Source organism: Desulfomonile tiedjei (assembly GCA_016212925.1).
Classification (GTDB): Bacteria; Desulfobacterota; Desulfomonilia; order Desulfomonilales; family Desulfomonilaceae; genus JACRDF01.
This window is the reverse complement of the sequence record JACRDF010000009.1, coordinates 1-54,539: the sequence shown is the minus strand read 5'-3', so window position 1 is coordinate 54,539 and position 54,539 is coordinate 1. Positions and strand designations below refer to the sequence as shown.

Annotated in this window: 38 protein-coding genes and 1 tRNA gene; 15 read left to right on the top strand and 24 right to left on the bottom strand. The window is 54.9% G+C overall.

The annotated features are described in order from the left end of the window. Positions 1-564 (bottom strand): acetate--CoA ligase family protein (locus HY913_04005; protein MBI4962417.1); only part of this gene is annotated, 564 nt, incomplete at its 3' end. 526 nt (positions 565-1,090) lie between these two features. On the opposite strand from HY913_04005, the gene HY913_04000 reads away from it, so the two are divergent. Together HY913_04000 and lpxC are read left to right on the top strand one after the other, a co-directional pair. Then, positions 1,091-1,381: a hypothetical protein gene (locus HY913_04000; GenBank protein ID MBI4962416.1), complete on the top strand. Its 291-nt coding sequence runs from the start codon at positions 1,091-1,093 to the stop codon at positions 1,379-1,381. A gap of 156 nt (positions 1,382-1,537) precedes the next feature. After that, on the top strand, positions 1,538-3,673 hold the full coding sequence (lpxC, locus tag HY913_03995; GenBank protein ID MBI4962415.1) for a UDP-3-O-[3-hydroxymyristoyl] N-acetylglucosamine deacetylase: 2,136 nt from the start codon (positions 1,538-1,540) through the stop codon (positions 3,671-3,673). 245 nt (positions 3,674-3,918) lie between these two features. Here lpxC and HY913_03990 read toward each other — a convergent pair whose 3' ends face one another. Next, positions 3,919-4,425 (bottom strand): hypothetical protein, encoded by a 507-nt coding sequence (locus tag HY913_03990; protein MBI4962414.1) that lies wholly within the window; start codon positions 4,423-4,425, stop codon positions 3,919-3,921. 380 nt (positions 4,426-4,805) lie between these two features. Between HY913_03990 and HY913_03985 the strand changes: the two genes are divergently transcribed. Then, positions 4,806-6,470: a long-chain fatty acid--CoA ligase gene (locus HY913_03985; protein MBI4962413.1), complete on the top strand. Its 1,665-nt coding sequence runs from the start codon at positions 4,806-4,808 to the stop codon at positions 6,468-6,470. 115 nt (positions 6,471-6,585) lie between these two features. Here the strand turns inward: HY913_03985 and HY913_03980 are convergent, their stop codons facing one another. The 14 genes from HY913_03980 to uvrA all read right to left on the bottom strand — a co-directional run bounded on the left by HY913_03980 (position 6,586) and on the right by uvrA (position 30,441). Beyond that, a complete protein-coding gene (locus HY913_03980) occupies positions 6,586-7,737 on the bottom strand; it encodes a hypothetical protein (GenBank protein MBI4962412.1) in 1,152 nt (383 codons plus the stop codon). Between the two features lie 478 nt (positions 7,738-8,215). Continuing rightward, complete coding sequence (locus tag HY913_03975) at positions 8,216-9,433, bottom strand: hypothetical protein (protein MBI4962411.1); 1,218 nt, start codon at positions 9,431-9,433, stop codon at positions 8,216-8,218. Between the two features lie 74 nt (positions 9,434-9,507). Further along, the gene (locus tag HY913_03970; protein MBI4962410.1) at positions 9,508-10,446 is read right to left on the bottom strand and encodes a nuclear transport factor 2 family protein; all 939 of its coding nucleotides are present in this window, start codon (positions 10,444-10,446) and stop codon (positions 9,508-9,510) included. Positions 10,447-10,524: 78 nt separating this feature from the next. Beyond that, positions 10,525-12,015 carry a mechanosensitive ion channel gene (locus HY913_03965; GenBank protein ID MBI4962409.1) on the bottom strand — a complete coding sequence of 497 codons (1,491 nt, stop codon included), beginning with the start codon at positions 12,013-12,015 and terminating at the stop codon, positions 10,525-10,527. 362 nt (positions 12,016-12,377) lie between these two features. Then, positions 12,378-12,740: a hypothetical protein gene (locus HY913_03960; protein MBI4962408.1), complete on the bottom strand. Its 363-nt coding sequence runs from the start codon at positions 12,738-12,740 to the stop codon at positions 12,378-12,380. Between the two features lie 23 nt (positions 12,741-12,763). Then, on the bottom strand, positions 12,764-15,196 hold the full coding sequence (locus HY913_03955; GenBank protein MBI4962407.1) for an arylsulfatase: 2,433 nt from the start codon (positions 15,194-15,196) through the stop codon (positions 12,764-12,766). A gap of 463 nt (positions 15,197-15,659) precedes the next feature. Next, entirely contained in the window at positions 15,660-17,132 is a 1,473-nt protein-coding gene (locus HY913_03950) for a DUF1254 domain-containing protein (GenBank protein MBI4962406.1), read from the bottom strand. 263 nt (positions 17,133-17,395) lie between these two features. Further along, on the bottom strand, positions 17,396-19,933 hold the full coding sequence (locus HY913_03945) for an arylsulfatase (protein MBI4962405.1): 2,538 nt from the start codon (positions 19,931-19,933) through the stop codon (positions 17,396-17,398). 37 nt (positions 19,934-19,970) lie between these two features. Then, positions 19,971-21,608 (bottom strand): arylsulfatase, encoded by a 1,638-nt coding sequence (locus tag HY913_03940; protein MBI4962404.1) that lies wholly within the window; start codon positions 21,606-21,608, stop codon positions 19,971-19,973. A gap of 172 nt (positions 21,609-21,780) precedes the next feature. Beyond that, positions 21,781-24,267: an arylsulfatase gene (locus HY913_03935; GenBank protein ID MBI4962403.1), complete on the bottom strand. Its 2,487-nt coding sequence runs from the start codon at positions 24,265-24,267 to the stop codon at positions 21,781-21,783. 327 nt (positions 24,268-24,594) lie between these two features. Beyond that, entirely contained in the window at positions 24,595-25,524 is a 930-nt protein-coding gene (locus HY913_03930) for a hypothetical protein (protein MBI4962402.1), read from the bottom strand. Positions 25,525-26,176: 652 nt separating this feature from the next. Next, positions 26,177-26,881: a DNA alkylation repair protein gene (locus HY913_03925; GenBank protein ID MBI4962401.1), complete on the bottom strand. Its 705-nt coding sequence runs from the start codon at positions 26,879-26,881 to the stop codon at positions 26,177-26,179. A gap of 251 nt (positions 26,882-27,132) precedes the next feature. Continuing rightward, entirely contained in the window at positions 27,133-27,363 is a 231-nt protein-coding gene (locus tag HY913_03920; GenBank protein ID MBI4962400.1) for a hypothetical protein, read from the bottom strand. Between the two features lie 99 nt (positions 27,364-27,462). Next, positions 27,463-30,441 (bottom strand): excinuclease ABC subunit UvrA, encoded by a 2,979-nt coding sequence (gene uvrA / locus HY913_03915; protein MBI4962399.1) that lies wholly within the window; start codon positions 30,439-30,441, stop codon positions 27,463-27,465. Between the two features lie 337 nt (positions 30,442-30,778). On the opposite strand from uvrA, the gene HY913_03910 reads away from it, so the two are divergent. Beyond that, positions 30,779-31,207: a hypothetical protein gene (locus tag HY913_03910; GenBank protein ID MBI4962398.1), complete on the top strand. Its 429-nt coding sequence runs from the start codon at positions 30,779-30,781 to the stop codon at positions 31,205-31,207. 31 nt (positions 31,208-31,238) lie between these two features. Here the strand turns inward: HY913_03910 and HY913_03905 are convergent, their stop codons facing one another. Together HY913_03905 and HY913_03900 are read right to left on the bottom strand one after the other, a co-directional pair. Further along, on the bottom strand, positions 31,239-32,330 hold the full coding sequence (locus tag HY913_03905; protein ID MBI4962397.1) for a DUF362 domain-containing protein: 1,092 nt from the start codon (positions 32,328-32,330) through the stop codon (positions 31,239-31,241). 20 nt (positions 32,331-32,350) lie between these two features. Beyond that, positions 32,351-33,364, bottom strand: a complete 1,014-nt coding sequence (locus HY913_03900; protein MBI4962396.1) for a zf-TFIIB domain-containing protein — start codon at positions 33,362-33,364, stop codon at positions 32,351-32,353. 527 nt (positions 33,365-33,891) lie between these two features. On the opposite strand from HY913_03900, the gene HY913_03895 reads away from it, so the two are divergent. The 3 genes from HY913_03895 to HY913_03885 all read left to right on the top strand — a co-directional run bounded on the left by HY913_03895 (position 33,892) and on the right by HY913_03885 (position 35,259). Then, a tRNA-Lys gene (locus HY913_03895) sits at positions 33,892-33,967 on the top strand. A 178-nt stretch (positions 33,968-34,145) separates the two neighbouring features. Continuing rightward, complete coding sequence (locus HY913_03890) at positions 34,146-34,340, top strand: hypothetical protein (protein MBI4962395.1); 195 nt, start codon at positions 34,146-34,148, stop codon at positions 34,338-34,340. Positions 34,341-35,022: 682 nt separating this feature from the next. Continuing rightward, a complete protein-coding gene (locus tag HY913_03885) occupies positions 35,023-35,259 on the top strand; it encodes a hypothetical protein (protein ID MBI4962394.1) in 237 nt (78 codons plus the stop codon). 126 nt (positions 35,260-35,385) lie between these two features. Here HY913_03885 and HY913_03880 read toward each other — a convergent pair whose 3' ends face one another. Further along, the gene (locus HY913_03880; protein MBI4962393.1) at positions 35,386-35,622 is read right to left on the bottom strand and encodes a hypothetical protein; all 237 of its coding nucleotides are present in this window, start codon (positions 35,620-35,622) and stop codon (positions 35,386-35,388) included. Between the two features lie 317 nt (positions 35,623-35,939). Between HY913_03880 and HY913_03875 the strand changes: the two genes are divergently transcribed. Further along, the gene (locus HY913_03875) at positions 35,940-37,088 is read left to right on the top strand and encodes a pentapeptide repeat-containing protein (protein ID MBI4962392.1); all 1,149 of its coding nucleotides are present in this window, start codon (positions 35,940-35,942) and stop codon (positions 37,086-37,088) included. 670 nt (positions 37,089-37,758) lie between these two features. Here the strand turns inward: HY913_03875 and HY913_03870 are convergent. Beyond that, complete coding sequence (locus HY913_03870; GenBank protein ID MBI4962391.1) at positions 37,759-39,300, bottom strand: PAS domain S-box protein; 1,542 nt, start codon at positions 39,298-39,300, stop codon at positions 37,759-37,761. 428 nt (positions 39,301-39,728) lie between these two features. Between HY913_03870 and HY913_03865 the strand changes: the two genes are divergently transcribed. The 4 genes from HY913_03865 (at position 39,729) to HY913_03850 (ending at position 44,013) form a co-directional block, all read left to right on the top strand. Next, the gene (locus tag HY913_03865; GenBank protein MBI4962390.1) at positions 39,729-40,274 is read left to right on the top strand and encodes a periplasmic heavy metal sensor; all 546 of its coding nucleotides are present in this window, start codon (positions 39,729-39,731) and stop codon (positions 40,272-40,274) included. 321 nt (positions 40,275-40,595) lie between these two features. Next, positions 40,596-41,303, top strand: coding sequence for an ABC transporter ATP-binding protein (locus HY913_03860; GenBank protein MBI4962389.1), 708 nt, complete (start codon positions 40,596-40,598; stop codon positions 41,301-41,303). Continuing rightward, complete coding sequence (locus HY913_03855; GenBank protein ID MBI4962388.1) at positions 41,300-42,484, top strand: efflux RND transporter periplasmic adaptor subunit; 1,185 nt, start codon at positions 41,300-41,302, stop codon at positions 42,482-42,484. The genes HY913_03860 and HY913_03855 overlap by 4 nt, the downstream gene beginning before the upstream one ends. 299 nt (positions 42,485-42,783) lie before the next feature. Then, the gene (locus HY913_03850) at positions 42,784-44,013 is read left to right on the top strand and encodes an ABC transporter permease (protein ID MBI4962387.1); all 1,230 of its coding nucleotides are present in this window, start codon (positions 42,784-42,786) and stop codon (positions 44,011-44,013) included. A 719-nt stretch (positions 44,014-44,732) separates the two neighbouring features. On the opposite strand, the gene HY913_03845 is transcribed toward HY913_03850, so the two are convergent. Continuing rightward, positions 44,733-45,224: a cytochrome P460 family protein gene (locus HY913_03845; GenBank protein ID MBI4962386.1), complete on the bottom strand. Its 492-nt coding sequence runs from the start codon at positions 45,222-45,224 to the stop codon at positions 44,733-44,735. Positions 45,225-45,640: 416 nt separating this feature from the next. Between HY913_03845 and HY913_03840 the strand changes: the two genes are divergently transcribed. Continuing rightward, positions 45,641-48,241 carry a PAS domain S-box protein gene (locus tag HY913_03840; GenBank protein ID MBI4962385.1) on the top strand — a complete coding sequence of 867 codons (2,601 nt, stop codon included), beginning with the start codon at positions 45,641-45,643 and terminating at the stop codon, positions 48,239-48,241. A gap of 45 nt (positions 48,242-48,286) precedes the next feature. Here HY913_03840 and HY913_03835 read toward each other — a convergent pair whose 3' ends face one another. From HY913_03835 to HY913_03825, 3 genes are all read right to left on the bottom strand, one after another. Continuing rightward, a complete protein-coding gene (locus HY913_03835) occupies positions 48,287-48,730 on the bottom strand; it encodes a response regulator (GenBank protein ID MBI4962384.1) in 444 nt (147 codons plus the stop codon). Between the two features lie 8 nt (positions 48,731-48,738). Further along, entirely contained in the window at positions 48,739-50,058 is a 1,320-nt protein-coding gene (locus tag HY913_03830; protein MBI4962383.1) for a GHKL domain-containing protein, read from the bottom strand. A 1,659-nt stretch (positions 50,059-51,717) separates the two neighbouring features. Beyond that, a complete protein-coding gene (locus HY913_03825; GenBank protein MBI4962382.1) occupies positions 51,718-52,314 on the bottom strand; it encodes a sel1 repeat family protein in 597 nt (198 codons plus the stop codon). Positions 52,315-52,577: 263 nt separating this feature from the next. On the opposite strand from HY913_03825, the gene HY913_03820 reads away from it, so the two are divergent. Both HY913_03820 and HY913_03815 read left to right on the top strand, forming a co-directional pair. Next, on the top strand, positions 52,578-53,612 hold the full coding sequence (locus tag HY913_03820; GenBank protein ID MBI4962381.1) for a 2-dehydropantoate 2-reductase: 1,035 nt from the start codon (positions 52,578-52,580) through the stop codon (positions 53,610-53,612). Between the two features lie 92 nt (positions 53,613-53,704). After that, a complete protein-coding gene (locus HY913_03815) occupies positions 53,705-54,277 on the top strand; it encodes an HdeD family acid-resistance protein (GenBank protein ID MBI4962380.1) in 573 nt (190 codons plus the stop codon). Positions 54,278-54,539: the final 262 nt, after the last annotated feature.

Below are 54,539 nucleotides of genomic sequence, written 5' to 3'. Positions count from 1 at the left end.
GAAGATCCCGTACAGGGCTGTGACGGTCTTGGTTAGCTGATCCGCGATCACGCGGTTGTCGGTGAGTTTATAAGCCATTGACCTGGCCTGATGCGGCGCAAGGCCTCTCAGAGGATCAACCCCGATGGTGAGGATCTTCTCAGGGGCTTCCCGTGCAAGGGTCTCGATTTCCACTCCGCCTTCCGCACTGGCCATGATTGTCGCCAGGCCGGAAATCCTGTCCAGCACCACGCCGAGGTACAGCTCCTGTCCGATAGGCATGACCTCTTCCACGAGCAAAGCGCTTACGGGCTTTCCTTCCGGGCCGGTCTGGTTGGTGACGAGCCTGCTGCCGAGGATCTCTCCGGCCTTGGAGCGAATATCATCCGACATGGACAGCACCGCTACTCCGCCGGCCTTGCCTCTACCTCCCGAATGCACCTGAGCCTTGAGGACCACCCTTTCGCTCTTCAAACCCCTGGCAGCGAGAAGGGCCTCGAACGGATCGTAACAAAGGCTTCCTCGCGGGATAGACACCCCCTTGGCAGCCAATAACTCTTTCGCCTGATACTCGTGAAGATTCATATACCCCTCGCCATTGACGCATTCTGCACTGCCGTCGCCGCGCGGCTTCAATTTGCCGGTGTATCTGCCTCAACTCATCGCCGATATATTCGGAAGAGGTTTCCAATGACAGCGCAGGTAGACTCTCGTTTTTACCCTTTGCGCGGCTGTTTTGCAAGAAAATTGCTGACAGCCGTGTATCCGGTAAATTCCACGGGGACGCGATTTCTCCCGCCCGTGTTATTGGAGGCGAAGTGGGGCAATCTCTGTTTGTGGCGACGGTGTCGGGTGGGACGGACTTCCAGCTTGTCTATTAAATGACCGGCGGGATGCCGGTCCTACCGCAGAGGACATTGCTTTCCCGCGGGACGCGGGATTACTCTCCGTGCAATAACATGGCCGGCAGAGTGCCCCGCGTATAAGGGAATGGATGCTTGTGCCACGCAATAATCATTTTGAAAAAGAATGAAACGTGATATGTGCTTTGGCCGGGAGACCGCACCGGAACTTGTTGCGGCCTCCCGATTGACGTTCCCAGGGGTGATTCATGAAACGAATAACTTTTGGCGCGACAGTGGTTCTATGCGTCACAGCCATCTCCATTGCCTGTTTCGCGTATGAAGCCCAGCGGCCTTCAAGCCCGGCTGCTGCGGAGCCGGGAGTGAAAGGGCATTTGGGCTGGACACTCCCATTCGCGTCGCAAGCGATGACAGACAACGTAATGCCTCAAAAGCCTGTTGGGGCCAGCGGAGGTCCTAATAGCCGGGCAAAGTTCGACCATATATCGGATGACACGCCTCCGCATCAGGGAATAGCTCCCCAAAAAAGCCAGAAATGACATGTCTGCGAAGATCTTCCATTGAAAAGGTGAAAGCGTGGTGTCGGATCTGATGTGCCTATCCCCATCGCATTTCAAGGGATCGGGAACACAATTATTGCGGCTCGTTCTTTTGGGGTTGCCTGGCCGCTCGCATGACGCTAATATTGGTTGATTATGACTAAAGCACGGATACTCATAGTTGACGATCAAGAAGAAATCCTCGATTCGCTGAGGGCTATCCTGTCGGATGAGGGCCATGACGTCATCACCGCACGGGATGGGCAGGAAGCTTTGCACATAGTGCAGAGCGACTCTCCGGACGTTGTGTTCTTGGACATCTGGATTCCAGGCATAGACGGTTTGCAGACCCTGAAAGCGATAAAGAAAATCAGCCCACAATGCTCCGTCACAATGATGAGCGGACATGGCACCATCGAGACGGCGGTCAAGGCCATCAAGCTTGGCGCGACGGATTACCTGGAAAAGCCCCTAAACCTTGAAGACGTTCTGCATTTGGTCCAAAAAGCGGTTTCATCTCGGTCTCAGACATCGCGGACCGGCGAACGCGAGGGAGCCCTTCCGACCCAACTCCTAGGTAATTCCGAGAAGGTTATCGCTCTCCGCAAGGCCCTGGAGACAGCGGCTCTGGAACCGACCTCAGTGTGGTTGATGGGCGAGAAAGGAACGGGGAAGGAGTTCCTGGCGCGCATCATCCATCATCTGGAAAGAAAAGAACGGTCCAGCCTTGTAAAGATACGCTGCAATGAATTGACCGAAGACAGCATCGAAGAAATCCTGCTGGGAAAAGAAAATGGACCTCATCAGAGCAGGCTCGGTAAGCTGACCCAGGCCGCGGGCGGCACACTACTCCTGATCCGGGTAGATCGCATGGATCCGGCTGTGAGCCGAAAGCTGTCGGAACTTCTCCGCAAATACTTCGAGCGCGATAAATCCGCAAGGCCCCTTCCAGCGCCGCGAATTCGCGTGGTTTCCACATCGGCTTGCGATCCCGATACCCTGGTTCGTGAAGGGACGTTCCCGCAAGAGCTTGCCGGCCTCATCGGACAGAGAGCCATTCGAGTGCCGACCCTACGTGAAAGGGCCGAAGATATACCGCTGTTTGTGGCTCATTTTCTCCAGGAGGCGCGCGAAGAATTCGAACGAGACATCGCGGGCATTGACGAGGAAGCTATGGCCCGGCTTATGGCTTATTCGTGGCCGGGAAACGTAAAGGAATTGAAGATCCTCATCGAGCATGTGGTCATGACAGCACCGGGGCGGAGAATAACGGTTAATGACCTCCTGATCCCTGCCGATCAAGAAGAAGATTCCGGCGAGGCCATCGAATCGGGTTCTCCAAAACCGGCCGATGTTGAAACACCGGGTGTTCGAGCGGGCCCCCACGTTGTCCCGGGCAAAGGTAAACCTGCCTCGGAGGGCCTTGCACCGACGAATGTGTCTGTTGAAGCGCCTCTCAACCATCAAAAAACCCTGAGAGGCCGAGTCGTAATGTACGGTCAGGGGCTTCATTCAGGCATTAAGACAGGACTTACGCTTTCGCCTTTACCGCCTTTCAGCGGGATACTCTTCGGGCACATAACTTCCGCGGGAACCGTTCCTGCATTGCTGCATAACGTTCAATCCACCGAACTTTCAACATCTTTGAGGCACAATGGGTCTTTCGCCAAGACCATTGAACACCTCATGGCTGTCTTCCACGTGTACGGTTTGACCAATGTGCTCGTGAAGATTTCCGGTGAAGTGCCTATTATGGATGGTTCGGCGGTGGAGTTTTGCCGCCTCGTGGAGAGCGCCGAGATCATTGTCCAGGACGAACCGGTGGAGGCAGTGGAGATCACAGAGTCCTTCGAGTTGCCTCTTCCGTCCGGCAGCGCCAAAAGCATGCGCGTGGAGCCCTCGGACCGACTGGAAGTGGAGTATTACCTGGATTATCCGCCCCCTGTCGGTAGTATGCACATGATATTTCAGTGCAACGGCCCGGATGAATTTAAAGACCAAATTGCTCCGGCAAGGACCTTCGGGTTTGTCAAGGACATGAGAATGATGGACGAGATGGGCCTAGCCGGTGGAGGCAGGCTTTCTAACGTTGTCCTGCTGGACGAGGAAAAGGTCGTCAATCCCCCCCTGCGATTCGAAGATGAATTTGTCCGTCACAAGATCCTCGACATCATTGGTGACTTCTACCTCCTTGGCCGCCCTTTCATTGGCAAGATTATTGCCAGACAGACCGGCCACACCGAAAACATCGCCATGCTCAGATTGATCAACGAGAAGATGAAAATTTTGTAAGAAGGGCATACAAAAGAGGGGGCATGGCTCTGCACGAGTAGTGGAGGCATGAAAGGCCTTTGTTAAGTGACCGATTTCGTAACTTCTTTTGGTGCCACGGATGAGCCTGCGGCACATCAGTGGCACCAAGAACCGTTTCGAAGTGTCTTCCAGTTGTGCGCCGAAGAAGGTTGGCCCGACCTCTATGATGAATACCGATGAGCTGTAGACCCACTTGTGTGTCTTTGCGGTCAGGAATTTCCTATTTACCTCGCTTCATCTCCACCCCGTCGCAGCGGTTTTCGTGTCGGGTCCAAGAAGATCCAGAAGCAGTACACGGTGAGGGCAAGGGAAGCTATCGCGACCATGAGATTGTTGGCTTCAAGCTCAACGAACTGAAGAAGTTCCGCAGGGATGTCCCCAAGAGCGTACATGAAGTAAAACAGGTCCCACGAGTTCCATAGAGACCACCCCCCCAGCAAGAACAACAGAATTGAAAAATAAAGATTCCCCCATTTCCTGCCCGTCAGGCTTCTCTGTGACCAAAAGTAGGCCCGAATGGCCTGCACGACCAGGTACGGAGCGACAAACCTGAACCATAGATGCGGTATGGCCCCGCCCGACACGGTTAGACCATGAAGGATCTCCCGAGAGAACAGGATACGGCTGAGGTTCGATGAATCACTGAGAACGAGCAGACCGACTACCGCCGCGGGGAATATGGCCAGCGACCCGATCAGGATTAGGATTTCGACTAAAATTGTCCACCACATGACCGGATTATAGCATCCAGTTGATTGTCTGGCCCTCCAAATCGTGGTCGCACGAGTCGAAATTTTTTGTTAATGGCCTCAGCAAGCACCCGGCTTTTTTGTTTGGGGATTGAAGCACAATAGTGTAGTAATATGCAATTCGGGTTGGCCCGGGCCAAAAGTATGAGGGCTTCACGCGTGGCCCTGACCCGGCAAAACCCGCGTCACCATTAGAAACAGTGGAAAACAAATAGAGGGTACGGCTTTTCTGCACTCAACGGGGGAGACAGGCTTTTGCAGCGGACTCGGATTCCAGCCGGCCGGTGGACCGATATCGGCACGGAATCCTATCCGGATCGGGTGCAACCACGCCTTCCTTATCAAGACGAAGGAGCGTTCTCATGGAAAAGATCTGGCTAAAGTCTTATGCCGCGGGAGTTCCCGCAGAGGTCGAATTCGAAAAGATCAGTCTCGCTGACGCCCTTGCTCGATCGGCAAGACAATTCCCGGAGAGACCTGCCCTCCTATTTCAGGGTACCAATATCACCTTTCAAAAGCTGGACGACATGGTTTCCAGGTTTGCATCGGCCCTGATCTCGCTGGGTGTGAAACCGGGGGACACAGTAGCGGTGCTTCTGCCGAACCTGGTTCAGATGGTGGTTGCCATTTACGGCGCAATGAGGGCGGGAGCGGTGGTTGCTTTAAACAACCCGCTCTATACGGACCGGGAATTGGAACACCAGTACAACGACTCAGGTTCAACGCTCCTGGTGTCCTTGGACGTTCTGGTCCCAAGGATGATCAACTTGAGGCAGAAGACTAAAATCAAAAAGATCATCTCGTGCCACATTCGTGATTTTCTTCCATTTCCGCTCAAGCAGCTTTTCCCGTTCGTCAAGAAAAGCATGCACCTGAAAACCCCGGCAGCGCCGGACGTTCTTGAATTTATGGATCTGATAAAAAAATATGAACCGCTCAAAGACCACCACAAGCCTGACTGGGAGGACACAGCCGTGCTGCTCTATACCGGTGGAACCACCGGGGTATCCAAGGGGGTGCAGTTAACAAACGGCAATTTGTCCAGCAATGTCCAGCAATGCCGGGTTTGGTTCCAAGACTTCGACACCGGTAATGAAATTGTGGTCGGTTGTCTGCCGTTCTTTCATTCCTTCGGAATGACGTCGGCAATGAACACGGCAATATTTTACGGTTATGCGGACATCCTTATCCCGAAGCCGGAGCCCAAACCGATCTTGGAAGCCATACACAAATACAAAGCCACGTTCATGCCCGCGGTCCCGACCTTGTACAACGGGCTAATCAATTTCCCCGATCTCAAGAAGTATGACCTTACCTCTCTGAAGGGGTGTTTTTCAGGCGGCGCACCCATGCCGATGGAAACGATGCGCAAATTCGAGGAACTCACGGGGAGCCAGATCTGCGAGGGGTACGGCCTTACCGAGACCTCTCCGGTTACGCATATCAATCCCTACGGAGCCAAAACAAAATTGGGCACCATCGGTTTGCCTGTCCCCAACACCGACGCAAAGATCGTGGATGTGGAAGACTATAACAAGGAAATCACCGAGCCGGGGCAACCCGGCGAGATCTGCCTCAAAGGGCCTCAGATCATGAAGGGATACATAAACAGGCCTGACGAGACCGCTCTCACACTAAAAGATGGCTGGCTACTGACAGGCGACATAGCAATCGTGGACGAAGAAGGTTACTTCAGCATTGTGGACCGGAAAAAGGACATGATTATTTCAGGCGGATTCAACATTTACCCGCGTGATGTCGATGAAGTGCTCTTCTCTCACCCCAAGATCCTTGAGGCCTGCGTCATAGGCGTGCCGGACGCTTATTCCGGAGAAAGGATCAAAGCTTACGTGGTGCTCAAGGAGGGAGAGACGGCTACGGACGAGGAAATAATAGAGTACTGCAAGCAAAACCTGGTGAAATACAAGGTGCCTAAATTCGTGGAGTTCGTCAAAGAACTGCCGAAAAGCGCGGTGGGCAAAATCCTGCGAAAAGAACTCCGCAAAATGGACCAGGAGAAGGCATAGAAGCCGGCTGCAAACTGAAAAACGGGGTTGTCCGGGGAACCCAATCTACCAAGAGAGGGTTCCCCGCCCCGTTCGTAAAGATCCATGTGCAGAGCACGTGGGTTTCTAGTCCGAGCTAAAAAGCGACACTGCCTTTGCCGCCCCAAATCCAGTTTCTTCTATCGAACTTGATGTCAGCTTGCACGTTGGTTCCGTCCACGGTGAAGTCACGAGTACGATCCGTGTGGAGCCAGTCGAACTTCACAAATGCCCCCAAACTCAAAGTATTCATCCTCATGGCAGCTTCAACCAGGGCCTCAAGAAAGTACCCGGACTTATATTTGGTCGCACCCGAGAATAATCTTGTGCTCGCTGCGTCAGTCGGGGTCGCAGTCTCCCGGAACTCAACGTCGCTGGGGAGAGCGGGGAACCCTATTACAGCGGCTCTGAGGCTCGTAGTGCAGCTGGGCTCGCAATTTATCTCGAGACCAAAGAACGGTATATAGGCGTTTGTTGTAAGCTTGGCATCGTCGGACGCGGTGGTGAATAGCAGTTGGTCCGCGGGATCGTCGAACCTGACTACAAACGAGGACCATCGGAATCCCCCAAGCGCAGCGGCAAATGGGGTCAGACGGAGACTCAGGCCCCCGTTCAGTTCCCACCACTGGACATCGGTTTGCCATTCCCGCCTGGCAGTGCCGGTTATTAGCCCATATGACTGCACGGCTTTGGTTTGCACGGGGAAAAGGTGGGCTCCGGTGAAGAATAGGCCACAATTTTGGGACACGGCAACGGGCAGTGCAAGTTCCAACCAGACACCCTGCAGATCAAAATCATTTCTCGTTGACGTTATCCCGGCCCCGCCTGCGTTGTTGAGCTGAATATCGATGCCGGCGCCCTTGTCCTTGAACAAGTATCCGACGTAAACAGCAGGCTCTGCCATGGTGCTAGGCATGCACATCGGCGGAGGGCAACCGTACGGGTTATAACCCGGGAACGGCGAACACCCTGCGTTCATGTTCGGAAAACAGGGTGCCGGATTAGCCGGCTTGCATTTCGTAGGAGGCGGTGGAGCACACATGGAACCGGTACAGCCTCCTCCGAACGGTGGAGGCGCCATACCCATGGAGCCGGGGTAGCCCCCTCCGGGCGGTGGAGGCGCCATACCCATTGAACCCGGATAGCCTCCTCCAGGTCCCCACGGCATCTGCTGAGCCGAAACTCCGGTGATTGAAAACGCTAAAATAAAAGACGCGATCAAGATTCCTCGGACTGAAATCGTTCTCATGGCGACAGCCCTTCCTTGTAGGTCTACACCATAAAGTGGTGTGATTTCCAGATTTTATTCTTAGTACATCAATTATATCATAACTCAGTTCACATATGCAAGATAAATCAAAGGAAAATCAGTCTGAGGTGGGTGCATAGAGTCGAACTGATTGGGGAAAAGGCCTGTAGGACTAGATAAAATGGGGGACAGGATGGTCGGCTGGAGTCAAACCATGAAATCAATCTTCATGAAATATGACTAACTGAGGTAATACAGGGAATAAGTGGTACGGCTTTGGCAAGGCCCTTCTTGGGATTAGCTTGAGCCTTTTTGGCGCTCCTCTCCTGGGGCGTTTTCTTTTTTCCCTGCCCCCGCCGCCGAACCACCCGTGGCATCCGCCAAGCTCACTGCGACAGCAAGCTTCCGACTAGGCACAAAGCTGTGAACTCAACCGAACAGCACTGGCAAGGGAATCTGAAGCACCGCTGCCGGGCCTTCAGGAATCGTTCTGGGCTTCACTCTTGCCTTTGAGGCGGACCATCAACCAGTCTTGCGTTCGATCCTTTCCAAAATGCACGAGGACCGGAGCTTGGTCCTTTGTGAGGTTTGACAGTCCTGTTTCAATCACGGTGCTTTTGTTATCTCCCATAGTCCACGCGACGCGCTGGGTCTTCTTGTCCACTGCGCCATGAACCGGCAGGGTGGCATCCGTAATCGTGTTGTAAAAATTGCCACGTATGACGCCCTGATGGTTAACCGCCAATTGGAAAATCATCGTGGGATCTGTCTGTTGGCCCTGTACCATCCCGAACACTCCAAGGGACAACCACTCGGCCTGATCATCCTGTTTTGGGTCGCCGGAAGCTGCAAGTGAGCCTGCCTGATCATAGTACTGAGCATCAGATCCGACGGGCTGGCCTTCTACGTACACGTTGCCGCCCTGGTACAGCACCGTGCTACCGTAATCGTAGTCCTCCGGCGTGGAATCGCAGCCTACCCAGTCCGCTGCGCTGCTCCAGTCCGCAGGAGTCCAAGCCGACGCCCCAATGGCTGCTGCGCCCCAAGCCGCGGCGTGCGTTCCAAACCAGGAAGGCGTAAACAAGGAGTGTCGATAAAAAGTGTTTCTCACATCAAAGCCTTGCAAGGCACGTACGTCAGGGGGCATGTAACGGACATGGGTTCCCCTTATCAACGCAGCGGAACCTCCCAGGGGGCCTTCCACGCGTGCCGCTCCCACTCGGGTCCCTCCAAAGCCTGCAACATGGCTGAGTCCCGCGTCACTTGGCATTCCGAGGAACCTGTCCAACTGAGTTCGAGATGCCCCTGCCGTATCACCAATCCTACCAGTGTCCAATCCGCCGCGTTGACCCCATCTGTCACCGGAAAATCTTCTCTGTTCCTCGGGGTGATACGCTTGGCCCCGCCACCGGTCCGCGTCGCGGGCCCGGAAATCGTCAGCGCCCCGGTCCCTGAAGCCCCCAACGCCACCTGCATCAAAGCTGCGGTCGCGAAATCCTCCTCCGGCTCCTCCGAAACCACCAAAATCTCCTCCTCTGAAGCCGCCGAAGTCCCCTCCCCCGAAGCCGCCACCTCTGAAGCCTCCTCCTCCAAAGCCTCCGCCCCTGAATCCTCCAAAACCGCGTGCCGAGGCGTCGCTCAGAGGGACGGACGCAAACAGCAATGCCGCCACCAATAGTCCTAGTATTCTGATCATGGTTGACCTCATCGTTAAGGCTTTGTTGTCCCAACGTCTTTGGATTGCGCGTTGTTACAAGAGACGATCATCTCTCACTTAGATTTTCTCTTCAGCACGAGCACTTCAGAATCAGTCAAGCCTCGTCCGGCGACCCTTCGATTTACGGATTGCCAGGTAAAACGTTCTCCATCCATTTTGGAGACAATGTCTGTCGAGGTGGTAGACGAACCATCGGGCATAACTCCTTGCGATTCGACGATCCACCCGTTCTTGAGGAGTTTCCACATCCCTCGCCCGTATCCTCCACTGGAGTCGAAGCTCCAGGAAGCCACCTCGCCGGAGGCAGGATCTCGCCCTATGATTTGAATCCCTGACCTGGCGACCACGTCTTTGTCTCGGGCTACGTACGAAAGCTCGATGAATCTTTTGTCTGCAACCCATCTGAAAGTGAAGTCCAGATTCTTCGTGCCCTTCTCCGCGGTCCAGTCTCCGATCAACCAATCAAGATCCGCGAAGTCCGGACGTACCGAAAGCAACGGAGAAGCGTACTCGCGCACGCTGGAGATAAGCCACCTGTCGCCCTCCTTGAGAAGAAGAGCCTTATAGTGGCCTTTGGATATTAGTCCGCCGTCCGCGTTCTTGAGAACCGATGTTCCCTCCTCAACAGCAGCCTTTCCCCCAAGGATCTTTGCAGACGAAACGGTGTTCTCCATTTTTAGGCCCGGGTTCGCTGAGAAAAAAGTGGTGTATTCCTTTTCCATGGCTTCCCGCCCTTGGATTACCCGACCGGCCTCGTTGACGTATTCGCAGTCAGTGGTCCAAAGGGCGCTGATCCGTTTGGCATCTCCCTTATTGAAGGCATCTACAAAAGCCTCAGCGGACGCGCGAACGGCTTTTTCATCCACAGTTTGGGCGCTTTGCGTTTGATCCGCAGGAAGGACCTTGCCCGCGCCCTGTTTGTCCTCTGCCGCGAAGCCCTCCACAAGGCCCATCATCGCAATTAGCAGGATCACCAAGATTGTATTTCTCATCCAACCCCTTCCTTTCCTTGTGTGCCCGCCGACTGCGGGGTGGCCGACGCTTCTGCAGTAAACTTTCAGCCTGCGAGCCTACTTGTCTGTACGGATGCGGACATCCCGCTGCGGGAAAGGCATCACAATTCCTTGTTTCCGGAACTCCTCATTAATAGCCCGGTTTAACTGATTAGTTGCTCGATTTCGGAATTCCGGCTGGACGATCCAGACCAGCAATTCAAACTCTATGGATGAATCACCAAATCGCATAAGCCTCACTGACGGAGCCGGATCGAAAACCACGTACTCACATTTCTTGCATGCGGCGAGCACTGCTTCGTCCACCTGTTGCACGGACGATCCATAGGCTGTTCCGAACGGCACGTGGATCCGAGCCTCCGAAACAGGAGCGCTCTCGTTGACTATTTTCATGTTGACAACATTCGAATTTGGAATGGAAACTAGTATTCCGTCTCTCGTCCTGATTCGGGTGCTGCGAATACCTATTTCAGTAACGGTGCCAATGTCTCCGTCACCGACAACAATAAAATCCCCCAATTTGAAGGGCTGATCCAATAGAATTATGACAGTGCCTATGAGATTCGACAGGGCCTCTCGTCCGGCCAAGGCCACGGCCAGCCCGCCTACTCCCAAGCCGGCGACCAGAGAGTAGGTGGGCAAGCTTAAGCGAGCGCCCAGATTCACAGCCACGCCGGCAACAATGACAACGGTGACTACATCGAAGCCGAATCGCGTGAGTTGCGCATGCATTCCGCCTGGTTCCAGCCTGCCCAACGCGATCACGACCGCGGCAGATCGATGGAGGATGGCGCCGATGAGCCATATGGTGCCTACGTAAGAGATCAGCAAGAACCCTACAGCCACCACCCTGTACACTTCGGCATCCCGAAAGTGCAGACCGTATATGACAAACCGAAGACCCGGCTGCGCAAACAGGATCAGCAGGATTGGCAGGATGAGGCCGCCTAACGTGCGTTTAAGGCTTGACTGAAGTCTTGCGTCGAGAACGCCGAGCATCCCGCAGCCAACTCTGTGGATAAACCACATTGCAGCGACCCCAATTATGAAATACAGCAACAGTCCCATCCATTGCCACAAGGCCTGGCCGTGAATTTCGCTCTTGCTCCATTGGGGGAGCCGGTCCATAAGCCCCTTGGGGATGATCGGTCCAGCCGAGGATGCGAGTTGAGCGAGAAGGGCTCCCTGTGCTCCTGGTTTGTAAGGAAGGTTCTTGACTTTGTTGTAGAATTCTTCCGACCTCTTGACCGTGTCGGGTGTGAAGAGGAATCGCTCACCACCATATTCGTCTTTGACGGCTGAAATGGCTATCTCCGTATAGGGGAGTGACCAAATCGTCAGCTTGTCGGTCTCAACGGCCTTGGCGTCAGGAATCTGATCAGAGGGCGGTATTTCTATCCGATCGAGGGTTTCTTTGAGGTAAAGGGCGGTATAAAACCCTATGATGCTCCTGATGGCCGACGGTTGCTTCTCAAGATTCAAGCACCGGTTGGTTCTCTCAAGAGAAGCAACGGTCTGGTCTTTGTGACCGGCCTTGAAGGTTGCCACCGCCCGGTTCATTTCATTCAAAAATGTGTTGAGCGTTGCTCTCGGGCTTGATGTGTCCGGCGGCGCCAATGGATGTAGGTTCTGGGCTGCCGCGACGGTGTTTCCGCAAATCCACAGCAACAGAATACACAGGACTGTCATCGAAGAACGAGGAGCGCAACCGATTTCATGCCTCGTAAACCGAGCCCACTTGTTAGTTCGTACGCATGGCCGTAAGTCACTGTTTTCTTCCATGGTGTGTGTGATATTCCGTATTGCTGCAGGGCTTGAACGGCCCCGTGGAACACGAGACCCATTCCCGTGGAAGCCACTCCAGGTCGAGGCGACAAACGTCCATCTTATTGAGCTTTGCTTCGATTTTTTCATGGCCTCGGCCCCACAATCCGCTGCCTCCTAAACCACGCCCTTGCGAGAAGGAGCGTCAAGACAGCGTGCACCACGACCGCCGGCCACAACAGCGGCCCGGCCCATTCGCCACGGATGGCGACGTAAGCTAGATAGGCCGTGGCCAGGGCGCTGTAGGTCAACATGCCGAGCAATGCCAATCCAGGCAAGCAAGCGATACCTAACGCAATGAGGGCGATGCCGGCCACACGAGCTACCGGAATCGAATCTCCGGTGAACTCGGCGCCGACTAATAGCCGCCCGACGAGCGCCGGCACAACCAGCAGCGCCAGACCCGTTGTCGCTTCGACCACAGCAGCGAGAGTCAGCAGCATGTTTATTCGTCGGACCATGTTCAGTTTCGCTACCGGGCGGCAGCCTCAGTGGCCTGTTTGTGTTCCGTTTCGGCGTGCTGCGCCGGTTCGAGTTTGAAGGTCAGCTTGTTGATCTTGCCCGTAAACTTGAATGGGACATCGTAGCGATACTCCAGCATCGCGACCCCGGTACGGGTGTCCTGACCAATGTCGAAGGTTTCGTCCTCCGGGAACGTGATCGGGGTGGTATGTTCCAGGGAATTCCGGGCCACTTCCTGACCGTCCACGTACAGCACGCCAGTACCCCCCTTGCCCAGACCCGGGCCGGCGGACTTGAAGTCGAAGACAATGGTGTGCTTGCCCGACTTCAACTCAGGCCCCTCCCATGTCGTGCGCTTAAGGTCGAGCAGGTTATAGAGGAACACGACCTTGCCACGGCCGACTCCAAACTCGCCCTTGCTCAGGAACAGGCCGTAACCGCCGAAGCGTCCGCCGTCGGTGACGATCATGCCTTCCGCTCCACCTTCAGGAATTTCGACTTCGGCAGTAATGGTGTACGGCTTGTTCAGGATGTTCGGTGCGCCACTGTTGGGGACGCCGGTCAGTTCTCCCGAATAGGTGAAGACCGTTCTTCCCGCCGTGAGGTTCGGCCGCGGCGTATTCCAGCGAGCGAGCGACGAGTTATCGAGCGGGAGCACGTCGTACTTCTGGGCCTCCAGATGGAAGATGGCCTGCATCTGCTTGAGCTTCTCCGGCATCTTGGCGGCCAGGTCGTTGAACTGGGTGGGGTCCTCCTGGACGTTGTAGAGTTCCCACTTGTACCCGGTTATCACGTCCGGCGGCGTCCCGGTGCTGAGTTCCCAGGGAAGGTTCGCCGGTGTCGTGCACGCCACCCAGCCGTCGTGGTAGATGGCTCGATTGCCGAGCATCTCGAAGTATTGCGTGGTGTGCCGAGTCGGTACGTCGGTGTTCGCCTTGTCCCAGGTGTAGACCATGCTCACACCTTCGACGGGGCGCTGCTTGATGCCGTTGATCGTATCGGGGGCCGCGATGCCGGTCGATTCGAGGATGGTCGGCACGATGTCGATGACGTGGTGGAACTGGCGGCGAATGCCGCCCACGTCGTTGATGTGGCCGGGCCAGGACACGGCCATGCCCTGGGCGGTCCCACCGTAGTGCGACGCCACCTGTTTCATCCACTTGAACGGCGTGCTCATCGCCCACGCCCAACCTGCTGCAAAGTGCGGAAAAGTCCGTTCCGAGCCCCAGAACTCATACCAGAGAAACTGGTCCTTGACCGGCACGGCAACGCCATTGAAGGTGGTGAACTCATTCGGCGTGCCGTTGAGCATGCCTTCAGGGCTCGCGCCGTTGTCACCGCTGATGTAGATGATCAGGGTATTGTTGAGTTCGCCCAGGTCTTCGACAGCCTGGATGACCCGGCCGATCTCGTGGTCGGTGTACGCGAGGTACGCTCCGTACACGTCGGCCTGCTTGATGAAGAGCTTCTTCTCCTCCCAACTGAGAGAATCCCACTCCGGCAGTTCCTTCGGCCACGGCGTCAGCTTCGCGTTCTCGGGCATGATGCCCAGCCGTTTCTGGTTGGCGAAGATGGTCTCGCGGAGCTTATTCCAACCCTGATCGAAGAGGTGCAAGTCGCTGATCTTCTTGATCCACTCCAGCGTCGGATGATGCGGCGCGTGCGTTCCGCCCGGCACATAGTAGACAAAGAACGGTTTGTCCGGCGCGATCTCCTTCAACTGCTTCATATACTGAATCGCCTCGTCGGCCATGGCCGTGGTCAGGTTCCAACGGGGGCTGCCCTGAAAGGGGTAGATGGCCGTCGTGTTTCGGAACAGGTTCGGTTGCCACTGGCTGGCGTCGCCGCCGACGAAGCCGTAGAAATACTCGAAGCCCAAGCCGTTCGGCCACTGATCGAACGGCCCTGCCTGGGTTGCCTGATAAAACGGTGTGTTGTGGTTCTTGCCGAACCACGAGGTTGCGTACCCGTTCTCCTTCAGGATGGTGCCGATGGTGCCGTTGTCCTTCCGGATGATCGAGTCGTACCCCGGGAACCCCGTCGCAACTTCGCCTACGACTCCGAAGCCGGCCACGTGATGGTTGCGTCCCGTGATAATCGCCGCCCGCGTCGGTGAGCACAGTGACGTGGAGTGGAAGTTCGTGTACCTCAGGCCGTTCTTCGCTATGCGATCCAGGGCCGGAGTCGGGACGACGCCGCCGAACGTGCCCGGTGCTCCGAAGCCGACATCGTCCGTCATGATGAGCAGCACGTTTGGTGCGCCCTTCGGCGGCACGATGCGCGGCGCCCACCAGGCCTTCGACTCCGACGCCTTGTCCTTGATCACCCCGCCGAATTTCGGGTCTGGTGGCGGAAGCTGCTTTCCGTCAATGGTTGTCGTGGCATCGGGCGCACCCAACGTCCCGGTGACCTGCTGGGCTATTACAGGAAGAGTCCCGGGCATGATTGCTAGGGCGAGTACCAAGACCGCCCATATTGCCGCTTTTCCCTTCATCTTGTGCTTGCTCCTTTCTTTAACCCCCGAGCAACCGAAGCGCAGCGCCTTCGATGCCTTGTGTGATCCTGCGATTCTTCGGGATGTACGCCGGCACTCCCGTGCCGAGTTGCCCCCGGATTTGCATTTCGGTCGACTCGCTCCCGCTGCTGTTGCCCTGGCCTCCTTCTCGAAGAGTTCTTTACCTCTTCGGCGGTTAGCTTGCGCGGCTTGATCTTGATTGCCAGTTTCGCTAGCTTGCCGGGGAACCTGGACTGCATCCGGCAGGCTTTGTTGTCCACCTGCTTGCCGGGGGCAGCGTGCGCTCCAACGCCTGCCAGGCGACCTCCTGCCGCGCCCGCTAATGGAATCATCCGGGATTTAGCTGCGTTGCGTGCGAGCGAACCTGCACACCAACGGCTTCCCTGATCCCCTACTGGCCGCCCGTTACGCTCGGGAGCGCCTGCACCTTCACAACCGGCGGCGGATTCCATTTGCCGACCAGAACTTCCGGCTTCGGCGCGTACAGGCGCATGGTTAAGTTGAAAGGCCCTTTCGGCGCGGGGAGCCAGTTCCACTCCTTGTCCTTGCCAGGGCTCTCAGTCTGGAAATAGAGGTCGAGCGAACCGTCCGGGTTGTACTTGAACGGCATCCAACTGCTGACAGCGAAGCGATTGAGGCTGTTCGCCACCTGAAAACCCTGCGAGTCATATAGCGTGATCGACCAGAAGGCCCCCACGGGCGGCATGGCGCTTTTGTCGAAGTGAACGGTGTACTTATTCGCGCCATCAAGCGGCTTGCCTGTCTCGTCCACGAGGTTCAACGGATAAATCGCATCTTCGGGCAAGTTAGCGCCGAGGCCTTGTTGCGAGACGATGGCGCGCTTTAGATAGTAGTTGCCGTACACGCCCATCGTGTCAGTATTCATGGTCCAGCCGTTCACGACCCTCGCGAGGGTGAGGACCTTCCACTCCATCAGCTTCTGAGCCCGCTCCGGCACACTTTCGAGACCCTTTTTGACAGCGGAGTCCACCTTTTCTATGTCGAAACTCTTGCCAGGTTCAATGCCGATCCGCTTCATCAGCGCGATGATCGGCTCATCGGTGATGTGCGGCGGGTGCAGTTTGAGCAGCTCGGCTGCGTACGCAAAGAACTTGCCGGCAGGCATTGTGTCAACCTGGATCTTCGGCGGCGTCTTCATGTCTACCGTGGGATCGATCTTGACTTGAACCGGTTCAGCGGCTTTGCCGAACTGTGAAAGCGGAGTGACCTTGAAGCCGGCTTGGACCTTGTGAACCGCGTCGTAGTCTTTTGGGCCGTCTGTCTTGGTGCGGCCTATGATCCAGACATAGGGCGTCGGAGCATCAATACGCTGGGTGTCTTTCGGGAGTCTGAACTCTTCAATGAACCGTTCTTTCAAGTCCGGCCGCCAGCCGGGAGGAACGATGATAAAATTGCCCGCGTTCGTGCCGGTTGTGCGCCATCCCGGCGACGCGAACACGTCCGTCCACATGTCCATCATCGGAATCAGATAGTAGCGGCCGGCCGTGTCGGGGACTGACACAATCACCGGCTCCTTGGTGAGATCGAGCCACGCAGACGAATAGAGAGTGTCGAAGTTGGGTCGGACGACTACCTTCATGTCAGCGGTCGGAAATGCCGGCACATTGTTGAACTGGTTCATCGGGCCACCGATGGGACTCTTGCCCGGCTCGACGTTGGTGAGCTGTTTTCGAGTCACATCCATTGTAATGAGCGAATAGAAATAGACGTAGGCCTGGACGCCGATGGCGTGCGCCTCTTCCTCGCTGACCTTGGGGGCTTGCTGGGCGGTGACCGGGTGGACTGCCATCAGAGTTACTAGAATAAAGGCCAACACTGTAATTACACTGATCTTCGTCTTCATATGGTGAGTTCCCTTCCAATTTGGGTAGTGGGTCAGTTTGAATTTTTCCATCTCTAGCGAAAACAACTCATTTCGTCACCTCGTTGAAAAACGGGGTCCAGTGTGTTTTTCCTAGATTCCGGCCCCGGTTTTCACCGGGGTAAACTTGGGGATCGCCGGAATGACGGTGGGGCTGTGTCCATCGAATCCGAGATTTCCAACTGACCCACTACCGTAAACCTGATCGGCCGGCCCTGTCGAGGCCGGCCGACAGTGTTGCAAGACTAATGAGGTCCGGGCTGTACACGATGCAGCGGCTTGCCGTCGAGCGCTTCCGCTTGCGCATTCTCAAGCTTCTTGATCTCTTCGGGCGGCAACTCCGGCCGGTCCACCTTGATCGTCAGCTTGTTGAGCTTGGCGGTCAGCGGGAACGGAGGTTTGTAGTCCGCGTCGTTCACACCGGTCAGCGTGTCGGAGCCGATGTCGAAGCTCTCGTCCCATTGCAGGATCATCGGCAACGTGCGCGGCAGGGTAATGGTCTGAACTTCCTTGCCGTCCACCTTGAGCGTGCCGGTACCGGAACGGCCGAGGCCGCTTAGGTTGTTGAAGGCCAGCGTGCCCACGCCGAGGCCGTCATACTTGAAGTCGAATTCAATCGTGTGTTTGCCGGGAGTGAGTTCCGGTCCTTCCCACCTGATGCGCTTCAAGTCTATGAGGTTCCAGAGAAATACCGGCTTGCTCTTGAGGAGGTAGAAGCCGTAACCGGCAAACCGCCCTCCCGACGTCAAGATCATGCCTTCTGCGCCGCCTGTCGTCACTTCAATGTCCGCCGTGATCGTGTACGAGCTGTTGAGCAGGAACGGCGAATCGCCCTGCGGTAGGCCTACCATAGGTTTGGTGTAAACAAACTCGGTGCGACCCGCGGTGATGTTCGGCCGCGGGGCCACGATACGGCCCGCGACCGAGGCGTCCAGCGGGAAGACCTGATACTTCTTGGCTTCCTCGATGAACATCTTCTTCATCTCTTTCACTTTGTCCGGATGCTTGTCAGCGAGGTTCTGAGACTGACTGAAGTCCTTGTTCAGGTCGTAAAGTTCGAGAACCTGATTGTTGAGCGGATCGGGATTGGCTGCTCCGAAGGCCTCCCACGGCGCGCGGTTCACTTTGGTGCTCAACAGCCAGCCCTCGTGATAAAGGGCCCACTGGCCCATCATCTCGAAATACTGAGTCTTGTGCCGGGACGGTTCCTTGGCGTTCTTGGAATCGAAGGTGTAGGCGAAGCTCGTGCCCTCGATCGGCGCCTGCTTGATGCCGTCCACATACTCGGGGGCGGGGATGCCGCTGACATCCAGGATAGTCGGCACGATATCGATGACGTGGGAGAACTGCTCGCGCAGGCCGCCCCTGTCCTTGATGCGCGCCGGCCAGGAAACCGCCATGTTCTGTCGGATGCCCCCGAGCTTCGAGGCGTTTTGCTTGAACCAGGTGAAGGGCGTATCAAATGCCCAGGACCAGCCCGCGGACATGTGGTTGTACGTCTGCTCCGTGCCCCAGACGTCGTACCACTTCATCTGGAGTTCGACGGGCACAGCGACGCCGTTGAAGAACGCGACTTCGTTGGGCGTGCCCAGCGGGCCGCCCTCGGCGCTGGTGCCGTTGTCGCCGTTGATGTAGATGATGAGCGTATTGTCGAGCTTGCCAATGTCCTCAATGGCTTGGATCACTCGACCGATTTCGTGGTCGTTGTAGGCCGCATAGGCGGCGAAGATTTCCACCTGTCGTATGTAGAGCTTTTTCTCCTCGGGCGTACAATCATCCCAATTCTTGATGATATTCGTCGGCCAAGGCTCCAGCTTGGTGTCCGGCGGAATCACGCCGAGGCGCTTCTGATTCTCAAAAATCCTCTCTCGCAGCTTGTTCCAGCCGTCGTCGAAGAGGTGCATGGCCCGAATCTTCTCGACCCACTCCTTGGTCGGATGATGCGGCGCGTGCGTAGCACCGGGAGCGTACTTTATGAAAAATGGCTTGTCGGGCGCGGTCTGGTGGATTCGATACATATAGTCGATCGCGTCGTCAGCCATGCCGGTTATCAGGTTCCAGTCCGGCTTGCCGTCGAAGGGATAGATCTGCGTCGTGTTGCGGAACAGGTTGGGTTGCCACTGGTTCGAGTCACCCCCAACGAAGCCGTAGAAATACTCGAAGCCCATGCCCGTCGGCCATTGATCGAACGGCCCGACCTGACTGGCCGCAAAAGCCGGCGTGTTGTGGTCCTTGCCGAACCACGAGGTGGCGTAGCCGTTGTCCAGCAGGATGCGGCCGATGGTGGCCTTGTCCTTGGCGATGATGCTGTTGTAGCCCGGGAAGCCGGTGGACTGCTCCGAGATCACGCCGAAGCCGGCCGAGTGATGGTTGCGCCCGGTAATCAACGCGGCGCGTGTCGGCGAGCAGAGCGCGGTGGAGTGGATGTTATTGTAGCGCAGGCCGTTGTTCGCGATGCGATCCATAGCGGGCGTCGGAATGACGCCGCCAAAGGTGCTCGGGACGCCGAACCCCGCGTCATCCGTTATAATCAGCAGGATGTTGGGCGCGCCTTTGGGAGGCACGATGCGCGGCGCCCACCAGTATTTCGACTGCAAGGCATCGTCCTTGATTACGCCGCCAAACGGCGGATCCGGCGATGGGAGCTGCTTGCCGCTGATCGTAGTGGTCGCGCCTGGCGAGCCCGGCGTCCCGGTGATCTGCTGTGCCACGGCCGGTCCGACGGCCAACAGGGCAGCAAGGACCAACACCAGAATCATTGATACGAGTGATCTTGTCTTCATAAAACCCCCATGGATCAACATGTTCTGTCGCACTGCCTCACTTGAAGCCAGTGGCGCCTTCCTGGATTTGCTGCATCACCTGGTCGAGGTTGAAGCTCGCCGGCTTCTGTCGCGGCGGGAACTCCTTGAAGCTGGCGAGCCAGTTGGCGATATAAGCCTGCGCCGGCACCAAGAGATACAAGCGCTCGACCCTCCACGCCGCGTATCCAATCGATTCCTGGTTTGCGCGCTCGAATGGATCCGCACGCAGGTCATAGATCGCCGGCAGGCGCAGGTCCACGAACGGCTGCTCCCAGACTCCAAGTCCGTGGCTGCGCTGCTCCGAGAATACGAGCTTCCACCGGTTGTACCGTAGCGCCACTAGCTTGCCGTCGTCGTTCCAGTACAGGAATTCCCGACGTGGAGGGTCTTTCGTCTCGCCCTTAAAGTACGGGGCAAGGTCGTAGCCGTCGAGGTGCGCCTTGAAGGTCCTGCGCCCCACCGCATACCCTTTGAGCAGCTTCTCTTTGACATCGGGCACACCGGCTGCAGTGAGGAGTGTCGGCAGCATGTCTTCATGCGCGAAGACGTCGTTGTACACGGTCCCCGCCTTGATTGTGCCGGGCCAGCGGATCAGGGTCGGGACGCGGTAACCGCCTTCCCAATTGGTACCTTTCTCGCCGCGGAAGGCCGTGGTTCCGCCGTCCGGCCAGGAAAACGTCTCGGCCCCGTTATCGGTCGAGTACATCACGATGGTGTTGTCGGCGATGCCAAGTTCGTCCAGCTTTTTCAGGAGCTGGCCCACGTGCGCATCGTGCTCGACCATGCCGTCAGGATAGATGCCCAGGCCGGTCTTGTCCTTGGACTCGTTCTTGAGGTGCGTCCAGATGTGCATGCGTGTCGCGTTCCACCAGACAAAAAACGGCTTGCCTTCCTTGTGCTGCTGCTCCATGAACCGGAGCGCGGCCGCGGTAATCTCGTCATCCACTGTTTCCATGCGCTTCTTCGTGAGCGGGCCGGTATCCTCGATCTTCTGGGTCCCGTCCGGGTTAGCCCACGAGTGGATCACGCCGCGCGGGCCGAAGCGCTTCTTGAACGCAGGGTCTTTCGGATAATCGACGCTCTCCGGCTCTTCTTCCGCGTTCAAGTGATAGAGGTTGCCGAAGAACTCGTAGAAGCCGTGGGCGGTCGGCAAGTGCTCATCGCGGTCTCCGAGGTGATTCTTGCCGAACTGGCCGGTCGCGTAGCCCTGCGCTTTAAGCAGCTCCGCGATGGTCGGGTCTTCCTTTTTTAGCCCGAGTTCAGCGCCGGGCAGTCCCACCTTGGTTAGGCCGGTGCGGATGGGCGACTGGCCGGTGATAAAAGCCGCGCGGCCGGCCGTGCAGCTTTGTTGGCCGTACCAGTCGGTGAACAGGGCACCTTCCCTAGCGATACGGTCGATATTCGGAGTCCTGTATCCCATCACGCCCATGTTGTAGGCGCTGACGTTGTACCAGCCGATGTCATCGCCCCAGAGGACTAGGATGTTCGGCTTCTTCTGCTGGGCGAGCGCCGGGCCAGACAGACATACCAAGGAAGCGACAAATATCGTCAACGCGATAAGCGCGCTCCGATAGAGGCGGCACGGTCGTGCTCTCCTCGTCGACGGCTGCAAGGGAAAGGCAAGATTGAAATGACCTCTTACCACAGTGCTCATAAGGCGATCTCCTTTCGAATGACATCTGAATCACGAAGCGCGGCCATAACCGAGACGAGGAAGGGGGTCACCCCGAGGATCATCGTCATACGTTCCGCCTCTCATACTCGCACTTCGCTGGACAGGCCGCCTATCCCGGGCGGCCCGTGGTCCACGGTAGCGCCGACTGCGCCTATTGCTTGTCGCGGTACGTCCCGAAGATCATTTCCCTTTCCGCGGGTGTCAGGTCTTCCGGCCCCAGTTTTATCGTCAGCTTTTTGATCTTGCCGGTGAACTTGAATGGCACCTGGTAATCCTGGTCGTCCACCGGCGTGCCCGTGTCGACGCCGACGTTGAAGGTCTCGACCCACCCGATACCGACAGGCAGACTCTTCGGCATGGGATGGCTGGCCGCCACTTTGCCGTCCACCTTCAAAGTGCCTGTGCCTCCCTTGCCCAGGCCCGGCCCGTCGTACTTCCAGTCGAACTCCAGCGTGTGCTTCCCCGGATTGAGTGCTTCCTTACCCCGCCACTTCACCCGCTCCAGTTGTATGAGGTTCCAAGTGAAGACCGGTACGCCTTTCAGCAGGTAGAAGCCGTAGCCGCCGAACCGGCCGCCGTCGGTGACCAGCATGCCCTCGGCGCCGCCTTGGGGAATCTCGACTTCGGCCGTGATCGTGTAAGACCTGTTCAGCATGTTCGGCGCACCGGCGACACCGGGAAACGGCACGTCGCTCAGCTCGCCCGTATAGGTGAACAGGGTCCGGCCGGAGGTGTAGCTCGGCTTCGTTCCCATGAACCGGGGAAGAAGACGGTCATCGAGCGGGAACACGTTGTACTTCGACGCCTCGAAGGTGAACAACTGCTGCATGTCGCGCAGCTTGTCCGGCATCTTGGCCGCTAGGTCGTCCGACTGCGTCCAGTCCTTGCCGAGGTCGTACAGCTCCCACTTGAAGCTGTTCATCACGTCCGGGGGCGGCGGCTTCAGCGAGAGGGCCCAAGGCGCGACGATGGGAGGCGCCGAGGCGATCCAGCCGTCGTGATAAATCGCGCGCGAGCCGAACATCTCGAAATACTGGGTCCTCCGCCGGCCCGGCGCGTTCGCATTGGCTTTGTCCCAAGTGTAGGCCATGCTCACGCCTTCGATCGGCTTCTGCGCGACACCGTTGACCATCACGGGCTCGGGCAGGCCGGCCGCTTCCAGGATCGTCGGCACGACGTCGATCACGTGGTGGAACTGGTGGCGGATGCCGGCTTCGTCCTTGATCCTCGCGGGCCAGGATATGGCCATGCCGTTGCGGGTGCCGCCGAAGTGGGAGGCCACCTCCTTGGTCCACTGATAGGGCGTGTCCCAGGCCCAGGCCCATCCCACCGCATAGTGGGGGTAGGTCTGGTCCGTGCCCCAGCCATCGTAGAACTTCATGTTATCGGCGACCGTCGGGTGGACGCCATTCAAAATAGCAAACTCGCTGTACAGGCCATGGGGCGTACCCTCGGGGCTCGAGCCGTTGTCGCCGCTGATATAGATGACGAGCGTGTTGTCGAGCTTGCCCATATCTTCGATCGCCTGGATCACCCGGCCTATCTCGTGGTCGGTATAGGCCAGGTACGCGGCATAGACTTCGGCCTGGCGGATGTAGAGCTTCTTCGCCTCGGGCGAGAGCGTGTCCCACTGCGGCAGGTCTTTCGGCCAGGCCGTGAGCTTGGCGTCCTGCGGGATGACCCCCAGCTTCTTCTGATTGGCGAAGATCCCCTCACGCAGCTTGTTCCAGCCCTCGTCGAAGAGCTTCATCTTGCTGATCTTGTCCACCCATTCCTTCGTCGGGTGGTGCGGCGCGTGCGTGCCGCCGGGCGCGTAGTAGATCATGAAGGGCCGGTCGGGCTGGACCTCGTTCAGCATCTTGATACGCGCGATCGCCTCATCGGCCATGGCGGTGATCAGGTTCCAGCCGGGCTTGCCCAGATAAGGTTCGATAGGTGTGGTGTTGCGGAACAGGTTATTCGGCTGCCACTGGCTCGTGTCATCGCCGATGAACCCGAAGTAGTAGTCGAAGCCCTTGATCGGCCCGGTCGGCCAGTCGGTAAAGGGCCCGGCCTGGCTCGCCACCCACTGCGGCACGTTGTGATCCTTGCCGTACCACGACGTGTCGTAGCCGTTCTGCCGGAGGATCTCCCCGATGGCGATCGCGTCGCGTGGGATGACGCTGTTGTAGCCGGGGTAGCCAGTCGCCTGGTCGACGACGACGCCGGTTGCTACCGAGTGGTGGTTGCGGCCAGTGAGGAGCGCGGCCCGCGTCGGCGAGCAGAGCGCCGTGGTGTGAAACGCTGTGTAGCGCAGACCGTTGGTGGCGATCCGATCCAGCGCCGGTGTTGGGATTACCCCTCCGAAGGTGCTCGGCGCAGAGAACCCCACATCGTCGGTCATGATCAATAGGATATTCGGCGCGCCTTTGGGCGGCACGACGCGCGGCGGCCAGTACGGTTTTGACTGGGCCGCGTTGACGTCGATTTCACCACCAAACTTGGGCGGCGGGTTGGGGAGGTACCTTCCATCAATCGTTGTGGCGGCTTCCGGTGACCCCGGAACGCCCGTGATCTGCTGGCCCATGACGGGTAAAGCTAATGACATAACAATCAGAGCCGATGCCAAGGCCGTCCACAATGCTGCTTTCTTGTTCATTCTTCTCCCCCTTTTTCTCAATTAGCCGCTGAGTATCCTGCAATTGGCTGTTTTCAATTCTTTAGCCGTTACGTAAAAGCTGGTTTTGGATCTAAAATGTCAAGCTACTGTCGTCGTCGAGGTTGAGACCCCCGATGCACATACAAATTCTGCAAGCCCTTTGGGTAGCTTAACAAAGCCGTCACCCACACTGTCACAATGCGAAAATGGATCTTAGCGAAATTATTACGCAAAATAGCCGTGGCAATTACACGTACAATCAGTTCGTCTTATTGCCGCTGTTCTAATTCTTTACTGCCGCGTCCTTTGTAATCACTGCCTTGGAAGTCAAAAATTTAGGCCGAGCGTAATCCCCCCCTGAGTAACATACTGGGTCACGGTTGCCGTAACCGTTCTCTGTCTTGTTACACCGGTCGTCGCGTTCTGGAATTCGAGGTCAGCGTCTCCGACCACTCTCATCCACGTATAATTGGCCCATAGACCAAAATTGATGGAGCCGATCGGGGTCGGGTTATATTGAAAAGTGGCGGAAACGAAATCTCCAGGCCGGTTCCATTTATACGCCAACTGGGCCAGGTCTGCCTGTGAGGTTCGAAGCACCAAAGTAGTGTCCGACCATGCCCAGGGGCTGTAGATTACCGAGAAAAGGGCGCAAGATGCGGGAAACGCGATCCCGAAGTATGGGGCAATAGTCGTGGTGGTAATGTCCCCCCTTAAACTCTGGTTCGCGATGGGCTGCGAGCCTCGTCTGGGGTCTTCCACAATGAGCTTGAAATCCCCCCAATACACGCCCAGAAGGACAGGTCCCAATCCGACTCCGGATTGGACATACCAGCTTTGCGCTTTAGACCCCGTGAAATCAATGTTGGCCGAAGTGCCGACGCCGCCGAGACTGACCGGAATCTCTCCCGAAACGACGAATTGACGGGGGAGAATTCCGCCTGCTGATGCGAACAAGCTGAGAAGTTCCCCTGACTTGGCGGTGAATCCCACGGTGCCTGTCCAGAAATTCGCGTCTGCCATCGCGATGTCAATGTTATCTATCTGAAGGGTCCCTGCAACAGTTTCCGCGGTACCGACCGGAAGGTTCATGTTGGACCCCATGCGCATGAATCCCACCTGAGCGTAAGGGTTGAACTTCACGTTTTCCGTCAAAGACCCCAGGCTCGGCATGGAAAGGCCCCCAAGACCCTCTGCACAGGCCATAGAAGCGCAACAAAGGCTGAAGACCACAGCAAAGACAAGAACCTTCTTCATTTTCCCTATCCCCCTGAACAAAAAAGACTTGCAGCCGAAAAGAAAAACTATATCAGAGCCGGTACCCGGACACTCACCGGCCGCGGCGACCTTCGGAGCGCCTCCGCCGCGGGTTGAGCAATGCGACGCGAGCCTCGCTCTTATCTCCAACTTTTTTCGTAGTGTACGATTCTAACCCGCAAACAGATCAAATGTCTATCTCGAAAAATTGCAATATCAGGAAATTTTTATGAAATTAGGACTGGAGCGGTCTTTTGCGGATGAGGGAGTTCCTTTGCACCTTCGGGCATTCCTTATCCCTGCGAATGGTGTCCGCGTGATGCGACACCAGGGGGTACGACCCCATAGGCGTTAAAATAAGCTGTTGTCCCGGAGGGACGTCCCGATAGTAGCCCGGCGATTTATCGCCGGGAATGAGAGGCCAAGAAAGGTTCTGCCTTCCCGGGGGCCGTCCGGAGGATCAATCCTCCGGGCGGCCCCCGGGAAGGCAGAACTGAATTGTTGCTCATCGTTTACCCGGCAATGAATTGCCGGGCTACTATCATTGAGCCCCTCTGGGGCTCACAAATCCGGACAGGCCCGTTATTTTAACGCCTATGGCGTGCCGACCCGTTATTTCTGCTCTATTGAGCTGTGGAAAATCAGATGGAGTTCACGCCAGTCTCTTTTGAACAGCGTTACCAGCCAGTTCCCTAATCGCATCGGACGCGATCCATTTCGCTGCTTTTGCGTCCAATTCATTTATTTCTCGGGCCGTGGCCAGGGCTGCTTGATTCAAATGTTTGTTGCGCTTCCCAATTTGCCTTAGTGCCCAGTTGACCGCCTTCTTCACAAAATTCCTTGAATCCGTGGATTCTCTTTTTATAACAGCCAGGAATTCAAGGAATGCCTCATCGCTCGCCTGCTTGTCATGGACCGCCAGGCAAGCCATAAGAACAAACCCGGCCCGTTTGACAAATTCTTCCGGTCTTGCGCTCCACTCGTGTGCTTTGTCATGAGCGTGCTCGACTTTGCGAAACAGATTGTTGCAGCACTGGTCGCACACATCCCAGGAATTGAACTCCCCGGCCCATTGATCCATCTGATCAGTGGTGACTTTCTTGGGATCGTCGACCATGGACGCAAGTATCCTGGCCTCGTGAATCCCAGATGACCAGAGCCTTTCAGCCAGCGAATGGCTTTTCTTGGCGGTTGCGGCTATTTTCCGCAGTTCGGGGATCCAGACACCGCAAGCGGCCGCGGGATTGATCCCGAACCTCGCCATTCCTTTAACTGCATCCGGGTTGGCAAGGGCTTTCAGTCGTTGAATGATTTCTTGATACTGGGAATCGGTATCTTGGGGCGTTTTGGCTTTCACGGGCAAACGAGATGTAATCCTTTCAGTTGGTGAATGTTTGGGTTGGGAATGGAGACTTCCGTGAACGACTAGGGCGTGTCAAGCCCGGTAGGATGTGGTGAGCCCGCTCAATGCGGGCGAACCGCATCGGTCGAGTTCACACAACATCGCAGCAGCCCTCTGTTCTCGACAGATGCGGTTCGCTTCGCTCACCACATCCTACGAAGCTAAAGGAGGCCTTTGACAAAGTCGCGTCTACGTGAAACAGAATGCTATGAATCAAAGATAGAGCCTATTATCGAACCGACTACTTCTGCGGCTCCTTCCACCACTGCGCTGGCCGCCTCAACTCCTGTTTCAAGAATGCCTTCAGCAACGGGGTCAACAACCGCGCCAACAACCGGTTCAACGACTCCGGAGACAACAGAAGAGGTTTTAGATTCTTCTATTTCTTGGTTCTCGTTGTTCAACGCGATCTTTTCAAGATTGTCCGGCATTTCCATCTTGCTTCCCTCCCGAAACTCCAACTAGGCGAGGAGCCTTATCCCCCGAATAATCTATGGCATTCTTTTCCAATGAAAGGCTTTCTTCCAAGCTCCCTGTCAGTTGGCCGCTTGTTTTCGCTTATCGCTCTTCTTGTTGTTGCTGCGCTTCGGATTGATCTTTGCGACCTTCCGCGTCTTCTTCGGTGGGCTCTCCGATTGGGATTGCCAGGCTGCGCCCGTGTCGCTCACGGGGACTTCAAAGGGGCGATACCCACCCTCATTAGCCAATACTTCTTTCAAATACATACCTGTGTAAGACTCCGGAACAGCAGCGACTTCTTCGGGCGTCCCGGTCGCGATGACTCGTCCGCCTTCGTCGCCGCCCTCCGGACCGAGGTCTACGATGTAGTCCGCGACCTTTATCACGTCCATATTGTGTTCGATTACTATTACGGTATTGCCGGCTTCCACAAGGTTAATGAGCACATCCAGAAGCTTCTTCACATCCGCGAAGTGCAGGCCGGTGGTGGGTTCATCGAGTATGTAGAGAGTCCGGCCCGTGCTCCTCTTTGAAAGCTCTTTGGAAAGCTTTATGCGCTGCGCTTCGCCTCCGGACAGTGTCGTGGCCGGTTGCCCCAGCTTGATGTAATCCAGACCGACTGCCTGTATTGTTTGCAGCTTGTTGTAAATGGACGGAATATTTCCCATGAACTCCGCAGCCTGGTTGACCGTCATGTCCAGCACTTCAGATATGTTCTTGCCCTTGAACTTAATATCCAGGGTCTCACGGTTGTAGCGTTTTCCGTGACACACATCGCATTTGACGTAAACATCGGGCAAAAAGTGCATTTCAATCTTTATGATGCCGTCCCCGCGGCAGGCTTCACAACGGCCGCCCTTAACATTGAAGCTGTACCGGCCCGGTTTGTATCCTCTTACTCGCGATTCCGGCAGGTTCGCGAACAGTTCCCGAACAAAAGTAAACACACCTGTGTACGTGGCCGGGTTGGACCTCGGCGTCCTTCCTATGGGACTCTGATCTATGTCTATGACCTTGTCGATGAAAGAAATCCCTTCGACAGCGTCAACCTCGCCCGCTTTTTCGCGACTCCTATAAAGCCTCTGAGCGAGCGCCCGATGCAGGATGTCTATCACCAGGGTGCTCTTGCCCGACCCGGATACGCCGGTTACACAGATGAACAAACCTAGAGGAAAGGCCACTTCGATGCTCTTGAGATTGTTGGCCCGCGCTCCTTTGAGCACCAGTTTCTTCTTGCCCGGTCGCCGTCGCCTGAGAGGGATAGGTATGTATTCTCTGCCGGAAAGATACTTCCCCGTCAGAGATTTCTCGGACTTCAGAATGTCCTCGGGCTTGCCTTCAAAGACAATTTCCCCGCCCATCCTACCCGCGCCCGGACCCATGTCGATGACGTGATCCGAGCTGAGAATGGTCTCAGGGTCGTGCTCAACCACGAGCACTGAATTGCCCTGGTCTCTGAGGTCCATGAGAGTGGCAAGCAAGCGCTGGTTGTCTCTCTGATGAAGGCCGATGCTGGGCTCGTCAAGGATGTACAGCACTCCCACCAGAGAAGACCCCACCTGCGTGGCCAGCCTGATCCGCTGTGATTCGCCTCCCGAGAGCGTGGCCGCAGACCGGTCCAATGTTAGGTAATTTAGCCCTACCCTCTCCAGGAAGCCCAGCCGGTCCCGGATCTCCTTGATTACTCGACGCCCGATCTCCATGCGACGTTCGTCCAGTTTCAGGGTCATCATGAACTCAGCCGCATCGCGAACAGACAGGGCTGTCAGCTTGTGGACAGGCATTCCTCCGACAAGCACGTGCCGCGCCTCCTTTTTCAGGCGCGCGCCTCCGCAGGAGGGGCAGGGAACCGCGCTCATGTAACGGCCGACCTCTTCGTCAAAATCGTCGCGGTCGGACTCGCGGTATCTGCGCTCCAGATTTGGTATCACGCCCTCGAACGGCTTCCGGAAAAAGTGCTTTCTGCCGTCTCTCTCGTAGTAGAAATCAATTTCCTCGCTACCGGAACCATGTAGAACGACCTTTTGAACTCTTTCCGGCAATTCACCGAACGGCTTGAAAATATCGAAGTGATAATGCTCCGCGAGCGCGTCGATCATCTGGTAGTAGAATATCGAGTCGCGGCGCTGCCATGGTGCGATAGCCCCTTCCCTTATGGAAAGCGCGGGGTTGGGCACCACGAGGTCCGGGTCAAATCGAATCTGCACCCCGAGGCCGGTACAGGTCTCGCAGGCCCCAAAAGGATTATTGAAGGAAAACAGCCGGGGGGATATTTCGCCCAGGGAAACTCCGTGCTCGGGACATGCGAACTTCTCGCTGAATATGTGCTCTTCGCCGGCAAGGTCCTCCACGGTGGCCGTGCCCTGCCCCATTCGGACCGCAGTTTCCATGGAATCCGCGAGGCGCTTTTCAATGCCTTCTTTCACAACCAGTCGGTCCACAACCACCTGAATGTTGTGTTTCTTATTCTTGTCCAGCCGAATGTCTTCCGACAAGTCACGCAACTCGCCATCAATCTTGGCTCGGACAAAGCCTTCTCTGACCAGATGCTGCAATTCCTTCTGATATTCTCCCTTTCTGCCCATCACTATTGGAGCCAAGATATGGAAGCGCGTACCCGCGGGTAGTTCCATAACGCGGTCAACCATTTGCTGAATCGTCATGGAGCTGATGGGGCGGCCGCATTCCCAACAATGGGGAATACCGATACGCGCGTACAGCAGGCGAAGATAGTCGTAAATCTCCGTAACCGTGCCGACGGTGGAGCGAGGGTTCTTGGACGTGGTCTTCTGTTCTATGCTTATGGCTGGAGACAGGCCTTCGATGGAGTCCACGTCGGGCTTGTCCATCATTTCGAGAAACTGGCGCGCGTACGCGGAGAGAGACTCCACATAGCGCCTCTGCCCTTCCGCGTAGATAGTGTCAAAAGCCAGCGTTGATTTTCCCGATCCGGAAAGGCCTGTTATTACAACCAGTTTATCCCGTGGAATGCTAAGCGCTATGTCCTTTAGGTTATGTTCGCGCGCCCCCCTGATCACTATTTCTTTTGCAGCCAAATTCTATTCCTGTTCTTTGGTCCAAGTCTTAGCGGTGCCGGCCTTTCGGCCTTAAACAGTAAGCTTACCAACAAAAAATTTGACAAGTAAAGGGGTACACGGTTTCGTCAGTCATATCGTTTTTAGTGCCTCCCCATCCGGGAAGAGGCATTTGCAGGCCCAGTCAGGCGTTGGCATGAACCATCACACTTTTTATCCTTTTTCATCAACATCATATACAAAAAGTATCAACTATTTCTTGACTAGCCTCCGGGGACGTGTTATCTGCCCATTGTTTTCTGAGAGCCGGGCTTGTCGGACCCCTCTCATGTTTGACCTTCCAGTAGGAGGTATGGTTATGTTGTTTTCTTTTTCGGATCCGGCCGCTGGTGCTCCCGAACCTCCCGGTGACTTCAAGAACAACTATCGTTTCTTAAAGCAACTCATTAACAAGGCGCTCAAAGAGGGAACCGCTCTTGAGACTCTCCACCTCATCCCCAAACATCCTCCCCGCAAGAAGCCCAAACAACTCTCCAAAGGCGACCTCATAAAGCTCCTGCACATAATAAGGAGAATCCGCACACGGTACCAAAGACTGCTGCAGCCCCCCGTCCCCCGTGAGCTTGAGCGGGACATATTGGCAAAGCAGCCTGAGCAGCGCCTCCCTTGGGAGTCAGAAGCTCTGGAGAAGCTGGATCGCTGGAAAGACGACGTGCGGAACGTACGCGCTCAGGTCCGTAAAGAGCTGAACGACCACTTGAACGGGGAATTCTTCCAACAAGCCTAATCTGTTCTACCGTGATTGGGGGGGAACTCTGTTACTCCGGATAGCTGTCAAACAGCGTTCCCCATTTGCTGGTCTTCTTGAAGGCTTCAATCTGAACCTTAGCTTTCAAGGGCCAGTATATGAAATCATGGTAGAAGAAAGAACCAAAGACAAACGCGTAGACCAGGGGGGTGCGGAAGAATAGTTTCTGCAACGGCTCCAGCGGGCCGAACCAGATAAACCTACCTACCCTCGAAGCTGCGTTGTTTCCTACGGTGAACCCCCAGTTTTCCTGCGAGATGTCCTCGCCGACGACCTCGATCTGTTCCGGTAGCCCTTTCCCCAGACCCGCTTCGTGCGCTATGCGGATATACTTGAGGCTCATCGGGTCGAAGCCCATCATCTTCGCGGCCACGGCGTCGATGGCCGTGCTGTCGCCGGAAGCGAGCATGAGGTCCTTTTCAACCGGGATCATGGTCCTGGGGCCTGGACCGTTCCCGCAGACTGTCCCATCCATAACGGTAAATATGCCCGAATGGATTTCCTTTTGAATCGCGAGCAGGTCATTCAGGGTCTCGTGGATGACAGAGTGCGTGTAGTGCCTCCTCGAGTTCAACAGTCCGCCGAAAGCGTTCTTCATGGAACCGGTGGTTCCTGTGTATATGTGGCACTTTACTGTGGGCAGATGAACTATGTTTTTGCCCAGGAAGTACTCGGGTATGCGCAGCCCTTCCGGAAAGATCTCGTCGAGCACAAGCATTTTGGCTTTGGGAGTGAACTTGATCCATCGAATGTCTGATTCCTTAAAATTGTAAAGAACAGGGATTTTGTATTTCTCGAATATTGGAACGTACTTGTTCATACGCTCGCCTTTAACCGCGTTGGTAACCACAGTCTCGTTTTGGACGCACACAATTTTTTCGTATCCCGCGTCCTTGAGAGCCAGGATTACGCCCTCCAACTGCCACGGAGTCGTATTCGCGCCGAGAAACGGAAAGTGCCACGATATGTTGTCTTTCAGTATGACCGTCTTGGATGGGTCGAGATGATCGCGGAATCGCGCATCTTCCATGGCGACGCGAATATCTTCGATAATGGTTTCGGGTTTGGCTTTTCTAACGGCAACAATTGATTTTTCCGACATGGTCTCCTCTTTGAGGTCGATTAGCGGCCTGGCGGCGCGAAGATCCATTTCAACACGTCTGAAATATGGAGCCCGCTTTCAGGCCCTTCCCAATCTCCCCATCCGGGGTCTGCAAGGCTCGCCTCCGAACCACGGGGGTGCTCCCGCAGCTGTGCGAGCTTCTTTTCAGCCTTCAGTTCTTCCAGCTCAATGGTTTTTGCCTTTTGCAGCCCTCGGTGGGCTATGAAATCCATGATCTTTTCCAGTTCTCCCGGGTCGAACCATAGCCCGTGCCCGCGGCAAGAGTCTATTATGACCCCGGAAATCCGGGCAAAATTGGACCGGTTCATAACAGTGCGGCATTCAGGGCACCGAACGTAGCGGACCTGGGGCTCCGTGTCCACCGGATTGCGTCGATTCTCTTCTTGAGAAAAAATCACACGCTCGGAACTGTCCTGCATCATTTCGAACGTCGTGGATGGGATGAAGAATCCGTTGCAGTGGCTGCATTGAATGACCGCGAAATCGCCGATCCGCCGTTCGTTCATGGGGACCTGGCACCGGGGGCAGAGACGGTCTTCGAGCAGTCGTCCCTCCTGAACAGTTCCCTGCACGGGCTTCGCACACCGCATGCAGAAACGGCTTTCCGCTCCGATCTTTGCAAAACAGTGCGGGCAGTTTATGGTTTTCCCCTGGAGTGAAAAATCGAGGTGCGCCTGACAATAATCGCAGTGTTCCGATCCTCGCTTGACCGCCGCGCCGCATGACGGGCAATGGAGCACCAGGCCGGTATCCAGGTCTACTTGGGCCTTCTCCTTGGCCTCCTCCGCGTGCGGCTTCTCATCACTGCCAAAGCGAATCTTGAGATTTTCATCTCGGCTGGCTATTTCCGTCCGGGTGATTCGTCCCTTGTCCTTTAACAGGGCCACAACTTTGGCAAGTTGAGTAGCGTCAAGTGTGTATTTCTGCTGAAGCTCCGCGTCGGGACAACCGGCCACGAAATCGCCTACAAAGGCTTTCGCATTGACTTGTATGTGCTGTTCTCCGTCCGGCACGACATACCTCGAAAAAAGCTGTAGTCACAGACATAATACTCTGCTCGGGCCGCTTTGTTCAAGATGCCACGCGGCTCTTTTAAGGGAAACACCGCAATCGGGATTCGCGCTTTTCCGCTTGGGGCTCGGGTAACCATTCAGTCTTGCCGGGGTAGAAAAGATTCCGAGCCCTGAAGGGGCGTTCCAATGGTAGCCACGGGTGTAACCCGTGGACCAGAAGCACTGCCACAGCCCGGAATCATCGACCCTGGAGGGGTCGCCCAATCCCGAAATTCAACTCGCATTCATGGTCGACCCCTCCAGGGTCGGTGATCCAAATGATTGTGTGGACCATTGTCCACGGGCTCGCGCCCGTGGCTACTGTTGGGCTGCCCCTTCGGGGCATGGGAGACGCTCCCGCACGTAAGTGAATGCTTACGTTCTTTTCATCGAAACACACCAATCGGGATTCGAGCTTCATCGCCTGGGGGCCGATTTCTTAAGCCTTGACAAAAGCAGATGCCGCAGGTATTTTTTGAAATTCGAAAGGGCCGTTAGCTCAATTGGTAGAGCAACTGACTCTTAATCAGTAGGTTTGGGGTTCGAGCCCCCGACGGCCCACCAAGAAAATCAAAGGCTTAGGATAATATCCTGAGCCTTTTTGTTGTTTTCTGGTCAAAGAACCGTATTGCCGGTTCTCCCAACAGCGCAGAAGTGGTATAGCGGGTGGCCAGCGGTCAGGCAAAGCAACCGAGGCCTGGCGGGGTCCGGATAGAAGGAATCGAAAGGAATTAGAGATAACATGAAAAAATTATTCTTACTTTTTGCTTTGTTGGTTTTCGTTGTAGCAGGTGCGACGGTCCTGGCAAAGGGGTCAGACAAGGTCAAATGCTGCTACCCGACCAAATCAAAAACTCTAAAATGCAAGGACACGACGAGACCGGAGTGCAAAAACGTGAACGGCAGGGTCGTGCAAAGATGCGAGGAGTGCAAGTAGAGGCGACCAAAGCAACTGCAGTTGAATTTGATGCTGCTCAGAGCGATCAAGGGCCAATCAGTAGCCTTCAGAACTTTGCAAGTGGTGTGCAAGGTGTCGTTATTGGGCGGTTGTTCGCCGTTTGATTTGTTTGTTGACATTCCTTCCTGTTGGCGAGGTTTCCGGCTTCGCGAGCGTCCATTCCGGACATTGTCTCGCTGCTCGTCCGGCGTGTGGAATATTTTGATTTGTCCGGTTTGTGGTTACTATATTAGTACGGCGGTCAGATTTATGCCGCACTTAGCCCGGAAAAGCGGGGGTAATTATGTCAAGTGTCAGTTTTGGAAAATTGCTATTAGGGAGCGTCTTGGTTCTTGCTGTATTGCTACTGCAGACCGGTGCCTCCGGCGAGGCTTCGGCAGCGACTGTCCAGTGGGGAAGCTTATGTAACTCGCCTATCCAGATACAAGGCTGCCTGCAGTCGTGCAGGGGCGCCTTTGATCCGGATAAGGAGTATGCCGTGTACTCCATGTGTCTGGAAGAGTGCAGGATAGCATGCAAGAAAGCCAAGAAACGCGGATTCTTTTGATTCGGACGCAAGGTCTGCCGAGGCCGTGACCTGCACCGTGAGCAATCCGCGGTCAGATCAGGATGTGGTGCGCCATCACCCGGAATTGACGTTCGGCAAACAGGGGGGTTCCTCATGCCAACCATTGTGACATGGGTACTTCTTGTCTCTATGGTCCTGTCGACGACGTACTCGTTTGCACAGCTATCTGATCTGAACAAGTACTCTCTTCAGTCTTGTGTTAGCAATTGCCATGCGGTCTATAATCAACGGTTACGGCCGAGTGAGTTCTCGCAATGCGTGGATCAGTGTAAGCGAACCTACGGCGACTTGCCCGGCTTGACCAAAGATCTTCCCAAGGGCATAAGGTGAAATACCTGGGCCTCGGCCCGCGACCTTGCCTAACCACAGGGCGTTGGAATCCGCCAAAAGTGAGCGTTCAACTATGCCAATTCCAGCATTAGAGTACGGGCGGATGTGACACCGTCGTAGCTGGGCTCACTTTTCGTCTTCCTCTGCTTCCTTGTCAAACGCCTTCCAATATTCTCTCTCGCACCTCTGTTTGCACTCGAAGCAGGCCTGCTCCATTCCCACAATACTGCACGGGCACTTGGCGTAACATGCGTTTCGGTCAAAATCCTGCATTAGACCGGGCTCCAGGGCAACAGTCTGTGTAGGGAGCACAGCGAACAAAATTGCTGACAAGATCAACAGGACTACAAGCACTCGAGTCATTTTATAGGCCTCCTGTGTACTAATTCCAGCAGCTTCTTATCGCACAGAGCCTGTCGTTTGACAACCTGCTTGTATTGAAAGCCATGCGCTTAAAGAATAAGACAACCCCCGCCAATTGGGTCTCGCACAATGGGTCGCAGGTGATTCCACATCCGGTCTCACCGGAAATTGAGGTCGCGGCTGATTCAATATTGACTAGCTAGCCTTTTAGGGCATAATTGGTCATTAGGTGAACACCTAAACCCCGAACTTCGTCCCGGCACTCCGGAACCGGTTTTGGGGGGGCTGCCACGCTTAACGAGGCGATGAGGGAATCTGTGCGTACCGTGACGATTAAGGCCATCGAGATAGTGCACTGCATTCGGTCCGGCATGGACGATGCGACGCTGATGCAAAAGTTTCGAATATCAGCACGAGGGCTGCAAAGGCTTTTCAATGAACTCGAATCAGCGGGGATTCTAAACAAATCGGAACTGGAAGAGCGGCTTTCACTTTCGTACGGTTCCGTCATTGTGGACATCGACCACGCCAAATTGGAGCCCCTTGCAATCCCAAGAATAGTCGTGGACGCGCTTGAAGCGCGAAACTGTATTCGCTCCGGCATGGACGACACGACTCTAATGCAGAAGTACAATCTTTCCGCAAAAGGGCTCCAGAGCCTGTTCAACAAACTCATGGACGCAGGGGCAGTGTCACACTCCGAATGGGAAGAGCGTAAGGGGACATGGGGAGACACCTTCGTAGTCGATGAAGGCGCTGTGAGGCCCAGACCGGCGTTCCTTCCGGTTGATTCCAAAGGACTTCTTGTTGCTGTCAAGTCAGGGGCGAGCCGCGAGGCACTGAGTGAAAAGTTCAAGATTTCGGCCTTCGATCTGGAAAACGCGCTCGCGGGACTGCTGAACGAAGGCTTCATAGAACAGTCGGAACTTGATCGAATCCTACCCGCGACTCTCAAACCATTTCATATACGAAAGAAGTTCTCGGACGAAATTCTTTACATTGGTGAGGCGACTTCATTTCGCGCTCTTGTTGAAAAGGCCGTGGCATCAAATGTGGACTTGTCTGAGGCAGAATTGAGCGGGGTCAATCTCGCTCGAGGCTCACTTTCCGGCGCACGCCTCTCTGGGTCCAATCTCAGGAGCGCCAATTTAATGGGAGCCGACCTGACAGGCGCACGGCTATGTGGGGCCAGTCTGGCCTCAGCAGACATGTCACGGGCCGTTCTCTACAAGGCCAATCTTGCCGGAGCAGACCTGTCCGAGGCAAACCTGGCCATGGTACAGGGGGGATGGGCCTTTTTAGCCGGGGCTAACCTTTCCGAGACGAATCTGGTTGGAGCTGATTTTTCCGGGGCCAATTTAGCCGGTGCGTACCTTTTCGAGGCAATCGTGGAGCAAGCTAATTTTTACGGCGCGTATCTGGAAAAGACGGTCTTTCAATACGACGGCAGCAGAAAATCTTCTTAGAGAACGCCTTGCCGCGTTTCCGTACAGTTGTTACGGCAACCGGCCTAAATAATCCCGACGCTTGGGCCGGTAACTTTCAACTGCTCGATCTTCATCATAAATTGGTTCTCGAAAGTAAACGCGGATTGGTTTGAAGATGTCCCGCCAACGCGGGACGATCTCATTCGGGAAGAGCTTCTGGGAACAACTGTAGTAACCCCTTGTGTCAAGCCATGCCTTCTGTATTGGGTGCCACGGACCTGGGCCTTACCAGGTCCGTGCTTCCTGCCAGTTCTATCGCCACGATAACTCGAAGAATTCCCAGATTTACCGTACCATCGGCTCGCTTTTCAATTTGGTGTTTAATGCAAGTGTCAAAAATAATGCCCGCCAACGCCATCTGGTCGGCTCTCGGTAACCGTCACGGTCGGCGGGCACGGCCCGCCCTACGAATTTGCGACGCGCCTCCTGTAGGGCGGGCCGTGCCCGCCGTCAAATGAATGACGATTGGCAAGAGCGCATCAGATAGCCGCATTCTTTCTCAATGCCACACCACCTATTCGGTCAGAAATTTTGGCAATTGCTATAATGCGGGGGACAACCTCGCTGTTTTCCAAAAATCCCGCACGGACCTGGCGGAGCCCAGGTCCGTGGCACCCGGGAGTCCATCCCTGATAACTTTCGAGAGCTGCTACAAACCACTGGCAGCCGCTGCCTCCTCGGCTTCTTCTTCGGCTATTCTCATGTGGCCGCGAGGCAAATGGATCGAAAAGGCCGTACCTTTGCCGACCTCACTCTCGACGGTTATGCTTCCCCCGTGGTTCTTGATCAATTCATAGCAAATGCTCAGTCCCAACCCAACTCCCTTGACGTCCGTCTTGGTGGTGAAGAAAGCCTCGAATATTTTTTCCAGATGGTCGCGGGGGATCCCCACGCCCGTGTCTCTGATACGCACTACAATATCGTCCGCGTTCAATTCACTGGTGACTGTAAGCTCCCCCCCGGAGGGCATTGCCGCGTTGGCATTGATGATCATGTTTATAAAAACCTGCTTCAATTGGCCGGCCACGGCAACAACCAAAGGCAGGTCCTCGGCCGGATCGAAAGTGACGCGGATGTTGAGGTTCTTGAACTGTCGCTCGTAGAAAAGCAGGGTCTCTTCGAGCAGCTTATTGATTTGCGTCGGCTTCTTTTCATCTTGATCGGGTTTGCAGAATTTCAGCATTTTAAGCAGCATCCCCGAAGTGCGCCGGCATTCATTGTACGCCAGTTCGAGGAATCGTCTTTTGCTATGGCCTTCCGGAATAGCTTCTTTGGCCAGTTCGACGCAATTCATGATTCCGTATATCGGGTTGTTAAGTTCATGGGCAAGCTGTGAAGCCATTCGTCCCATTGCCGAGAGCTTTTCAGACTGGATCAGTTGATTGCGCAGCCGTTTTTCATCCGTGATGTCTCTAACCATGCCCTGATAGCTGATAACCCGGCCATCCGCATCCCGGCCGATATAACCGCTCATGGAAACATCCCGAACTTTCCCATCCTTCCGCACGATTTGCAATTCGCAATTGCTCACTCGCCCGAGTTCGCTAAGCCGCTTCCTGAAGGTCACAACATCGTCCGTGTCCACAAAAAGGTCTCTGTAATACTCCAGGGCCAGCAATTCTTCCCGGCTGTACCCGACCATATCGCAAAAGGCCTGATTGCAGTCCGCAACCGTTCCGCTACGGTCACAAATGAACACTCCATCCTGCATATTGTCAAAGAGATCTCTGTATCTGGTCTCCAGAGCCGCCAGTCGATCGCGCATCATTTTTTCCGCGGTGCGATCCACCACAACGCCCCGATAGCCTCTGATGTTGCCGTCCTCATCCCGCCATACGTGGCTCGAAAGGCTGACGTAAACCACGCGGCCGCTCTTGTGCTTGAACCCGCCTTTGTAGTCGCTCACGAACCCGTCTTTCTCTATTATCGCCTGAAACCTGGGCCTGTCCTCGGGGTTGAGCCATAGCTCTTTATTGAGGTCCAGAGACAGCACTTCCGCCACGCTTTCATATCCGAGCATCCGCACCAGTGCATGGTTACAATCCAGGAAGTTTCCTTCCCTGGTGGATATGTAGAATCCGTCTCGAGCTTCGGCAAAGAACTCCCGCTTACTGCGCTCGATGTCCCGGAGTCGCTTTTCAAGCTGCTCCGCGCTCAGTCCGCTGTACCAAGGGAAATCCGGGATAGCCATGGTGTCTCCCCGTTGGCTCGACAGCCGTACCTTCACTAGCTTCAGGTTCAACGGGCGGAGTTACACTATAAGGCGGGTCGGCGAAATGATCTTGCCGGTTTGGCTGGGAAACTGCTCTGTCTCGCCGACTGGATTGCGAACTCTCGCCCCGGATCGCGTCCCCTTGTGTGAAACGCCCATAGACAGGGTTCGCAACTCGGAACAACCACCAGAGAAGCCGGCTGATCGAGAAAGGCATGTGGGTCTTCATTAAGAGTACCTCACCGGGCACGGCGAAGTCAACGCTGATCCCTGCCCGAAGGTGACCTTTAGCGGCGAGCCGGAAGCATCACGCCCCGCGTGATTGCAACCTGATGAAGCAACATTTTTAACATTGCAAACCATGTTGCCGTCTAACAGGACAGAAAAGATTGTAAGGAGGCACTTGCATGAGAAAATCTACATTTGTGACGTTATTCGCAGTGATGTTTATTGCGGTGACCGCTTTAACCGCTGCAGCACAGAGCGCTCCCGGTGGGCCTCCCGGCCCGCCCGCGGCCAAGGAAGTCATGGCTAATCCCGGCGGCCCGGCTGGAGAATTCGGCCGCGGGGCGCATTTCAGGCCTTCCCTGGAAGCGCTGCAGAAGAAACTCGGTTTGACCGACGAACAGAAGAAACAGGCCCGGGGACTTTACACAGGCTTCAGCGATCGGACCCGCAAAGCCCGTACAGAGCTGTTGAGTCTCAAGGACGAAAAGCGGACCATGCTGATGTCCGGAAAGGTCGACCAACAGAAACTGGCGCAATTGGACGATCAAATCGTAAAACTCAAATCGGACGTAATGCGCGAGCGGTTGAAAATGAAAAGGGACCGTCTGGCTATTCTTACACCGGATCAGATTGAAAAACTGGCCGACTTGAAGGCCCACAAGGCATTCCGCCACAAACTCGGAGGAATGCACCGTGGAGAACGAAAGGGCCACTTTGGTGACTGACCTGTCGGCGGTTCCCTTTCTCGAGGGGGGACATCGCGTGTGATGTCCCCCTTTTGCGAAGCACATGAACTGTCGCTGTAACGCCCACCTCGAAAAATTTCTTAGCCATATAACAAAATGCCGCACGATCCGTCTTTAAGGATTAGACGGGATGCATTCGGACCGCTTACCATGACCAAAGACTCTTTTCTTGCTTCCCGGTGCAGAGAAGTTCCGGCTATCGTCGAGCAGGCCGCGGAATGCCTGTTTCAGGTTCAGTTCTCCGCGAGTCAGACCGATTGGTCCGTGGGAATCGGTGCGCGCGAAGGTGAGGAGTTAGCTTTGATTCGAATGCAAGGTCTTAGGAAGATCTACAAAGCCGGGACCATTGAGGTGCCCGCGCTGGAAGAAATAGATTTGACCATAGATCCGGGCGAGTTTCTCTCCATAATGGGCCCTTCCGGATCGGGCAAGTCCACCCTCATGAACATTATGGGATGCCTGGATGCGCCGACCTCAGGCAAATATTATCTGGGCGACGAAGATGTTTCCGAGTTGGACCGGGATCAGCGGGCTGACGTTCGGAATAGGAAGATAGGGTTCATATTTCAGGGCTTCAATTTGCTTCCGAGGATAAATGCCCTCAAAAACGTGGAACTCCCCCTTGTCTACGCGAATGACACGACTGTGTTGAGGCATCAGACCGCCCTGGAAGCCTTGGAACTCGTGGGGCTCACGGATAGGGCGGACCATTTGCCTACCCAGCTTTCAGGTGGCCAGCAGCAGCGTGTGGCTATCGCCAGAGCGCTCGTCAATAACCCTGAGATCATTCTGGCCGACGAACCCACAGGCAATCTCGATACCCGCACAAGCGCCGAGATAATGACCGTTTTCAGAAGATTGAACCGCGACCGAAGGATAACTTTCGTACTGGTGACTCATGATCCGGAGGTAGGAGATCAGACGGACAGGACGATCCTGATCCGAGACGGCAGGATCGAAGGAGACAAAAGAAGGTCGGTCATCAATGGTGAAGGAGACCAAACGTGAAGAAGATCATTGTCATTGTCGTCATCGTCCTAATGGTCTTAGGGCTCTACCTTATCCTGGCTCGTTCTTCCGATAAGCGGCCGGAGATCACGTACATTACCGTACCGGTGGAAAAAGGGACTCTTAAGGCGGAAATAAATTCCACGGGGACCATCAAACCGGTGGTTGAGGTCCAGGTAGGGAGTCAGGTCTCCGGGACCATCAAGAAGCTGTACGCTGATTTTGAGTCTGTGGTCAAAGAAGACCAACTGATCGCTCTAATCGATCCCGACATGTACAAGGCCAAGGTGGAGCAGTCCAAGGCGAATCTTTTGTCCGCCAAATCCAAAGTCCTCAAAGCAGAAGTCGCTCTTACAGACACGATTCGGACTTTGCGTCGAAAGCAGGAATTGATCAAGTCCAATGCGATCAGTCAAAGCGACTACGATACTGCCGAAACCAACGTGGACGCGGCTCGCGCTCAGCTGGAAGCCGATAAGGCCACCGTAGCCCAAATGGAGGCCAATTTGCAGGAGGCTGAGCTGCAACTAAAGTACACACGTATCGTGGCTCCTGTTAACGGAGTGGTCACGGCCAGAAACATGGACGTCGGCCAGACCGTCACAGCCAGTTTCCAGACGCCTGTGCTCTTCAAGATCGCTGAAGATCTGACTCGCATGCAGGTATACACAAGCGTGGATGAGGCCGACATCGGCAGGGTCCGGGCCGGCCAGAAGGCGACTTTTACGGTGCCCGCGTTCCCGGATGAGGTCTTCAATGCCTCGGTCACGCAGATTCGTAACGACCCCCAGGTACAGCAGAATGTTGTCACGTACAACGTCCTTCTGGACGTAAGCAACGATGAGCTAAAGTTGCGTCCGGGCATGACCACGACCGTGACCATACTTCTAAGCGAAGTCAATGACGCGCTTATGGTTCCGGACCAAGCTTTGCGATTCTCTCCGAAAGAAGGGACGAAACAATCCAGCGATGTTGCTCCTCCTAAGCAAGGCCAACGCCGGCTGTGGAAACTCGCAGCCAATAATCAGATAAAGCCGTTCAATGTGGGAGTCGGTGTCATTGGAACAGAGCGGACCCAAGTGATTTCCGATAAGTTGAAGCCCGGCGATCGCGTTGTGGTCGACGCGGTGGTCAAGAAGAAAGAGAATGCTCAGGCGTCGGGTTTGCGTTTCAGATTCTAGTTTTCAATACGGAGCGCTTTCTCTGGGCAGGTATGGCAGTTGCCAAAACTTCCGACCTTATCCCAAGGACGGATTGCAGCCTATTGGTACGGTCCAGAGCCTGCCCCGGACCCCGATCCGGGGTCCCTGCCGGACCACGCCAACGGCGTGGTTGATTTCTATGCACATTGTCCACCGGCACGGAGGCCGGTGGCTACCAAACACAAAAGCGTTCCTCAGAATCGGACATTATTTTAGGCAATTGCCATAAGAGTATTCCGTCGAAACCTTGACTGAATGGATCCTTAAGGTGGCAACCGATGATCAGTCCTCTGGACGGTGTAAAGATTGCCGGCAGCGCTTTGAAGGTGAACGTCATGCGTTCCCTTCTCACTATGCTGGGCATTGTTATCGGGGTTGGAGCGGTTATTGTAATGGTGGCCGTAGGAGCTGGCGCACGGGAGATGATAGGGGAGCAGATTCGTTCCATAGGCAGCAATCTGATTCTCGTCATTCCCGGTGCGCTTCAGCCGGGCGGAGTTCGTCTTGGGTCGGGTTCCGTCCACACGCTTAGATCTTCCGACGCGGATGCGATAGCAAAAGACTGCACGGCCGTGAAATTTACCGCTCCAAACTGGGGAGACGTTACTCAAGTAGTCTATGGAAACAAGAACTGGAGGACCCGCGTAGTCGGCACAAACGAGAACAATTTTCTAATTCGGGAATGGCCGATCGGTTACGGCCGAATGTTCACACGTGAAGAAGAAAAGCGAGCTGCCAAGGTTGCCGTGGTAGGCCTGACGGTCATTGAAAACCTCTTTGGGACTGTGTACCCCTTGGGGAAGGTAATCAGGATCAAGAGCGTTCCATTTACCATAATTGGAGTCCTCGAACGCAAGGGCCAATCTCCGCGGGGAGACGATCAGGACGACTCCATATACATCCCGCTCAAAACAGCCCAATATAGGCTTTTCGGCACACCGTTCCCCGATGAAGTCCACGCCATTATGGTTCAGACAAGCGACATATCTCTTATTCCGTTGGCCCAAAAGCAGATTGACGATCTCCTGACACGGCGTCACAAGATCGGCCGGAATCAGGAGAAGGATTTCACAGTACGAAATCTGACAGAGATCCTGGAAACAGCCCAAAAGAGCCTCAACATAATGACCACGTTGCTCGGGGCAATAGCCGCAATTTCGCTGCTGGTCGGCGGCATCGGAATCATGAATATTATGCTCGTCTCCGTGACCGAGCGGACGCGTGAAATAGGCATCCGGATGGCCGTAGGAGCCAGGTCGGCCGACATACTTTCGCAGTTCCTGATTGAAGCGGTGGTCCTGACGATCAGCGGCGGTTTCATTGGCACAGTACTTGGCATATTGGGCGCGTTCATTTTTGCGCGAACGAGCGGCTGGCCGGCAGCAATTGATTTCTTTACCGTCGCGGTCGCAATCCTTTTCTCAGGCGCGGTGGGAGTGTTCTTCGGCTTCTATCCGGCTTTCAAGGCTTCCCGTCTGCATCCAATCGATGCTTTGAGACATGAATGAAAAGGATTGGGAGCCTGATTTGTGACGTTGTGGTGGTTCTCGAAAGTGATGACGGATTAATTTGGGGTGTCCCGTCCACGCGGGACGATCTCATTCGGGAAGAGCTTTGGGGAACAACTATAGTAGCCCCCTCTGTCAAGCGATGCCTTCTGTATTGGGTGCCACGGACCTGGGCCTTACCAGTTCCGTGCTTCCTGCCAGTTCTATCGCCACTATAACTCGGAAGATTCCCAGCCTTACCGTACATCGGCTCGCTTTCAATTTGGTGTTCAATGCGGGGGACAACCCTACCGTTTTCCAAAAACGCCGGCACGGACCTGGCGGAGCCCAGGTCCGTTGCACCCGGCTATCTCAAAAGTCGATCAGGAGTTGGGATCGTACCGCGATTGGCGTTGTCACGCCTTCTTTCACCCTCACCCCAACCCGTGAGACAATGGGGTTCCCCGTAGCGCCGGCGTCCCGCCGGTATTCCCCTATCCCCTTCCCGCGAGGAGAGAGACCGATCACCGGCAAGATGCCGGCGCTACAGTTCCCCTATCTCTCTCGCGCTGCCAGAGGGATAGGCTAGGACCATTCGTGCTACGATTCATCCTGTTTCATGGCTATTGAGACAGCCTCCGAGAAGCGCGCCGTGCACAGGCCCCCCTGCACTTAAGGGTTTTGAGACAGTCTCTCCTTGCAGCCATTGCTGATATCACTTCTTTGACCGTGAATCGGTATTACTTGCGGTATTTGCTTATCACGTAGCCGGTTCCTTTGTGCGGTTCGTGGCACTTGAAACAAGTTTTGGCGTCAACGGGGACTTGATCCCTCGTATCGTTTTGAAATACCGCAAATCCCCATCCTCCGGTGTGGGCGAACTTTTTGGAATCCTTGACCATGACGCCCACGAGCTTTCGAGGACCCTCGGTCACCGTATGGTCCTTGTTATTCTCCACGAGCAACAAATCGAAGACGAGAGATGCTCCGTCGGCATAGGGTGTGCCGTTTTGTAATGCTTCCAGCGCCTCTTTATTGGCATAGATGTGGTGAATGCCTCCTGCAAATCTGTAGGCCTCGTTGCCTTCCTGCACGATCATGGACTTGACATGAGTCCATAGACGGTAGCCTTCCGGGTAATCAACCGGCTGTTTCACTTCCTGAGCCAACGTGGTGGCCATTTGACCGGCAACAAAGCACAAGATCAGAACGAAAACCAATTGTCTATTCATAATTACTCTCCCACAAGATAATAAAAAGTCGTCTCCGCATCCCCGCATCATGAGCCGAGGCGTCATTCCGCATCATTTCCGTCTATTCCGGGATTTATCATTGGCCAATGAAGGGAGCCTGTCAAGAGCAAAGTCCCAGCCCGCCGGTTAGCCCTGAATGTTGGGAAAACGGTTGACTAAAGGCATTTCGATACAGTAAGGTCAAACTGAAGTTGATAACCTGTCTCTACGAGTAGGACGTAAACCCATCCCAGCCCGTGAGCATGCTCCGACGCGATTCGGTGCTCTCGTTAGCGCTCATATTGCCTTTCCAGGGCGGTCGAGCGTCTTGAAGAACCCCGAGTAAGTTTTGATCTTGGCACTATCCAGGCCATGTCGTAGAAAAACCGCTCTATATCGTTAAGGGGTGAAGCCCGTTGGTTGAAAAACGCGAAAGTAAACTGGGCCTTTTGACCCTGCGTTCGGAAATAGTACTGGGAATTGTTGTTTCATCGGTGATAATCCTCACGTTCGTGATTCTGGTTGATACCTTCGGAATTCCTTTCACATCTTTCAAAGGTTCTTACGGAAACGAGAAAGCAGATGCTCTGAGACTGTTGAGCCTGGTTGCGGATTCCAAGAAGGAACGCCTGGAAACCTGGTTAAATGACGCCAAAGGAGACACTACAGTCCTTGCGGAACGCAACGCGGTTAGATTATCGGGAATGAAATCGCAACAGAGGGAGGGGAATGAGTCCCACAAACAGCCGGGAAGCGACCTTGTCCCGCAGGAGGCGATTCAACACGAAGATCATCCAGTTGTGGCCAAGCTTTTCAGTGATTTTGTCACGACGTATCAGCGTTACAGCAAAATCCAGATGGTTGACGGCGAAACGGGCAGAGTACTTGTCAGCTCAAAACAGGACGAGCAAGGCAAAACAGTGGGCAGTTTGCAGTCCTTTCAAAACGCGCTGAAAAGCCGCGACCAAGTGAACGTGACTGTGGAAATAGGTCCTCTCGAACACCGGACTTTCGTGGTGCTATCAAAGATCGTTCGGTATGACGATCCTCGGCGTGAACAGAATGTCGCTGCTCCCCCTGTAATTCTCCTATATGTCGACATGGAGAAGCTCTTGCGACCCATGCTGTACGTTGGGGAGGGGATGGGTAAGAGCGGCGAGATTCTGCTGGTTTCGCAGGACACAAAGGCGTTGATGTCTCTTAAGTATCCCTTGGCGGACGGCAGTGTCGCCAAGGTACTCGACTATCGGATTGCTGCGCTGCCCGCACGACTGGCCGCTCAGGGGCAAGAAGGAACGATTGAAACCGACGACTATCGAGGGATGCCGGTCATAGCTTGCTGTCGGTTCATTCGAATATCCGAAGACCAGGGGTGGGGAATGGTCGTGAAACAGGATAGGTCGGAGATCTTCGCTCCGCTTCGGTCACGGATTCTGTATACCTCGATTATTGGCATTGTCGGGATTTGCTTCGCGGGAATATTGGCCAGAGCAATCGGGAGAAGAATCTCCGAACCCATTGACAGCCTCAGCGAAACGGCTCGAGAAGTTGCGGCGGGCAACTCCAAAATAGGGGCCGCGATTTATGGTCCTCCGGAAATAAGGTCTCTCGCGCAGACTTTCAACACCATGGTTGATCGCCTTCGGGGCTGGTACGACGCGCTTGAAATGGAGGTAGAGTTACGCACCGCTCAGCTTGCAAAATTGAATGACGATCTGAGAACAGAAATAGAGATGAGGAAAAAGGTGGAACTGGGGCTAAAGGCAAGTGAGCAACGTTACCGATTTCTGTATGAGAAAACGCCCGTCCCCCTGCATTCTGTCAACGAATCACTGGAAATCATTTATGTGAGCGACTATTGGCTGGACCTTCTCGGATACACACGGGAGGAAGTCATCGGCCGTTCGCCGCTGGATTTCTTTGCAGGTGAATCAAGACTGCAAGCTGAAGCGGCAAGCATCCCTGCAGCTTGGGAAAAAGGTATTGCGCAAGACGTTTCGTTTCAGATGGTCAAGAAAGACGGTGAAGTAATTGACGTTTTGTTTTCCACCATTGCGCAACACGATCCCGATGGTAAGTTCATACAATCGTTGGCCGCGTTCTACGACGTAACCGCTTTGAGGAGCGCCGAAGAAGCTCTGAAAAAGGCTCACGATGAGCTTGAGCTTCGCGTTCGCGAGCGTACCGCAGATTTGGAAAACACGAATTTGGAACTGTCCGTCCAAATAGAGCAACGAAAAAGGATCGAGGGGCAACTTAGGTCGGCGTTGGTTGATCTGAGCCTCTCAAACAAAGAACTCAGCCAATTTGCATACGTGTCGTCCCATGATTTGCAGGAGCCTTTGCGCAATGTCGCACATTGCGCTCAGATGCTCGAACGCAAATATGGCAACCGGTTGGGGCCCGAGGGCAATCAGATCATTCAATACGCGGTAGAGGCCTCAAAGCGCTCTATACAACTCATACATGATCTTCTGAACTACTCGCGGGTCGGCACTCGGGGAATGCCCTTGGAGCCCGTGGAGGTGGAGGAAATCCTCGCCCTCTGCTTGTCGGACCTGAGGGTTCAGATCGAAGAGAGTGGAGCGACAATATTCTACGATTCACTTCCCGGCATTGTGGCCGACAGGATCCAGATTCGCCTTTTATTTCAAAACCTTTTATCCAACGCAATGAAGTTCAGAGGAAGCGATCCGCCTAGGATTCACATTTCCTCTGATCGGACGGAAGGGTTTTGGAGGTTTTGCGTAAAAGACAATGGCATCGGCATAAAAGAAGAATATTTTGATCGCATTTTCGTGATCTTCCAGCGTTTGCACAGTACGGAAAAATATCCCGGGACCGGCATCGGTCTGGCCATTGCCAAGAAAATCGTTGAACGGCACGGCGGAAAAATCTGGGTGCGGTCTGTTGTCGGTGAGGGATCTACGTTTTGCTTCACAATTCCAACCGGAGGGGTTCCGGTCAGGCGAGAATCTCATTCCGAATCCGAGGAATCGGACCATAAAGAATCCTGAAAGCGATCACGATCGAACAAGAGGCGCCAACTCTCGCCACTGCCTTTAGGGTTTCGGAGGCGCCGGAAGTTTTACCAGAGTGAACCAGAAGTCTCCCACACATTCCAGAGCCTGGGTAAATTGTTCCAGATTTACCGGTTTGGTAATGAAACAGTTGGCCTGCAACTCGTAACTCTTCCAAATGTCCGTTTCGTCCGCCGAAGTCGTAAGTATGATGACCGGAATGTGCCGCAGCGACGGATCTGCTTTGATCTCGGCCAAAACCTCCCGTCCATCTTTCCGGGGCAGGTTCAAATCCAAGAGTATGATTTCCGGAGAAGGTGCAGACGAATATTTGCCCCGCCGGTACAGAAAATCCATGGCTTCTTCGCCGTCTTCGGCCACATGCAGGTTGTTGCACACCCTCCCGCTGGTAAAGGCTTCTCTGGTCATCATCACATCGACCGGGTTGTCTTCCACCAACAGAATTTCCACGGGTTGTATCTTCATATCCGGAGTCATCCTATTTGAATCCCGTTTTCGGGTATCGTGAAATAAAAAGTTGTACCTGTCCCCAATTGGGATTCCACCCACACCTGTCCCCGATGACGTTCCACAACCTTCTTCACTATTGCCAGACCGATGCCGGTACCGTCATATTGGTTCCTCTTGTTCAGCCGCTGAAAGATCACGTAGATCCGATCGAAGTGGCGTGAATCAATCCCGATGCCGTTGTCCTTGACGGAAAAAATCCATTCGTTCTTGGCCTTTACAGCGGACACATGAACCTGAGGAGGTTGGTCCGTCCGGAATTTAACAGCGTTTGCGATCAAATTCTGAAACACCTGCAAGAGTTGAGTGTCATCGGCGGTAATCGTGGGGAGGGGATCGTGAGTAATTACGGCCCTCGCTTCGGATATGGCGGGGTTCAGATTTCTCACCGCATGGGCCAGAATCAGTTCACAATCGGTCGGACCGAGCGGTTTTCCTCTCGTCCCGACACGGGAATATGACAGCAGATCCTGAATGAGTGCCTTCATCCGTACCGCGCCTTCCACCGCATAACTGATGTATTGGATGGCGTCCGCGTCGAGTTTATCACCGCATTTCTTTTCAAGAAGCTGAAGGCAACTGGCGACATTTCTCAACGGCTCCTGCAAATCGTGCGAGGCCACATAAGCGAACTGCTCCAGGTCGGCATTCGTTCTGGTCAGATCGGCAAGGGTCTGTTTCAGGGCATCTTCCGCCTGTTTGCGCTCCGTGATGTCCATGCCCATTTCAAGGATGAGGAACGACCCGTCGGTATCGATGAAGGGAAAATCATAAATATCGTAGTCTCTCCCGTTTGGACCGGTCCAGTACCAGTGGTGCGGCGCCCGGGTTTTCATGACGGTGTAAGTCTCACAAATTTCGCAGGGCTCTGTCCGGTCGAATAGGAAATCATGGCAGCGGCGCCCATGCGATTCCCCGAAGGTCTCCCGGAAATACCGGTTTGCAAACGGCATGCGGTAGTCCGAATCGAGCAGGCAGACGTAAACTGGTAGTGTCTCCAAGACATTGTATAACCGCTGTCGTTCGGACGTCACAGCCTGCTCCGCGCTCTTGCGTTCCTGAACCTCAAGAGCCAATCGGTCGTTTGCTAATCCAAGTTCGGCAGTTCGTTCCAAAACCTTTCCTTCGAGGTCCGCATGAGCTTGGGCCAGTTGCTTCTCGGCCTGTAGCCGTCGGTTTTCGCTCCTGTACGCTTCGATGACTTTGGCGCAGGCGTTCACATATGGCTGAAGGAATTCCACGAGTTCTTTGTCGTAGCCGCCGGGACGATTGGCGACTCCGGCCATACCTATGACCTTCCCTTCGAAATGAAAGGGAATACCGAGAAATGAATGAACAGGTGGATGGCCTTGAGGCATTCCGCTGCGTCTCGGGTCATTGGGCGGATCATTCGAGATTACAGGCTCGCCGGTGAGTACCACAGTGCCCCAGAGTCCCCGAACGTCATAGAAATCCAGGCCTGTGTCACTTGCGAATGTCTCATAGATTTTGCGTGTTTCCTCGTTCCAGGAAATATCCGTAATTGCCTGGCATCTAAGATAGAACTCACCCTCTTCCCTCTGGAGCACCTCGTCAACAAAGCCGAATTCGCTCTCGGTCAATGTGAGGAGATCATGAAGCAATTCCTCAAAGAGTGCCTTTGGGCTCCTATTGGTTATGAATTGCGTCTGGGCTCTCTGCACTGCTTGCAGCAACTGATTCTGCGTACGAGCTGTCTGCAATGCCGCGGCGGTTTGCTCTTCGGCTCGCTTGCGCTCCACAATACTTTCTTCCAACTCGAGGCTCTTTTCCCGTTCTTTCCTGTAAAGCCGGACATAGGCCAAGAGCAGGCCGAAAAGCACGAACATGCCACCTACAATGGCCAGTACCCGTGATGTGTACCACATGAGGGCATAACGATTTGTGGTCATCACAATACTCAGGGAATTGTAGGACAGAAGCAACAGGTCCAGAGCAACAAACCCGGACAGTATGTCATGTGATCGGATGTAGTATCGAGTATAAGCCACAGTGCCCGTTGCATACAGACCGGTGGTTACTGCGGCCACGACAAGCAGTAGGACGGTGAATGTTCCATGCGGGCCGATCATTGACGGCAGATTCGCTTCAAACGATATCAGCAGCACATTAACCAATATGGCGACAACCAACCAACCGGCTATTGACCACGCCCAGTTTCGCCCCTTTAACGCATCTTCTCCCGGCCAACGGATCGAGACCCCGATAATAAGTAGAATGCTGAAAATAATTTGCGCAACTCCGATGATCCATGCCGCGGTCCCCGGCAGAAGCCCTACTATCGGCTGCCCGTCGGGACGGAGACCGGGCCAGGAGAGGATGTAGAATAGATTGAAGAAGCCCAAGGACGCAAAAGCAATGCCGATCCAGTATGAAACCGGGTCCCGGAGGGCGCGGTGGCTTCCCAGAGCCAGGAAAGCAATCGTAAAGCACTCCAGCAGCGCAAAGCCGTGGATCATGGGGACGAACATGGGGATCTCGGGAAGGACCGGCTGCGATTCCCGAAAGAAGAATAGGCCAGTGTGCAGCACTCCGAGCAGCACCGCCGCACCGACAATTATCCGAAACAGCGGGTCAGGATTCCTGTTGTTGACACCCATACTGTCCCAACTTTCTTGCTTCCCGGGTCGAAGGGCTATGGATTTAATGATCTCCCGTTCCGATCGAAGGTTTCCGACGGAGGCATTGAGATCATTCCAACTTTCAATATGATAGCTAGCGCCCGCTGAATACGGTGTTTTTCTGCAAGAATGCTTGCGTTTTGCTTGAGGGTAACAATCACTTCTGTAATGGTCACAAGATTTACCGAAGAATTAACCCGATGTCCACACAAAAAAGCTCGGGATTATGATCGCACAGTCATGGGTGCGACTTGTCGCCCTCGCTGGGAGGTTCCGGAACTCGCTTGTGCTTGCCGCCATCGCGGCTTATTCAACCTTGGAGCATGCCGGATCCAATTTCTCTCCAACCTTTTTCACTCTCTCCATATAGTAGATGGTGCCTGCCATCATGAGCCCCAGATTTCGAGCAGCGGTTGGATGCCCCTGGTTTATGGCACGGCAATACCATTTTTCAGCTTCAATGGTCGTCATGGGCACCCCGTTTCCGGAGCTATAGATCATTCCCAGCATATTCATGGCTTCCGAGTTCCCTCGTTCCGCGGAAGACTTTATCCATTCAATCTTCTGTTGCTTATCCTCAACGTTTTGACCATGCTGCATGAATTCTCTTATCGCCCAGGAGGCTAGAGTTTCCTGGGCCTGGATATTCCCGTTGCCCGCGGAAATGACGACCCATTTGACCGCTTCTTGCTCATCTTTGGCCACTCCCTGGCCGCCCGCGTACATCCGGGCCAGAAGGAACTGAGCGTCAGCGTTCCCGTTAACCGCCAGCGGCTTCAGTATTTCCAGGGCACTGGCATACTCTTGTCGATCATACGCCGCGACCCCTTCTTCAAGATCCGATGCGGCAAAGGCAACTGTAGAAAGAGCGACAACGGCCCACAAGACGAGTAGTGATCGCATTCAATTGCTCCTTTGCACAATCTAAGCAATTTACGAAGCGAATCCCTTAATAATTGCCTTCAGCCAGAACTCTGAGAGGCCCTTAACAGCCAACATCTCAGTTCGACCCTCACCACTTAGGGTCCAAATAAGGCGATTTGACGCCAATTCTGTGATTCCCGGGGTCCCGGCAATTTTTTATACTGAAATGCATTGGAAATCAGTATAGTGGTTTATCTGGCTATATTCATTAGTTGGTCTGAAAGCAACTCGCGGGAGCGGTGATGCACGGCGAGAAAAGGAAAATTGCTGTTGTCGGAGCGGGCGCGATCGGTGGCATCACGGCCGCTGTATTAACCGGAGCAGGCCTTGATGTCGAGGTAGTCTGCAAGCATCAGGAAACAACAGACCGTGCATCGTCCCCGGGCCTGCATGTATTCGGCCTAAAGGGAGACCTGACGGTACCGGTGAAGGCGGTGAAGAACATCGCGGACCTTTCGGGGTTGAAAGACGTTGTTTTTTTGGCTACAAAGGCTACCGAAGCTGTGAACGCGGCCCAAGAATTGCTCCCGTTCCTTCATGCAGACTCTCTCGTGGTGTCGCAGCAAAATGGCATATGCGAGGAAGCGCTCGCAAAGTTGATCGGCCGTGACCGGGTCATCGGCTGCGTGGTAGGCTGGGGAGCTACCATGCACGGGCCCGCGGAATTGGAAATGACATCGGAGGGCGAGTTCGTCATTGGCAACATTGATCATCGACCGGACCCGCGGCTGGCCGTGATTCAGGAAATGCTCGGGGAAATAGTCCCGACGCGGATTTCGAATAACATTATGGGTGAGCTGTATGCCAAGTTGATCATAAACTCCTGCATAAATTCCCTGGGAGTGCTGACCGGTCTTCGTCTGGGCCCTATGCTGGCCATGAAAAGAGTCAGGATAATATTCATCGAGATAATGCAAGAAGCAATGGCCGTGGCAGCCGCGTTGGGCATCAAGGTGGAGCCCGGCGGAGGCGGCAAGCTGGACTATTACGACTTCTTGGCTCGAAAAGGGGCAATTTCCGTGTTCAAACGTCACTTGATGGTCCGAATTATCGGATTCAAGTACCGTCGGGTGAAGCCTTCCAGCCTCCAGTCTGTGGAGCGAGGGAGAAAGTCGGAAATCGACTATCTTAACGGATACATCTGCGAAAGAGCACGCGATCATGGGATCCCAACCCCGATCAACGATGCTGTGGTAGCTATAGTCAAGGAGATTGAGGCCGGGTCCAGGCAGATCTCCCTGGCTAATATCAATGAGCCGATCTTTGCCCGAATTTGACGGAGAATCTTATGCAGAATTGCTCACTAAAGGTTTCGGATAATCGCCCGGAAAGGTTTTCCAACAGAACATAATGAAAAGGAGGCGGGGCCATGGCAATCGGAAATGAAGGGCCGACGATCAAACTCGAGACTACGATGGCCGGAGAAGCGCAACGGCACTGGGGCTGGATACTGGCAATCGGGATCGCGTTCGTAGTCCTTGGCCTGATCGGGCTGGGCATGACGTTCGCTGTCACTGTGGCGAGCGTGTTGATGTACGGCATTCTTTTACTGCTCGGCGCAGGCGCTCAGGTCGTTCAAGCAGCCAAAGGCAGAGCCTGGAAAGGCATCGTGCTTCATGTGCTGATTGCATTGCTCTATCTGGTCGCGGGAATTGCCGTGATCGTGAACCCGGTGGGGGCGTCGGCCATTCTGACGCTCATGCTTGCCGGGGTCCTTATCGTGGTGGGTTTTGTCCGTATTATCATGGCCCTCCAGCTTAGAGGCTTCCGGAATTGGTTTTGGCCGCTTGCAGGAGGAGTGGTTTCCATTATTCTGGGGGGCATGATCACGGCCAGTTGGCCGGTGTCGGGCCTTTGGGTCATAGGTCTTTTCGTGTCAGTGGAATTGATGGTAAATGGATGGTCGTACATTTTCATTTCACTGGCGGCAAGGAACCCCTGATGACGGTGTGCGGAAACGCCATGATGGGTCCTAAATCCCCGGGTGGCCCGGACGTTCGGTGGGACAGGCTTCCAGCCTGTCTATTGGGATGACCGGCAAGATGAAGGTGTCTCAGAATTCTTCGGTGCTCGGGAATCGTGCTACGCGGGGTGGCCCGGAGGCCACTGCCTCCGGGTTCCGAAGGAACAAGAGGGGCTGTTGCGAGGACACTACCCTGTCCAAAGACTGCCGGGGCTACTCGCAGGCTGGAAATCACCTCCTG

Excerpts from the sequence above, each read along its gene's own strand:
- HY913_04000 (MBI4962416.1), top strand. The coding sequence starts at position 1,091 with ATGAAACGAATAACTTTTGGCGCGACAGTGGTTCTATGCGTCACAGCC.
- lpxC (MBI4962415.1), top strand. The coding sequence starts at position 1,538 with ATGACTAAAGCACGGATACTCATAGTTGACGATCAAGAAGAAATCCTC.
- HY913_03990 (MBI4962414.1), bottom strand. The coding sequence starts at position 4,425 with ATGTGGTGGACAATTTTAGTCGAAATCCTAATCCTGATCGGGTCGCTG.
- HY913_03985 (MBI4962413.1), top strand. The coding sequence starts at position 4,806 with ATGGAAAAGATCTGGCTAAAGTCTTATGCCGCGGGAGTTCCCGCAGAG.
- HY913_03980 (MBI4962412.1), bottom strand. The coding sequence starts at position 7,737 with ATGAGAACGATTTCAGTCCGAGGAATCTTGATCGCGTCTTTTATTTTA.
- HY913_03975 (MBI4962411.1), bottom strand. The coding sequence starts at position 9,433 with ATGATCAGAATACTAGGACTATTGGTGGCGGCATTGCTGTTTGCGTCC.
- HY913_03970 (MBI4962410.1), bottom strand. The coding sequence starts at position 10,446 with ATGAGAAATACAATCTTGGTGATCCTGCTAATTGCGATGATGGGCCTT.
- HY913_03955 (MBI4962407.1), bottom strand. The coding sequence starts at position 15,196 with ATGCCCGGGACTCTTCCTGTAATAGCCCAGCAGGTCACCGGGACGTTG.
- HY913_03950 (MBI4962406.1), bottom strand. The coding sequence starts at position 17,132 with ATGAAGACGAAGATCAGTGTAATTACAGTGTTGGCCTTTATTCTAGTA.
- HY913_03945 (MBI4962405.1), bottom strand. The coding sequence starts at position 19,933 with ATGAAGACAAGATCACTCGTATCAATGATTCTGGTGTTGGTCCTTGCT.
- HY913_03940 (MBI4962404.1), bottom strand. The coding sequence starts at position 21,608 with ATGAGCACTGTGGTAAGAGGTCATTTCAATCTTGCCTTTCCCTTGCAG.
- HY913_03935 (MBI4962403.1), bottom strand. The coding sequence starts at position 24,267 with ATGAACAAGAAAGCAGCATTGTGGACGGCCTTGGCATCGGCTCTGATT.
- HY913_03930 (MBI4962402.1), bottom strand. The coding sequence starts at position 25,524 with ATGAAGAAGGTTCTTGTCTTTGCTGTGGTCTTCAGCCTTTGTTGCGCT.
- HY913_03920 (MBI4962400.1), bottom strand. The coding sequence starts at position 27,363 with ATGGAAATGCCGGACAATCTTGAAAAGATCGCGTTGAACAACGAGAAC.
- HY913_03910 (MBI4962398.1), top strand. The coding sequence starts at position 30,779 with ATGTTGTTTTCTTTTTCGGATCCGGCCGCTGGTGCTCCCGAACCTCCC.
- HY913_03905 (MBI4962397.1), bottom strand. The coding sequence starts at position 32,330 with ATGTCGGAAAAATCAATTGTTGCCGTTAGAAAAGCCAAACCCGAAACC.
- HY913_03890 (MBI4962395.1), top strand. The coding sequence starts at position 34,146 with ATGAAAAAATTATTCTTACTTTTTGCTTTGTTGGTTTTCGTTGTAGCA.
- HY913_03885 (MBI4962394.1), top strand. The coding sequence starts at position 35,023 with ATGCCAACCATTGTGACATGGGTACTTCTTGTCTCTATGGTCCTGTCG.
- HY913_03880 (MBI4962393.1), bottom strand. The coding sequence starts at position 35,622 with ATGACTCGAGTGCTTGTAGTCCTGTTGATCTTGTCAGCAATTTTGTTC.
- HY913_03870 (MBI4962391.1), bottom strand. The coding sequence starts at position 39,300 with ATGGCTATCCCGGATTTCCCTTGGTACAGCGGACTGAGCGCGGAGCAG.
- HY913_03865 (MBI4962390.1), top strand. The coding sequence starts at position 39,729 with ATGAGAAAATCTACATTTGTGACGTTATTCGCAGTGATGTTTATTGCG.
- HY913_03850 (MBI4962387.1), top strand. The coding sequence starts at position 42,784 with ATGATCAGTCCTCTGGACGGTGTAAAGATTGCCGGCAGCGCTTTGAAG.
- HY913_03845 (MBI4962386.1), bottom strand. The coding sequence starts at position 45,224 with ATGAATAGACAATTGGTTTTCGTTCTGATCTTGTGCTTTGTTGCCGGT.
- HY913_03835 (MBI4962384.1), bottom strand. The coding sequence starts at position 48,730 with ATGAAGATACAACCCGTGGAAATTCTGTTGGTGGAAGACAACCCGGTC.
- HY913_03830 (MBI4962383.1), bottom strand. The coding sequence starts at position 50,058 with ATGGCCGGAGTCGCCAATCGTCCCGGCGGCTACGACAAAGAACTCGTG.
- HY913_03825 (MBI4962382.1), bottom strand. The coding sequence starts at position 52,314 with ATGCGATCACTACTCGTCTTGTGGGCCGTTGTCGCTCTTTCTACAGTT.
- HY913_03820 (MBI4962381.1), top strand. The coding sequence starts at position 52,578 with ATGCACGGCGAGAAAAGGAAAATTGCTGTTGTCGGAGCGGGCGCGATC.
- HY913_03815 (MBI4962380.1), top strand. The coding sequence starts at position 53,705 with ATGGCAATCGGAAATGAAGGGCCGACGATCAAACTCGAGACTACGATG.